This window comes from Pseudomonas protegens CHA0 (assembly GCF_000397205.1).
Classification (GTDB): Bacteria; Pseudomonadota; Gammaproteobacteria; order Pseudomonadales; family Pseudomonadaceae; genus Aquipseudomonas; species Aquipseudomonas protegens.
The window spans coordinates 5,703,680-5,759,305 of record NC_021237.1 but is presented as its reverse complement, the minus strand read 5'-3'; the positions used below and the strand labels follow the sequence as shown (position 1 = coordinate 5,759,305).

Annotated in this window: 54 protein-coding genes and 2 tRNA genes (1 of these 56 running past the window's edge); 19 read left to right on the top strand and 37 right to left on the bottom strand. The window is 60.1% G+C overall.

The genetic code is table 11. The annotated features are described in order from the left end of the window. Positions 1–256 precede the first annotated feature (256 nt). The 4 genes from PFLCHA0_RS25685 to PFLCHA0_RS31425 all read left to right on the top strand — a co-directional run bounded on the left by PFLCHA0_RS25685 (position 257) and on the right by PFLCHA0_RS31425 (position 6,263). On the top strand, positions 257–1,276 hold the full coding sequence (locus PFLCHA0_RS25685; RefSeq protein ID WP_015637000.1) for a nucleoid-associated protein: 1,020 nt from the start codon (positions 257–259) through the stop codon (positions 1,274–1,276). Positions 1,277–1,287: 11 nt separating this feature from the next. Next, positions 1,288–2,571, top strand: coding sequence for a hypothetical protein (locus PFLCHA0_RS25680; RefSeq protein WP_134532630.1), 1,284 nt, complete (start codon positions 1,288–1,290; stop codon positions 2,569–2,571). Between the two features lie 237 nt (positions 2,572–2,808). Beyond that, positions 2,809–4,539: a hypothetical protein gene (locus PFLCHA0_RS31755; RefSeq protein ID WP_015636998.1), complete on the top strand. Its 1,731-nt coding sequence runs from the start codon at positions 2,809–2,811 to the stop codon at positions 4,537–4,539. Further along, positions 4,536–6,263: a hypothetical protein gene (locus tag PFLCHA0_RS31425; RefSeq protein WP_015636997.1), complete on the top strand. Its 1,728-nt coding sequence runs from the start codon at positions 4,536–4,538 to the stop codon at positions 6,261–6,263. Before PFLCHA0_RS31755 ends, PFLCHA0_RS31425 begins: the two co-directional genes overlap by 4 nt. A 217-nt stretch (positions 6,264–6,480) precedes the next feature. On the opposite strand, the gene PFLCHA0_RS25675 is transcribed toward PFLCHA0_RS31425, so the two are convergent. The 14 genes from PFLCHA0_RS25675 to PFLCHA0_RS25610 form a co-directional block, all read right to left on the bottom strand. Next, positions 6,481–7,338, bottom strand: a complete 858-nt coding sequence (locus tag PFLCHA0_RS25675; RefSeq protein WP_015636996.1) for a coiled-coil domain-containing protein — start codon at positions 7,336–7,338, stop codon at positions 6,481–6,483. 90 nt (positions 7,339–7,428) lie between these two features. Further along, positions 7,429–10,317, bottom strand: coding sequence for a DUF927 domain-containing protein (locus tag PFLCHA0_RS25670; RefSeq protein ID WP_015636995.1), 2,889 nt, complete (start codon positions 10,315–10,317; stop codon positions 7,429–7,431). Then, a complete protein-coding gene (locus PFLCHA0_RS25665) occupies positions 10,314–10,586 on the bottom strand; it encodes a DUF3077 domain-containing protein (RefSeq protein ID WP_041752568.1) in 273 nt (90 codons plus the stop codon). The genes PFLCHA0_RS25670 and PFLCHA0_RS25665 overlap by 4 nt, the downstream gene beginning before the upstream one ends. Then, entirely contained in the window at positions 10,583–10,867 is a 285-nt protein-coding gene (locus tag PFLCHA0_RS25660; RefSeq protein ID WP_015636993.1) for a hypothetical protein, read from the bottom strand. The genes PFLCHA0_RS25665 and PFLCHA0_RS25660 overlap by 4 nt, the downstream gene beginning before the upstream one ends. 530 nt (positions 10,868–11,397) lie before the next feature. After that, positions 11,398–11,703, bottom strand: a complete 306-nt coding sequence (locus PFLCHA0_RS25655) for a hypothetical protein (protein WP_015636992.1) — start codon at positions 11,701–11,703, stop codon at positions 11,398–11,400. After that, positions 11,700–11,981 (bottom strand): helix-turn-helix transcriptional regulator, encoded by a 282-nt coding sequence (locus PFLCHA0_RS25650; protein ID WP_041752566.1) that lies wholly within the window; start codon positions 11,979–11,981, stop codon positions 11,700–11,702. The genes PFLCHA0_RS25655 and PFLCHA0_RS25650 overlap by 4 nt, the downstream gene beginning before the upstream one ends. A gap of 90 nt (positions 11,982–12,071) precedes the next feature. Continuing rightward, positions 12,072–12,911: a hypothetical protein gene (locus PFLCHA0_RS32045; protein ID WP_041752564.1), complete on the bottom strand. Its 840-nt coding sequence runs from the start codon at positions 12,909–12,911 to the stop codon at positions 12,072–12,074. 282 nt (positions 12,912–13,193) lie between these two features. Then, the gene (locus tag PFLCHA0_RS25640; protein WP_015636989.1) at positions 13,194–14,435 is read right to left on the bottom strand and encodes a tyrosine-type recombinase/integrase; all 1,242 of its coding nucleotides are present in this window, start codon (positions 14,433–14,435) and stop codon (positions 13,194–13,196) included. A 166-nt stretch (positions 14,436–14,601) separates the two neighbouring features. After that, positions 14,602–14,678, bottom strand: a tRNA-Met gene (locus PFLCHA0_RS25635). Positions 14,679–14,755: 77 nt separating this feature from the next. Beyond that, the gene (locus PFLCHA0_RS25630) at positions 14,756–16,219 is read right to left on the bottom strand and encodes an amidase (protein WP_015636988.1); all 1,464 of its coding nucleotides are present in this window, start codon (positions 16,217–16,219) and stop codon (positions 14,756–14,758) included. 70 nt (positions 16,220–16,289) lie between these two features. Further along, complete coding sequence (locus tag PFLCHA0_RS25625; RefSeq protein ID WP_015636987.1) at positions 16,290–17,324, bottom strand: ABC transporter substrate-binding protein; 1,035 nt, start codon at positions 17,322–17,324, stop codon at positions 16,290–16,292. Between the two features lie 27 nt (positions 17,325–17,351). Then, positions 17,352–18,161, bottom strand: a complete 810-nt coding sequence (locus tag PFLCHA0_RS25620) for an ABC transporter permease (protein WP_015636986.1) — start codon at positions 18,159–18,161, stop codon at positions 17,352–17,354. Continuing rightward, complete coding sequence (locus PFLCHA0_RS25615) at positions 18,158–19,078, bottom strand: ABC transporter permease (RefSeq protein ID WP_015636985.1); 921 nt, start codon at positions 19,076–19,078, stop codon at positions 18,158–18,160. The genes PFLCHA0_RS25620 and PFLCHA0_RS25615 overlap by 4 nt, the downstream gene beginning before the upstream one ends. A 15-nt stretch (positions 19,079–19,093) precedes the next feature. Beyond that, a complete protein-coding gene (locus PFLCHA0_RS25610; RefSeq protein WP_015636984.1) occupies positions 19,094–20,212 on the bottom strand; it encodes an ABC transporter ATP-binding protein in 1,119 nt (372 codons plus the stop codon). A 226-nt stretch (positions 20,213–20,438) separates the two neighbouring features. Between PFLCHA0_RS25610 and PFLCHA0_RS25605 the strand changes: the two genes are divergently transcribed. Next, positions 20,439–21,347 (top strand): LysR substrate-binding domain-containing protein, encoded by a 909-nt coding sequence (locus tag PFLCHA0_RS25605; RefSeq protein WP_015636983.1) that lies wholly within the window; start codon positions 20,439–20,441, stop codon positions 21,345–21,347. Between the two features lie 87 nt (positions 21,348–21,434). Further along, entirely contained in the window at positions 21,435–22,652 is a 1,218-nt protein-coding gene (locus tag PFLCHA0_RS25600) for an MFS transporter (protein ID WP_011063417.1), read from the top strand. A 66-nt stretch (positions 22,653–22,718) separates the two neighbouring features. Here the strand turns inward: PFLCHA0_RS25600 and PFLCHA0_RS25595 are convergent, their stop codons facing one another. Then, on the bottom strand, positions 22,719–23,609 hold the full coding sequence (locus tag PFLCHA0_RS25595; RefSeq protein ID WP_015636982.1) for a helix-turn-helix domain-containing protein: 891 nt from the start codon (positions 23,607–23,609) through the stop codon (positions 22,719–22,721). Between the two features lie 190 nt (positions 23,610–23,799). On the opposite strand from PFLCHA0_RS25595, the gene pobA reads away from it, so the two are divergent. Then, complete coding sequence (gene pobA / locus PFLCHA0_RS25590) at positions 23,800–24,987, top strand: 4-hydroxybenzoate 3-monooxygenase (RefSeq protein WP_011063415.1); 1,188 nt, start codon at positions 23,800–23,802, stop codon at positions 24,985–24,987. 189 nt (positions 24,988–25,176) lie between these two features. Beyond that, positions 25,177–27,231, top strand: coding sequence for a TonB-dependent receptor domain-containing protein (locus tag PFLCHA0_RS25585; RefSeq protein ID WP_041752561.1), 2,055 nt, complete (start codon positions 25,177–25,179; stop codon positions 27,229–27,231). Between the two features lie 60 nt (positions 27,232–27,291). Here PFLCHA0_RS25585 and ychF read toward each other — a convergent pair whose 3' ends face one another. From ychF to PFLCHA0_RS25545, 8 genes are all read right to left on the bottom strand, one after another. Then, entirely contained in the window at positions 27,292–28,392 is a 1,101-nt protein-coding gene (gene ychF / locus PFLCHA0_RS25580; protein ID WP_015636980.1) for a redox-regulated ATPase YchF, read from the bottom strand. Between the two features lie 23 nt (positions 28,393–28,415). Beyond that, positions 28,416–29,000, bottom strand: coding sequence for an aminoacyl-tRNA hydrolase (gene pth, locus PFLCHA0_RS25575; protein ID WP_011063412.1), 585 nt, complete (start codon positions 28,998–29,000; stop codon positions 28,416–28,418). 168 nt (positions 29,001–29,168) lie between these two features. Continuing rightward, complete coding sequence (locus PFLCHA0_RS25570; RefSeq protein WP_011063411.1) at positions 29,169–29,768, bottom strand: 50S ribosomal protein L25/general stress protein Ctc; 600 nt, start codon at positions 29,766–29,768, stop codon at positions 29,169–29,171. A 138-nt stretch (positions 29,769–29,906) separates the two neighbouring features. Next, on the bottom strand, positions 29,907–30,848 hold the full coding sequence (locus tag PFLCHA0_RS25565) for a ribose-phosphate pyrophosphokinase (RefSeq protein ID WP_003171603.1): 942 nt from the start codon (positions 30,846–30,848) through the stop codon (positions 29,907–29,909). Between the two features lie 47 nt (positions 30,849–30,895). Next, positions 30,896–30,970: transfer RNA gene (locus PFLCHA0_RS25560), tRNA-Gln, on the bottom strand. Positions 30,971–31,006: 36 nt separating this feature from the next. Continuing rightward, positions 31,007–31,858 carry a 4-(cytidine 5'-diphospho)-2-C-methyl-D-erythritol kinase gene (gene ispE / locus PFLCHA0_RS25555; RefSeq protein ID WP_015636978.1) on the bottom strand — a complete coding sequence of 284 codons (852 nt, stop codon included), beginning with the start codon at positions 31,856–31,858 and terminating at the stop codon, positions 31,007–31,009. 1 nt (position 31,859) lies between these two features. Continuing rightward, positions 31,860–32,477: a lipoprotein insertase outer membrane protein LolB gene (lolB, locus tag PFLCHA0_RS25550; protein ID WP_015636977.1), complete on the bottom strand. Its 618-nt coding sequence runs from the start codon at positions 32,475–32,477 to the stop codon at positions 31,860–31,862. A 4-nt stretch (positions 32,478–32,481) separates the two neighbouring features. Beyond that, the gene (locus PFLCHA0_RS25545) at positions 32,482–34,206 is read right to left on the bottom strand and encodes a tetratricopeptide repeat protein (RefSeq protein WP_015636976.1); all 1,725 of its coding nucleotides are present in this window, start codon (positions 34,204–34,206) and stop codon (positions 32,482–32,484) included. Between the two features lie 183 nt (positions 34,207–34,389). Here PFLCHA0_RS25545 and hemA point away from each other — a divergent pair, with 183 nt between their 5' ends. The 6 genes from hemA to PFLCHA0_RS25515 all read left to right on the top strand — a co-directional run bounded on the left by hemA (position 34,390) and on the right by PFLCHA0_RS25515 (position 39,745). After that, positions 34,390–35,664, top strand: coding sequence for a glutamyl-tRNA reductase (hemA, locus tag PFLCHA0_RS25540; RefSeq protein ID WP_011063407.1), 1,275 nt, complete (start codon positions 34,390–34,392; stop codon positions 35,662–35,664). Continuing rightward, positions 35,664–36,746, top strand: coding sequence for a peptide chain release factor 1 (gene prfA / locus PFLCHA0_RS25535; protein ID WP_011063406.1), 1,083 nt, complete (start codon positions 35,664–35,666; stop codon positions 36,744–36,746). The genes hemA and prfA overlap by 1 nt, the downstream gene beginning before the upstream one ends. Then, complete coding sequence (gene prmC, locus PFLCHA0_RS25530; protein ID WP_015636975.1) at positions 36,747–37,577, top strand: peptide chain release factor N(5)-glutamine methyltransferase; 831 nt, start codon at positions 36,747–36,749, stop codon at positions 37,575–37,577. It abuts the gene before it with no gap. Next, complete coding sequence (locus tag PFLCHA0_RS25525; protein ID WP_015636974.1) at positions 37,571–38,326, top strand: molybdopterin-synthase adenylyltransferase MoeB; 756 nt, start codon at positions 37,571–37,573, stop codon at positions 38,324–38,326. The genes prmC and PFLCHA0_RS25525 overlap by 7 nt, the downstream gene beginning before the upstream one ends. Continuing rightward, on the top strand, positions 38,319–39,110 hold the full coding sequence (gene murI / locus PFLCHA0_RS25520) for a glutamate racemase (RefSeq protein WP_011063403.1): 792 nt from the start codon (positions 38,319–38,321) through the stop codon (positions 39,108–39,110). Before PFLCHA0_RS25525 ends, murI begins: the two co-directional genes overlap by 8 nt. 116 nt (positions 39,111–39,226) lie before the next feature. Beyond that, positions 39,227–39,745, top strand: coding sequence for an acyloxyacyl hydrolase (locus PFLCHA0_RS25515; protein ID WP_015636972.1), 519 nt, complete (start codon positions 39,227–39,229; stop codon positions 39,743–39,745). A gap of 8 nt (positions 39,746–39,753) precedes the next feature. Here PFLCHA0_RS25515 and PFLCHA0_RS25510 read toward each other — a convergent pair whose 3' ends face one another. The 12 genes from PFLCHA0_RS25510 to PFLCHA0_RS25455 all read right to left on the bottom strand — a co-directional run bounded on the left by PFLCHA0_RS25510 (position 39,754) and on the right by PFLCHA0_RS25455 (position 49,791). Continuing rightward, positions 39,754–40,062, bottom strand: a complete 309-nt coding sequence (locus PFLCHA0_RS25510; RefSeq protein WP_011063401.1) for a YkgJ family cysteine cluster protein — start codon at positions 40,060–40,062, stop codon at positions 39,754–39,756. Positions 40,063–40,116: 54 nt separating this feature from the next. Continuing rightward, complete coding sequence (locus PFLCHA0_RS25505) at positions 40,117–40,632, bottom strand: DUF2878 domain-containing protein (protein WP_015636971.1); 516 nt, start codon at positions 40,630–40,632, stop codon at positions 40,117–40,119. After that, complete coding sequence (locus PFLCHA0_RS25500) at positions 40,625–41,896, bottom strand: SAM-dependent methyltransferase (protein ID WP_015636970.1); 1,272 nt, start codon at positions 41,894–41,896, stop codon at positions 40,625–40,627. Before PFLCHA0_RS25500 ends, PFLCHA0_RS25505 begins: the two co-directional genes overlap by 8 nt. Further along, complete coding sequence (locus PFLCHA0_RS25495) at positions 41,883–42,698, bottom strand: DUF1365 domain-containing protein (RefSeq protein WP_015636969.1); 816 nt, start codon at positions 42,696–42,698, stop codon at positions 41,883–41,885. Before PFLCHA0_RS25495 ends, PFLCHA0_RS25500 begins: the two co-directional genes overlap by 14 nt. Further along, a complete protein-coding gene (locus PFLCHA0_RS25490; RefSeq protein WP_015636968.1) occupies positions 42,695–43,942 on the bottom strand; it encodes an NAD(P)/FAD-dependent oxidoreductase in 1,248 nt (415 codons plus the stop codon). The genes PFLCHA0_RS25495 and PFLCHA0_RS25490 overlap by 4 nt, the downstream gene beginning before the upstream one ends. Further along, a complete protein-coding gene (locus tag PFLCHA0_RS25485; protein ID WP_015636967.1) occupies positions 43,939–44,709 on the bottom strand; it encodes an SDR family NAD(P)-dependent oxidoreductase in 771 nt (256 codons plus the stop codon). The genes PFLCHA0_RS25490 and PFLCHA0_RS25485 overlap by 4 nt, the downstream gene beginning before the upstream one ends. After that, a complete protein-coding gene (locus tag PFLCHA0_RS25480) occupies positions 44,706–45,131 on the bottom strand; it encodes a nuclear transport factor 2 family protein (protein WP_015636966.1) in 426 nt (141 codons plus the stop codon). The genes PFLCHA0_RS25485 and PFLCHA0_RS25480 overlap by 4 nt, the downstream gene beginning before the upstream one ends. Continuing rightward, positions 45,124–46,569 carry a deoxyribodipyrimidine photo-lyase gene (gene phrB, locus PFLCHA0_RS25475; RefSeq protein ID WP_015636965.1) on the bottom strand — a complete coding sequence of 482 codons (1,446 nt, stop codon included), beginning with the start codon at positions 46,567–46,569 and terminating at the stop codon, positions 45,124–45,126. The genes PFLCHA0_RS25480 and phrB overlap by 8 nt, the downstream gene beginning before the upstream one ends. A 13-nt stretch (positions 46,570–46,582) precedes the next feature. Then, entirely contained in the window at positions 46,583–47,518 is a 936-nt protein-coding gene (locus PFLCHA0_RS25470; protein ID WP_015636964.1) for a MerR family transcriptional regulator, read from the bottom strand. 3 nt (positions 47,519–47,521) lie between these two features. After that, complete coding sequence (locus PFLCHA0_RS25465) at positions 47,522–48,472, bottom strand: YbgA family protein (RefSeq protein ID WP_015636963.1); 951 nt, start codon at positions 48,470–48,472, stop codon at positions 47,522–47,524. A 120-nt stretch (positions 48,473–48,592) separates the two neighbouring features. Continuing rightward, positions 48,593–48,808 (bottom strand): TIGR02450 family Trp-rich protein, encoded by a 216-nt coding sequence (locus PFLCHA0_RS25460; protein WP_015636962.1) that lies wholly within the window; start codon positions 48,806–48,808, stop codon positions 48,593–48,595. Next, complete coding sequence (locus tag PFLCHA0_RS25455; RefSeq protein WP_015636961.1) at positions 48,805–49,791, bottom strand: NAD(P)/FAD-dependent oxidoreductase; 987 nt, start codon at positions 49,789–49,791, stop codon at positions 48,805–48,807. Before PFLCHA0_RS25455 ends, PFLCHA0_RS25460 begins: the two co-directional genes overlap by 4 nt. A 194-nt stretch (positions 49,792–49,985) precedes the next feature. Here PFLCHA0_RS25455 and PFLCHA0_RS25450 point away from each other — a divergent pair, with 194 nt between their 5' ends. Together PFLCHA0_RS25450 and hemH are read left to right on the top strand one after the other, a co-directional pair. Further along, positions 49,986–50,894, top strand: a complete 909-nt coding sequence (locus tag PFLCHA0_RS25450) for a TIGR01777 family oxidoreductase (RefSeq protein ID WP_015636960.1) — start codon at positions 49,986–49,988, stop codon at positions 50,892–50,894. Between the two features lie 8 nt (positions 50,895–50,902). Beyond that, complete coding sequence (gene hemH / locus PFLCHA0_RS25445) at positions 50,903–51,928, top strand: ferrochelatase (protein ID WP_015636959.1); 1,026 nt, start codon at positions 50,903–50,905, stop codon at positions 51,926–51,928. Positions 51,929–51,986: 58 nt separating this feature from the next. Here hemH and PFLCHA0_RS25440 read toward each other — a convergent pair whose 3' ends face one another. Continuing rightward, the gene (locus PFLCHA0_RS25440; RefSeq protein ID WP_011063387.1) at positions 51,987–53,261 is read right to left on the bottom strand and encodes a uracil-xanthine permease family protein; all 1,275 of its coding nucleotides are present in this window, start codon (positions 53,259–53,261) and stop codon (positions 51,987–51,989) included. A 2-nt stretch (positions 53,262–53,263) separates the two neighbouring features. Next, positions 53,264–53,902 (bottom strand): uracil phosphoribosyltransferase, encoded by a 639-nt coding sequence (upp, locus tag PFLCHA0_RS25435; protein WP_011063386.1) that lies wholly within the window; start codon positions 53,900–53,902, stop codon positions 53,264–53,266. Between the two features lie 164 nt (positions 53,903–54,066). On the opposite strand from upp, the gene PFLCHA0_RS25430 reads away from it, so the two are divergent. From PFLCHA0_RS25430 to PFLCHA0_RS25420, 3 genes are all read left to right on the top strand, one after another. Next, complete coding sequence (locus PFLCHA0_RS25430; RefSeq protein WP_011063385.1) at positions 54,067–54,624, top strand: hypoxanthine-guanine phosphoribosyltransferase; 558 nt, start codon at positions 54,067–54,069, stop codon at positions 54,622–54,624. Positions 54,625–54,627: 3 nt separating this feature from the next. Further along, the gene (locus PFLCHA0_RS25425) at positions 54,628–55,101 is read left to right on the top strand and encodes a WbuC family cupin fold metalloprotein (RefSeq protein ID WP_011063384.1); all 474 of its coding nucleotides are present in this window, start codon (positions 54,628–54,630) and stop codon (positions 55,099–55,101) included. 99 nt (positions 55,102–55,200) lie between these two features. Beyond that, positions 55,201–55,626: the 5' portion of a hypothetical protein gene (locus PFLCHA0_RS25420; protein ID WP_011063383.1), read on the top strand. It continues 60 nt past the right edge of the window; only the first 426 of its 486 coding nucleotides appear in the window; the start codon lies at positions 55,201–55,203; its stop codon lies off the right edge, out of view.

The window sequence follows — 55,626 nt, the reverse complement described above, 5'->3', positions numbered from 1 at the left end:
CTGTGCTGTAACGAACAGTTCCCCTTCCAGTCTACCTTGCTATGTAAGGCCGATTAAGCTTACTGCGCAATCGACAGAGACTTGCCCGTAATGTGAAAACAAAATACTGTATTTGCATACAGTGGTTGAGGAGGTGTGACAAGCTGAGCCAGGCGTTTACTACGTGAATCGCTGTATAAGGAAATGTGGCTCCATGCCAGCATGAGCTAGAATTCCCCCTACTCGGGAAGGCCCGCGGCTTCTGATAAGGATCATCATGGAATTTCAGCTACAAGGGTTTGTGTTTCACAAAGTCGTGACCAACCAGCGTGACAAGGGCGTTGTATTAGTTCCACGCGAGCGACAGATTGACCTTCCGGAACCCAAGGCCGATACCCTCGTCAGCACGATTCTTACGAGTTACCAGGGCGAGGGTAACATGGCGTACGCGCGTATCCTGGCCGACAGCTGGTTCGACGTTAAAACCAAGCGCTACTTCGCTAAAGAACTTGGGTTTTACCAGTTCTCGATGGACACCCTCGCTCAGCTCAAAATCGAGCTCGAGAAGGCGCCACTGGCCACCGGGGGATTCTTGACTATCATCGATTACCTGATCGATGGGGAGCCTAATCTCATGATCGTTCTCATCAAGAATGCCAAGGGCATCGGTATTGACGAGAACCTCAACCTTGAGGAAATCGACACACTCGACATCGATAAACTTCACTTTGCCGCGAATATCGACATACGCCGTTGGCAAGAAGCTGACATGGACCTTGAGGCGCCCCATGTTTCGTTCCTAAAGGGTAAAAATCGGAAAGACACTGTGGTGGGCTATTTCAAGTCTCTCCTTGGGATCGATGAAGAAGCCTATCTCGATCCGTCGAAGCACACCCAGCAACTCGTGACATTGATAAAAAACTACTGTGAGGAGTTCAAGGGCGAGGACGAGGCCTTGAACAGCCGCCGTGCCATCCAGGAGTGGGCTGACGGAAAAATCGCTAAGGGAGAAAGCATTACCCTGCGTGAAGTAGCAAACCAGTTGGAACCGGGCGATCCCAATAACTTCATCGATTTTGTTACCCGCAGCAAAATTGAGATCCCTGCGGAGTTCGAGCCTGTAGCCAAGCACCTGAAATCACTGCTCAAGTACAGGGTCTCAGGGCCGAATAAGGAATATACGCTCTCGTTCGAGCAGGCGGCCTTGGAGAATAAGACCATTTACCTGAATGCCGAGGGGCACCTGGTCATTACCAAGGTACCTGATAGCATCAAGCCTAACATTCCGAAAGCGTGATGGGGTCTTCCTTGACGCCCATCGAGGGGATAGAAGACATCCTGCGGTTGAACCGCATGTGTCCCATGCAATGGTCAGGTCACCGACTCACCGCAAAATTGCGCCTGCAAGCGGCTCAACGCGTGATACTGGACAGACTGAACGAAAGCGACGCTGTCGAGATTGAGGTGCGCCTGAATGGGCGGCTGATCACGCTCGCCGCCGCCGCCGAGCAGTGCGTCGAAATAGCCATCGCCCCCCCTCGCGGCTCGCAGCACTGCCTCGCCAAAGATGAGGAAGACCTCCTCGCGGTGTTCAATCTGCACTGTTTGCCTGAGCATTTCGCACTGATCGACTCTGGCTACAAATCGTGGAGCGTCAAACCGGAAAAAAATCCAGCCTCTGTGATTATTGCGTCCTGTTTCATCAAACAGCTTGAGCACAATTCCATATTGGAAGTGACAGGTACTCGCTTTACGCTGATGACGTACGACCAGAAGATTTACCTTACCTACGGTGTCAACGCAACAACCGTACTACGTACCGCCGACGTCGTTGCTCGTGGCCTGGAAAAGCTGGAAGACATGCTGTCCGACACGCTGCACGGCGCGGAAAAGAAAAGGCTTATACGCAATGCAATGATCTCCAGCTTGAAGTCCTGTGAAGAATCTAACCGGCTGTCGCATCTGTTGAGTCATTGCGATGAAATTCTTGAAAATGCTCAGAATAATTATGAGCTGTTCATATCCAATTTCTCTTTCAATAACGACCTCGACAAACTCAATGAGCAGAAACGAGAGTTCAGCGTCAAGCTCAACGGGTTGCTCATTGGTATCCAAGGCAAGCTTTTGGCCATACCCGTGTCCACGATCCTAGCTACGACACAGCTAAAAGAGCCGACAGACAACATTCATCTCACCATTAACTGTACGGTCATGGCGTCGTCGCTTTTTTTTCTTACGATCATCGTATGGCTTATCAAAAGCCAGGTGATTGCCATCAAGGCAATCAGGTATGAAATAGTGCAGAAGGAAAAGCGTTTTCGTCATGAACTGCCGAAGCTTTTCGCTGAGGTGGCAACGATCTTCGACAGTTTGAAATCCGACTGCAATCTGAACCTAAAAATGGCTTGGTCGCTCACGGTTCTTTCATTTGTGCTGACGGCGATCACGGGCTACGTGTTCCTGGTTAAGACGCCCGAGGTGATGCTCGTGCTGCAGCCACTACTCGATTGGGCATCGGGATTATTGACCGGTTTTGTATCTGAAGGCGCCAAAATTATTAGCGGTCTTCTAACGCGCGCGCGCCCGATCTAGAAAATCACGTAGGAGGCTTGAGAAACCATTATGTGTCTATTACAGATTTTGAGTCTGCGCTCCATTAAAATTTTTCGGTTTGTTCTGACTATAAAGGCATCAGTCAGTGTGTAGTGTTTTTTAGTATTTATTCGCATGTTTTTTAAGGGGGGACTTTGGTGAGGTGAATATGCTAGATGAGGTGGTGTGCATGCTGTAATTATGCAAAGAAGGACTAGTTAATACGAGGGCTTTTGTATGAGTGTTAGTGTTGAGCAGGTTTTTGATTCCGTTGCAAAGCGCCTAGTGTTTTCTGCGTTTTTCGATATTGTGGTGAAAGAGAACCAAAAGTCTGAGTTAATTTGTATAGTTGCGAATTTGCATGCTGAAAATTTAATTGATGTTTTGGCGGAGTACCAGTCTCTAGAGCAAGATATTTTTGGCTTTGAGTGGTTTACAATTATTGAGGTTTTTGCGGGGGTGTTAGAACTAATTGATGCGCCCGTGGCCGATATAATGTTTAGTATAAATCGACTTGGTAGGGCCGGTGGTGCTGATTTTCACTTGTTGTCTTCCTTTGAAAAATACTGCTTGGCAAACCCGGCGAGTTTAGAAGAAGCATTTGAGTTGGCAAAGAATTTATATCCGGAATCTAATTTTCTGAATGTTGTTTTAATCGCTGGCTCGAAAATAGATTTTGACGAATTTCAACTAAAAGCCATAAATTTAATTGATGCGAGCGAACCGCGTCTGCGAGCTTTAGCGTTGCAGTCTCTTTCTCGGTTTGGATACGAGGAAGATGTAATTCGAGCAAAGCTAACATTGGACGCAATTGATAAAGGCTTAATAGATTGCGACGAAGATTTTCTCTCTGCCGCCCTCGAGACTATTTTTTCATTAGCTCCTATGAGCCAGGATGTCGAAAGTAAATGCTTGATTCTGGTAGGTCGGATTTTCAAGTGTCCAAGTGATTTGGTAATTTGCACTGCAGCTAAATTATTCATGATGGGTAAACTTCATACGCCTGAGTCCATTGTTTCAATTTTGCTAGAGGAGTTCAAAACGATATCGCCAACTAATAGAGAGGCGATTAAGTTTCTGGATTTAGGGTTCGAACCGTTTTTGATCGGGGGCAAAGCGCGAGATATTCTGGTGCTTATTGAACACCTACTGGAAAAGAATGGTGCTGATTTGGCTGTCTCTGACTTCGAACACTTTATGTGGAGTCTTGATGAGCCGCAAAGTACGATTTTACGACAACAAATAGTCACCCGATGGCTATTATCTAGCAAAAGAAAACTTTGTTCCTCTGTCGGCCAGATAGTTTCAGATGGTCGGGGGTCAAATATAGGGCTTTCTGCTGACTTGGGGTTGTTGGACGAGATTCCACCCAATGCTAACTTGCTATTGGCAATGAGAGCCTGTGGCTGGTTGTTTGCATACCCGGTGAGCGCTGCGAGCCTTATGGTCTCGTCACTTAATACTGCTTCAGACGCTGAGCGAGCAAAGATAGAGGAAATGCTATTTAATCCATTATTGATTAGCTATGGTGGAAGTGTCGGAGAATACTTCAGATCTAAGCGTGATGAGCTTTCACAAGAATCTGCAATAATAATTGATCGGGTGTTGTGTAGATTAAATTCATATCACGAGGGACTTCAGAGCATTTCCAACGTAAAAGAATTGGAGGCTCCACTGTCTCAGCGGCAAGCGTATCAACGTCGTTTTAATCGTCAAATGGAGGAATCATTTAAGTCCGCTAAAAAAGATTCTCTGATGACTGCTCTCATGGGGAGGCCCTCAGTAATTTTGTACGGAAACAGCTCTATAAATTATGTGTATCACGGCCCTAATGGAGAAAAGGTCCGCCAAGAAAATCCGATGCATAGTTTTAGTACGTCTGTAGAGTATCCTTCACTAGGTAATCTTGACTCTGGGGGGCTGGAGTACATGCTGCGGGCTTTTAGAGTAGGAGCCGTTAGGCTATGAAGTTAATAATTAGAGAGTATTTAGCTGGGTTGCGGGAACGTAAAGAATTAGATGCGTTGTTACCTGACCTTTTATCGCAGATGGGCCTAGATGTTTTTTCTAAGCCTGGCGTTGGCGGTAGGCAATACGGCGTAGATGTGGCAGCGATTGGGAGTATTGATGGAGGGCCTGAAACGGTCTATCTCTTCTCCGTGAAGTCTGGTGATCTTGGAAGAACTGATTGGGATAGTGCATCTCCTCAGTCGCTAAGGCCATCGCTGAATTCAATTATCGATACGTATATTGGTTCTCATCTGCCTGCGCCTTATCAAGATAAGCCAATTGATATATGTCTCTGCTTTGGTGGTAATATAAAGGAAACAGTCAGGCTAGATGTAAGTAGCTATATTAATAAGAATACCAAGGGTAATATTAGTTTTAGTGAGTGGAATGGCGAAAAACTAGCGAACCTAATCGAGCGACATTTTTTGAGAGAGGAGTTGTTGCCTGAGTGTTGTCGAGCATTACTTCGAAAATCAATTGCAATACTTGATGAGCCTGATGCTTCGTATGCGAATTTCAAACGACTAATTCACCTATTGCTTTCCGATGGTGCTGCTTCGGAAGAAGAGTTGTTGATGTCTTTGCGTCAAGCTTATCTTTGCTTGTGGATCTTGTTTTCATGGTCGCGTGATCAAAATAACTTAGAAAGCTCTTATGTTTCTAGCGAGTTGTGCGTGTTGCACTCTTGGGATAAGTGTAAAGAGTTTTTTGCGGGAGCGACCAAAACTCATATATCAATCCGTAATACGTTTAATGCAATACAGCTATTGCATGTCCAGATAAGCGCTAATTATATGGACAGGTGTGTCTTGCCCTACACGAATAAGCTTCATGCACTTTCGGCGGCTGTGTTTCCTTCTTGCTCCACGGATGTGAACCTTAAGATGTTTGATGTGCTCGGGCGCGTAGCATCTTTAGGTCTGTGGAATATATGGGTTCTTGACAGTCTGGCCCGGGATGAAAGGTCTTCTGAGTACGGGGTGTCAGTAGTTGAAACTATAAGAGGGTTGCAGTGTTGCATTTCTGAAATGATTATTAACAATCCAGTTTTGAATACCCCATGTAAAGATGATCAGGGGATTGATATAGCTTTGGCTGCTTGGTTTTTATCTTTGGATTTTGGAGTGGATATATTTGTTGGTGATTGGCTTAACCAGATTCTTGGGGCGGCGCACTATCAGATCGCCACAAAAAACCAATACCCTTGTAATTTGGATGATTATTACAAGCTAATTGAACATCCTCAAAATAGCGATGCCTACTTCCAGGAGGTTACAGCAGGGTCAGTTCTTTACCCTTATCTGGCACTTCTGGCGGCTTTGATTGGTGATGAAGAGGCTTTCAATAGAGTACGTACTATAAAAAAAGAGTTTTTGGAGCACTGTAATTTTCAAATTTGGTTTCCTGACGTCAACTCAGAAAATGCTTTTTATAGTAATAAATCCTCTCATGGTGCCACTCTGTCCCACGTGTCTATGGAAGGGGAGGACGGGATGTCACAATTCTTGGATATGGTTTTCAAAGAATGTGAGGAGGCTGAAGGCTTCAATTCCCTAAGCGCCGTAAAGCTAAGACATTGGCCGCTTGTCGTTATGGCTTGTCGGCATTACAGATATCCTCTGCCCGTACATTTTTTTAGGGGTAGATATGTTCAATTGAAAAGAAATTTAACAGTAGGTTGAGATAACAACCAAGCCAGGGCGAAATGTTCAATGCCAATGCCCCACTGAGTCTGTCGACGAGAGAGTTTCGTCTCCAGTATTCGCTGGAATTAGGAGCGCGCGCTCGGGTTGGACTCAGCAGAGCGTCTTTTTCGGGTGTTAATGACTGTCCGCATTTGCCTAGTAACGTAGGATGCCGGACGGAGTAAGCAGCCCGCCGGTGCGGGCTGCTTAGGGGTTACGCTGCGAGTAGTTCCTCCAGGGAGATGTTACGGGCTAACGCTGATAGATCGGAACGCTCAAGTTTCGAATGGAAGGGGCCGAAGCGAGGCACCTTCAATCCGGACAAAGAATCGCCCATTCCCCCTTTTTGGTGGCTGACGGCTAATATGCGTGCTCCCAAAGCCATCAGCCGTTCGGTTGCAGCATTCCACTCCTCATTAAGCGCAAAATCTACTGCACTCAGTGCTGTGACCCTGGCGTCATCGCACCGTTGGCGGGCATTCGTAATTTGAGTCTCAAGAGTATCGAGCTCTACTTGCAGAGCACCGAGGATCAGGTCTTGCCTTCTGACCTGCTCGTCCGTTGTCGCCAGTTGCTTAGCGGCCTTTTGCATTTCGCCGCTTGCCGATTTTTCCCCTTCGGTATCACCACTGGCGAGGCTTTTGGCGTAGGACGTTGCAGCGTCGCGCTCGGCTTGTTGCGCGTTTTCCAGTGCTTGATCGGCTTCAGATTGAATCGCCTTAAACCGCTCACTTAAGTGCGCTCTTTTTCGCTCCAACGCTTCTATTTCGGCTGTCGCATCGGTCATTGCTTGGATGGATTCGACTTTAATTTGATCGTTTTTTTCCAGGCGTTCTAGGTGTTGAATCTTCCGATCAATTGCTGCCAAGTCGTGAGGTATCGCTCGTATACGAGCTTCGGCACTGGATATTTTATCCGCAGCTTCGCTGGCTTCCGGGCTTCCAATTGGGTTGCCAATAGCACTGAAGCCACACGGCGCGTTACGCCACTCGGTTTCCAGTTGTGGAAGGCTTTGTTCCAAGGCTTCCAGTTCTTGAATCAGTGCGGCTTGTTGCTGTTTTAGCTGGTTCATGTTGAGTCCCAAGGGTGAGAGGTTGATTGATTTTTTTCCGCTGGCGGGCCAGGCCAAAGTGAGCCTGCATTCCTCATTGCGGGGCCATTCTTAGGCCGCCTGGGCGCCGTGATCACCTTGTTCGGGCACTGCGATAACCACATAGCAGCGTTGCAAGCCCAGTCCGGGTAGCCGCACTGCGGTTGAAGCTTTGCCGTCCTTTCCTGGCTCTAGAACACCCCTTCGCAAAAGCTCTTTGTTGACCGCACTTAGGTTCATTCCTCGGAAGATCTCGGAGCGCCATGCTTCCGGCAGCACGTAATAGGTGTTGGTGGTGTGCAGTGCATCGCCCATGCCGTGTTCCATCGTCTTGCGAAAGCCCAACCGATCAATCGTGCGTGGGCCGTGCTCATCGATCTTGGCGGCGGCAGATTCCCAGCGGGTAAAGCGACTTTCTCCAAAGCGCTCGATGACCTGTCTCAGCCGCGCCAAAATCGCATCGCCCTCGAAGTTACCGGCGCCGCCGCGCTCAGCCAGCCATGCATGCAGGCAAACCCGCGCAGCAGTCGTGGCCGTACCATCAGGCCAACCGGTGACGCCAAAGGCGGTGGCCAACTCTCCGGCCGCTGCTGCGATGCCAAAGCGAAGGGCTGCACGTTGGGCTTGCCCACTGGCCGATGCAGGTAGGTTTTGCGTGATGAGCTGCTCCACCGTGCGGCGAATGATCACCGTCCATCTGAGCATTTCTCCTGGCGCGCACAGTGCGTGCAGGAAGGCGGTGAGGGGCGTGCCGTAGTATTTGGCTACACGGGCCTTGAGCGCATCGGAGAGGGCAGCAGCATCCTCAAAACCATTCAGCACATCGAACATGCCGAGGCCTTTGTTCGCATCCGCAGGCACCGCAAGCATGCGCACCTCCATGCCCGCTTTCAGCTCCTTGTTTGCATCCGCCATGTGCTGCGCCAACGTCTTCTCGCCGGTCGAGAGAAACAGCAAGCGCCACTCCTGCACCTGTCGGCCCGCTTGTCCTCGATCATTCGCCCGGGCTTTACCCGTGCCATTGCCGAGCATGTACACCGTCTCGCCAATAATGCGTGGGTCACACATGCCGATTTCATCCAGCACCAGGAGCCCGTCTGAATGGGCGGCTGCGATGGACTCCAGGGCGTTATCTGTCGAGCGCCATGAACGCACCAGGCGCGGCCCGCCATAAACCGAAGCAGCGACTTGCAGGTGAGTGGTCTTGCCCCCGGAGCTGTCGCCGTATAGGTGGAAGCCACCCGACTCATGACCTAGCAGGTTCAGCAGAGGCCCTGCAAACGCCACAGAGACGACAAACGCTAAGCGGTGGTTACCGATGCATAGCGCGCCGATTTGCTGCTGCCACTGCTCCAGAGAACCCGCCTCGTTGATGGGTGGAAGCTGCGCCCCGGCTTCATAAAAATGCAGGTGTTCGGCGTGCGAGCCGATCTGTTGTTCGGGCAATAGAAACGCATTGTCGTGCCAGCCCAAGCGCGTCACCAAGCGTGCGCGCTGGGCGCTGTCGAAGCCGCCAAGGTAACTCTGCAGGTCATTGCGTGCGTTGCGCCCTGATCGGCTTCCGGCAAGGCGTAGGCCCATGTCTACCAGCGGGCCGAGTACGTCTTTGCCGAAGTCGCCGGTCATGGTCCTGGCCGGAATGTTCCAGCGTTTTTTGGCTCCGTCTGGGTCGTCGAATTCAACCAGCAAGCCCCAGTTGTGGCCCTTGTCGTCGCGAGTGCGGGCGATGATTTCGAGAGGCGAACACACAGGACGCGCCTCGCCATCATCGCCGGAATAAAACACCCCTTCAGGCGTCAGGCGAAAGCCGCCTGGCAACAGGTCGTGCTTCGATTTGGCAGGACGTTTGGCGGGCGCCTTGGCCGTCTGTTCTTGGGGTTCAGTTGGCTCAGAGGCACCGCCGAAAAACTCACCGCTGCGCACCAGCTCGGCGACGTGACCAGCGGTCCAGCCTTTGGCTAACGCATCCGCTGCGTCATCGCCGTCTGCCCATTTTCCACCCTTGATCAGCGTAGGCTTGCCGCCTTTGCTGCTGGGCTTGAGCTTGAACACGTCGAGCGATATTCGTTTTACTGAGGCGGCGCTCAGCTCATTCAGCTTGAGCTCGATGGCGTCCATGCAGGTCTTGCCGCTGGCATCGTTATCCGGCCACAGGACCACCGTGCGTCCTTTGAGTGGCGTCAGGTCAGCCTTATGCCAAGAGTTGGAGCCGTTCGGCCAGCAGGTGGCTACGTGGTCGGGCATGAGTTCAGCAGCGGCGTCAGCGGCCTTTTCGCCTTCACACAACACCACAGCCGCATCGGTGCGCTGTACTAGCTCATCCAGGCGCAGCAGTGGCCTAGGCTCAGGCAGGCCTTGCCAGCGCCATTGTGTGGTTTGCCCATCGGAACGCTTGCACCAGGTCAACGGCGCAAAGACTTTTCGCGGCTTGCCGTCTTCATCTGGACCTAAGTCGAAGCGATACAGCGCCATGACCGGTTGGCCCTGCGCATCGCGATAGATCCAAACCTTGGACGGGGCGCCGTGTTGTCGGTGCTTGGCTGGGCACTTGTTCATGGCCTCGACCGGGACCGGCTGAAGCGCGATCCACTCCGGCGCTGCTGGCTTGGTCGGTGCGTTTTTGGCGGTTGCAGATCCTGCGGAAACGCTGAGCAGATTCGCCAGCTTTTTACAGGCCTCAACGTCGGTGCCGCCGTCGATGTAGCGCACCAGATCGATCAGGTCGCCGCCCTTATCGCCGGTGGCAAAATCCGCCCAGGTGCCTTTGCTCAAATTCACCTTGAGTGAGCCAGCGCGTTTGTCCGTGCGCGTGGGGTTCGGTGCGGTGTATTCCTTTCCGCCGTCGACCCGTTTGCCGTTTGGCAGCCAATGAGTAAGAACGCATTCGATGTTCTTCAAAGCAGCGCTTTTTACGTCGGCAAAGCTGGGGCGTTTTGAGGTGTTGCCGGTGCGCTGAGTCATGGCGCTGTACTCGCTGCACACAGTGCATCGTTCACGTCATCAATTAGCGCTTTAGCCATCTCGCCCAGATAGAACGCCGGCCAACTGAAACGCTCGCCTTCGTCACTCATGGCGGCATCGAGGGTCAGTTGATTGGCGTAGTGCTGAAACAGTGAAATTGCTTCAAGCGCATCCTCAAGAGGCACGCCTGCATTCACCCGAAATAATTTCTGCTGGGTGTCGTTGGCACACGAGAACTCGGCACGCCCAAGAGTAGTGGCAGTGTTCACAGGGCACCGCCTTTCTGGCCCATTGGCACAGAGGAGGCGTCACCGTACAAGGCGAGTGTTTTGATCAAGCCCAAGGTGCCGCGTACGTCCCAGATTACGGATGACAGCACGCGGTTAGAGAGCGCGGGTTTATCGCCGTCTAAGTGATCTTCCAGCAGCATCAGAACTGAATCGGCACGGTCCAAGGCGCAGGTGATGGCGTCGATGGGAATACCGGCTTCAGCATCTTGGCTGACGCAGAGTAGATCCTCGGGCAGTGAAAAGCCTGGGAGCATGCTCATTGGGCACCCCCTGCGGCTTCCAGGGCACGAGCCTTGGACATATGGGCGTTGTAACGGGAAAGGCGTGTAGCGAGGCTGGAGTTTGCGTGTAAAGCGGCGAGAGCCATTGCTCGATGAGCAGCGGCGCGAATTTTGGACGGATTGAGGGCGTGCATGGGTGGAACTCCTATTGTTGAGGAGCTGCCACGCTTCGTCGCCAAACGAATTAGGGTGGCAGCTGTGCGCAGGTTGGCGAACCGGGACAATAGGAACCCGGCAGACCCGAAGGTCTCCCACGCACAGCCGCCATAAAACAGGAATGCGGGCACAAAAAAAGCGCCTGCAATCGTAATGGGGGCGCCTGTGCGCCTATTGTTGATCGGGTCGCCAAACCCGGTCGCTGAATTTGCAGCGACGACCAGAGAGTAACGTCCGTTTTTTGAAAGTGCAACTGCGCCGATGGCTTGCGGGCTTTTCAGGTGCGGCATAAATTGTCTGTGCATGTAGATTGACCTCAACGCCTCCGGATTGCCCCCGGGGGCGTTTTCGTTTCAGGCATGGATTTCCCAGCGCAGGGACAGCAGCGGAAGGAAGTCGCCATCGATGCAGGAGCGAGCGTCTTCGTAGGCGTCGATCTGCTGGCCTTCATCGACGATCACCATCGCGAACTCTTCGCAGTGAAGTGAGAGGGCGCACCAGGTGCCGTCGTCCCAGCTCAGCACGCTGACCACACGGCCCTTTTTTTCCTGCTGAGTGCGGTAGCGCTCTAGGCGTTGCATGAGGCGTTGCGAGAAGCCGATCTGGCGCAGTTTGGAGAAGGGATGCATCTTGGCGTTTTGGGCAATCTCGCGATTCATGCGGCCACCTGATCACGGGCCTCGATGCGGCTGCGTGCCCACGCTTGTACTTCAGAAAGCACCCAGGCCACGGGAGCGCCACGGGCGTTGCTGTTGCTGAGTTTGACGGGTTGGGGAAAGCCGCAGTCGGGACGCTGCATGAGCTTGTAGATGGTCGAGCGCTTCATGCCCACGATGCCTTCAACCTCGCGCATGCGGATCAGGGTCGAGGCGGCATCAAACAGCGAGGGAGAGTTGGCAGGTGCTTTGCGGGAAATCTCGGTTACAGAGGTACTCATAGGCATTGCTCTCGATAGGTTTGGACTGGCGAGAGCAATGGTCTAGAGATTAATCGGCGGTGAGCAGTTCACTTCCAATTGAAATTTCAGTTACACCACGAAATTTCGTTTGAGAATGGCCTCAATGCTTTTGCGAGTCAGCGCCTTTTCGGTTTCGAGAGTGACCCACTCAGGGCGTTGCTTGTGTGGTTTGGCGACTGCACGCGTTAGCCAGGCATGCACCGCTGTTGCGACGTTACGTTCTGACATCCCTGCCGATAGGTAGTGACGCGCCTGTTTAACTATCGCGGCATCTCGAGCGTGAGTTTCCTCACTACGCTCAATGCTGCTGATTATTCCGCCTTTTTTGCGGATCGCATTCTTAATCGCTCGGTCGGCAATGGGTATCAGTTCATCGTCAATCAGGCAGGGTAGGGACGTGATCGGTTCCAGATAGAGTGCGTACTGATCAAGCGCCTCAATACGCTTGTTCGGATCGGCCTGCATCTCTACGAACTGGCAGTAGAGGTCCCAAGGCCAGTCGGTAGGGGAGGCAGTGGTATGTGACCAAGCCTCTTGATCGGCTTTTTGCATCCAGTTAGCTAATGTCTCCAGCGCTTTTACGGCACAAGCCATGATGTACGCGGTATGCGCGTCGCGCTCCGAAGCGGATTCACATTTGCTGTACTGACGGACCCAATACGCGAGGCGTCCCCTAGTATCGGTTGAGGCATATTGAAAAATGGTCTCCTCATGGATCGACGTATGGATGCACATGCTGGCGAGATCTTTATTGATATCGTCGCAATGAATGCGCAGCCAACACTGGTCGATCAGGTGGCAGGCGTCAGCGACCTGTCCACGGCAGAGATCATAGAGCGGTTGCGCTGAGTGATATTTGAGCAGGCCGCGGCTTAACACCGAATACAATGTGAGGTGGTGATCAACCATTACCGAGTGTCTCAGGCGCCGTGTAACGAAGAGTCCCACGCCCTGCGCTTGAAAGTCGGAGCCAGCGAAAGTCGCTTGGTAGGCTCGGTTGCAGACCATCTGTCCACAGCGCCCGGGCGTTGACTTTGGCGTTACACGCCGGGGCCGCGTTACATCGGAGATACGCCGGGCCGCTCAATTGTGTAACGGTGGTGAAGGCCAATGAAACCGGGCGTTTGGCGAGAGCTGTTACACGAGTAACACCAGTTACACCTCGTTTTGAGGGGGGCAGGGTATGTGCTCTCATATCGCCTTTCCAAATTGGCCCCGCACAACATTGTCGGTCTCTAATGCGTCAAGGTGATCTGCATACCACTGCATCATCTGTGTGCGTTGCTCGAGGTACTGAGCCTTGTTGTAAATCCCCCTTACACCTTGTGCCTTGTGGCTGAGTTGGGCCTCGATATGGTCAGCAGGATAGCCATGCTCGTTAAGAATTGTACTGGCGATGTGGCGGAAGCCATGCCCAGTCTGGCGACCTTCGTAACCTAGGCGTCTGAGTGCCATGAGGAAAACGGTATCGCTGCGGGGTTTGGTGTGGTCGCTTCTACCTGGAAATAGGAGTGGGTAAGCGCCGGTGAATTGCCGTAGCTCCGATAGTGCTTCGACCGCTTGGGTGCATAGTGGCACCAGATGCTCACGACCTTTCTTCCGTCCCTTGCGCTCGACAGGAATGGTCCATAGCTTTTTGTCGAAGTCGAACTCTACCCAATGTGCCTCTCGGAGTTCGCTGGGACGTACAGCTATCAGGGTCAACAGCCGCAGGCCAAGCTGAACATCTTTGGCGTGGGGGTAGGAGCGTATCGCTCGGAGTAACCCTGGAAGCTCATCAGGGGAGACGTGGGCGTAGTTCTCTGCCTTTCCAGAGGACAGAAATTTATGCACACCCTCCAACGGATTGTTGACTGCTCTACCGGTCACTCGAGCCAGGTCATAGATATCTTTGCAGTAAGCCCTCACACGGCTCATCTGTTCCAGAATCCCCTGACGCTCAAGCCCTCTCAATAGCTCCATCCACTCCATCGACATGATTGAGGTGTAGGGTCGTTTGCCGAGCGAGGGGAATACATGGCGTTCGAGTGCGCCAAGTATCCTTTTGGCCGTACCGGCATCCCATCCGCTAAGACGAGACGTGTGCCACTCCCTTGCCAATGCTTCAAAGGTGTCGTTGGCCGCATCGATCTCGGCGGCTTGGCGAGCTTTCTTGGAGGTGATCGGGTTCTTACCTTCCGATGCGTCGGAGCGTAGATCAGCCGCTTTCTGTCGAGCGAAAGCGCCACCCACTTCCGGGTAGCCGCCAAGACCAAGCCATGACCATTTACCGTCCGGCTTCTTGTAGCGTAACTCCCAGGACTTTTGGCCGTTTGGCTTGACCCTGAAATACAGCCCTGGGCTGTCTAGTTCGCGGTATGCCCCGGCCTCAGGCTCCAGGCTGGAAAGTGTCGTGTCAGCGAGAGGGCGTCGCTTGATATCTGTGCGTTTCATCCTTGTATGCCTTCAGTTCAATTATCTATGAAGCATACATGTGGGCATACACGGAGGGGAAGGATAGGGGTAGATAGAGGTGGACAGCCAGAAACAAGAAAGCCCGCACTAGGCGGGCTTCTTGAGGTGATTCATAGACTGCTATAGACATCTATGGATCTGTACTTGGTGGCTACACAGGGACTTGAACCCCGGACCCCAGCATTATGAATGCTATGCTCTAACCAACTGAGCTATGTAGCCAAGTGGCGCGCATTATTCGCTCGGAACGACAATGCGTCAAGCGTTTTTATAAAAAAATTATCTACGCTATCAACCGTTTATCCCTTTCCCCCGAAAATCAGTGGCGATGGGCAGCGCTGGAACCAGCGGCTGGCCTGTTCGTAGGCGTGGGCCAATTGCAGGACGGCGAAGTCGGCCTGGTGCTTGCCGATGATCTGCAAGCCCATGGGCAGGCCGTTGGCATTGAATCCGGCCTGGACGCTGGCCACCGGGCAGCCGGACAAGGTGCCGGGAATCACCACCTCCATCCAGCGGTGGTAGGTGTCCATGGCCACGCCTTCGATGTTGCGCGGCCAGGGTATGTTCTTGTCGAAGGGGAAGACCTGGGCGCTGGGCAGCAGCAGGTAATCGAAGCGTTCGAACAGCCGGGAGATGGCGCGGTACCAGTCGCTACGAATCACTGAGGCTTCGAATACCTGACTGGCGGAGAGCTTGAGGCCGTTCTCCACTTCCCAGATGGCCTCGTCCTTGAGCTGTGTGCGTTTCTGTGGATCGGCATAGGTGCTGCCCAGGGACCCAGCGACCATCCAGTGGCGCAGGGTGCGCCAGCTGCTCCACAGACGCTCGGGGGCGAAGTCGGGGCTGGCCGGTTCTACGCTGCAACCCAGGCTGCGGAAATCGCCCAAGGCCTTTTCGCAGAGCTCCAGCAGGCCCTTTTCCATTGGCAGGTAACCGTTGAAGTCCCCCAGCCAACCCAGGCGCGTGCCCTTGAAGTCACGTTCCAGCGGGGCGGCGAAGCCCTGGCCGGATTCGGCGATGGACAGCGGCGCCCGCGCATCGCCCCCGGCCTGCACCGACAGCAGCAGGGCTGCGTCGCGCACGCTGCGGGCCATGGGGCCTTCGTAGCCGAGCTGGTCGATGAACAGGTCGCTGCTGTCGTCGAACGGCACCCGGCCCTGGGACGGGCGAAAACCGAAGATGTTGTTGAAGGCCGCCGGGTTGCGCAGCGAACCCATCATGTCGCTACCGTCGGCCACCGGTACCAGGTGCAGGGCCAGGGCTGCGGCGGCGCCGCCACTGCTGCCGCCGGCGGTCTTGCTCGGGTCATAGGCGCAGCCGGTGGCGCCGAACAGTGGGTTGTAGGTCTGGGAGCCGAGGCCGAATTCCGGGGTGTTGCTCTTGCCGATCAGGATCGCCCCGGCGGCCTTGATCCGTTCCACCATGATGCCGTCGCGCTCGGGGATGAAATCCCGGTACAGCGGCGAACCCAGGGTGGTGCGGATGCCGTGGGTCAGGGACAGGTCCTTGATCGCGTGGGGCAGGCCGTGCATCCAGCCGCGATATTCGCCACGGGCCAGTTCGGCGTCGCGCCGGTCGGCCTCGGCCAGCAGGGCTTCGGCCGGTTGCAGGCTGACCAGGGCATTGACCAGGGGGTTGTAGTGCTCGATGTGGGCAAGGTAGGTCTGCATCACTTCCCGGCAGGAAACCTGACGCAGGCGGATACGCTCGGCGAGTTCATGGGCCTGAAGCAGGACCAGTTCGCTGGGGGGCTTGGCGATCATGGCAGGAGGGCCTTTCAAACGGCTTTAGAAACGCCCCGGCATCCAGACCGGGGCGGCAAGTCAACACTGCTCAGCGCATCAGGTTGGTCCACAGGCGGTCGGCAAGGCGGATTGCGCCTTCGCCGCAGGTCTGGCTGAAGACCACCTTGGTACCCTCGGGAATGTGCAGCTCGGGGGCGTCCTTCAGGCCGGCGTCGAGGAAGGGTTCGACGCCCTTGATCGGGCTCTGGTGCTTGAGGAAGTTCTGGGTCATGGCGGCGTTCTCAGGCTGGCTGAGGAAGGCGATGAAGGCCTTGGCGTTTGCCGGGTTCTTGCTGCCCTTGGGGATGACCATGTTGTCCACCCAGGCCAGCACGCCTTCTTTCGGATAGAGGTACTTCAGGCCGGGCTTCATCTCCCGGGCACGCATGGACGATCCGCCCCAGAACATCGACATGTCGATTTCCCCGGCCGCCAGGTTCTCGCGGATCGCCCCGGCCTTGGAGCTGTAGGTCTTGACGAAGGGCTTCTGCGCCTTGAGCAGGCCAAGGATCTGCTGCATCTGCTTGGGGTCTTCGCTGCACAGCGGAATGTTCAGGTACAGGCTTGCCATATCGATCACTTCGCTCACCGAGTCGAACATGTTGATCCGCCCCTGCAGCTCCGCTGGCGGCTCGTAGAGCACCTTGTAACTGTCGCTCGGGCCTTTGTAGCGCTCGCCGTTGAGCACCACGCTGGTGGTGCCCCAGATGAAGGGCACCGAGTAGGCGCCTTCCGGGTCCCAGGTCGGGTTCTTCAGGTTGTCGACCACGCTGGCGTAATAGGGCTGCTTGGCCGGGTCGAAGCGCTCCAGCAACTGCTCCTTGATCAGGATCGGGATGAACTGGTGGGAGGGGATCGCCACGTCATAACCGGTGCCGCCCTGTTTCAGCTTGGCCAGCAGGGTTTCGTTGGAATCGTAGGAATCCACCGTGACCTCGATACCGGTCTGCGTCTGGAACTTGGCGAGAATTTCCGGCGAAAAGTAGCCGCTCCAGCTCACGACGTTGAGTTTCTCGGCGGCCTGCACCGCCAGTGGCAGGCTCAGCAACAACGAGGTACCCAGGCTTGCGATCAACTTGCTCATGTCATTTCCCCAAGGTCAGTGGAAGGTTCAAGCGTGTTTCTTGCTCAGCAGATAAGAGAGGCTGACGAACAGCACCGAGACGCCGAGGATCAGCGTCGACACGGCGTTGACGTCGGGTGTCACGCCCATGCGCAACAGGCCGAAGATGAAGATCGGCAGGGTGGTGGTGCCGGCCTGGGACACCATCATCGAGATCACGAAGTTATCCAGGGAGACGATGAAGGCCAGCATCAGCCCGGAGACGATCCCCGGCATCAGCAGCGGCAGGGTCACCTTGCGGAAGGTGCGCCAGGGGCCGGCGTACAGGTCTGCCGCGGCGTGTTCCAGGGACAGGTCCATGTCGTTGAGGCGGGCGCGGATCGGCAAATAGGCGAAGGGGATGCAGAACACCGTGTGGGCGATGATCAGGTTGCCGTAGCCCAGGGACAGCCCCAGGGTAGAGAACAGCGCCAGGGTGGCCACGCCGACGACGATTTCCGGTAGCACCAGGGGCAGCATGATGGCGCCCATGGACAGTTGCAGGCCCTTGAACTTCGCCCCGCGTGAGGTGCCCAGGGCCGCCAGGGTGGCGATGGCGGTGGCCGCCATGCTGGCGCACACGGCGATCAGCAGGCTGTTGCCTGCCGCCTGGCGCAGGGCCTGGTTGGCGAACGCCGCGCGGTACCAGTCGAGGCTGAAGCCGCTCCACACCGTGGCCGACTGGTTGGCGTTGAAGGAGAACACCACCAGCACCAGGATCGGCGCGTAGAGGTACAGGTAGAACAGGAAGCTGAAACCGCCGAAGCCGGGAAAGTCCTGGACACCGAGGCCGTTGCGCTTGAACAGGCGGATCATCATGCACCCTCCTGAAGGGTTTTCTGGCGCTGGGCGCGCAGGGCGTAGACGGTCAGTACCAGCATCACCGCGGCCATCAGCACCAGCGACAGGGCGGCGCCGAAGGGCCAGTTACGGGCATCGCTGAACTGCCGGAAGATCAGGTTGCCAAGCATCATCCGGGTGCCGCCCCCCAGCAGTTCCGGGGCGATCATCGCTCCCAGGCAGGGCACGAAAGTCAGGATCGCCCCGGCGAAAATTCCCGGCTTGGCAATGGGCAGCACCACCTTGCGCAGGGTCCGAATGCGCCCGGCGTAGAGGTCCTGGGCCGCTTCCAGCAGGCGGGTGTCCATCTTTTCCAGGGTGGCGTAGATCGGCAGCACCACGAAGGGCGCGTAGGTGTAGACCAGCCCCAGCAGCACCGCACCGTCGGTGTACAGCAACTGCAACGGCTCGTGGATGACCCCCAGCCCCATCAGGCTGTTGTTGATCACCCCGGTGTTGCGCAGCAGCAGGATCCAGGCGTAGGTGCGGATCAGCAGGTTGGCCCAGAACGGCACGGTGATCAGGAAGATCAGCAGGCCGCGGCGCTGCACTGGCTGCATCGCCAGCCACACCGCTACCGGAAAACCGATCAGCAGGGTGATCACCGTGGTCAGCCCGGCGATGCCGATCGAGCGCAGGGCGATCAGCAGGTAGGAGTCGGCGAAGGCCAGGCTGTCGTCCAGTTGCCGTTCGAACAGCAGGGAGGTGTAGGCGTCGCTGCTGAAGACCTTGTTCACCCCGCCGTAGGGGTTGGCTTCCATCAACGAATAGCCGATGACGATAAGGATCGGCACGATCAGGAACAGGCCGATGGCGACCAGGGCCGGGCTGACCCCGAGAAAGCTGCGCAAGGCTTTGCGCCGTTCCAGATGATGGGAAATCGATGAGGCGTGCATGGCGAATCCTCGTGGTCAATCCAGCAGGACGCTGGCGCTGCCGCGTTCGAACAGCAGCCCGGCGCTGCTGCCTACGCTCAGGCGCGGGTGGTGTTCGAGGCTGTTGGGCGTGCGCACGGTGAGGCGCGTGCCGTCGCCGAGGCTGACCTGGTATTGCAGGTCGGTACCCAGGTAGATCAGCGCTTCGATACGGCACGCCAGGGCGCCTTGCGAGGCATCACCGCGCAGGTGCAAGCGCTCGGGGCGCACCGACAGGGTGACCTGCTGGCCGACCTTGGCGGTGGTGCAGGGTTGCGCCGGCAGCGCCTGCCCGGCGGGGCCGCTGAACCAGGCCAGGCCTGCTTCGATGCGGCTGACCGTGGCCGGGATGAAGTTGGTTTCACCGATAAAGTCGGCGACGAAGCGATTGCGCGGCTGCTCGTAGATTTCTTCCGGGCGACCCACCTGTTGCACTTCGCCTTCGGAGAGCACGGCGATGCGGTCGGACAGGGTCAGGGCTTCTTCCTGGTCGTGGGTGACGAAGATGAAGGTGATACCGGTCTTGGCCTGGATGGCCTTGAGTTCTTCGCGCATGGCCTGGCGCAGCTTGAGGTCCAGGGCCGACAGCGGCTCGTCCAGCAGCAGTACCTTGGGGTGGGGGGCCAGGGCTCGGGCCAGGGCGATGCGTTGCTGCTGGCCGCCGGACAGCTGGTTGGGCTTGCGCGCCGCAAAGCGCTCCATCTGCACCAGGGCCAGCATCTCGCGCACCCGCTCGGCGATCTGCGCCTTGCTCAATACCTGGCCCATAGGGCGCGATTCCAGGCCGAAGGCCAGGTTCTCGGCCAGGGTCATGTGGGGGAACAGTGCGTAATGCTGGAACACCGTGTTCACCGGGCGCTCGAAGGGCGGCCGGTCGGCGATGTTCTCGCCATAGAGAAGGATCTCGCCCTGGGTCGGGAACTCGAACCCGGCGATCATCCGCAAGAGGGTGGTCTTGCCACAGCCCGAGGGGCCGAGAAGGGTGAAGAATTCGTTGTCGCGGATATCCAGGTCGATGTTCTTCAGGGCCACCGGGCCGCTGTGTGGATCGCCGTAGACCTTGCGCACTGAACGGATGGACACCGCCAGCGTTTGCAGCGCATGCAGGGCATTCATGCCTTACCTCCGATTCCCCCATGAGCTGTCGTGCAGGCCATGGATCTTGTTTTTCTTGGGCAGGATCGAAATGTGTCGGGTGCGTGGAAAGCTTGTCTTTGCAGGCTTTGCGCGGGTTTTACCGGGTTCTGCTGGGGCTGATTATCAGTGAGGGGTTGCGGGGGCGAAACATCAATTTTAACATACCGGCTGTTAAAAAATTTAATAGCAAGGGGCGGGCGAAATCATGGTCGAGCAGCGTTTGCCACCGTTGAATGCAGTGCGTGCTTTTGATGCCGCCGCCCGTCTTGGCAGCTATGTCGAAGCCTCAAGGGCCTTGCATGTGACCCAGCCGGCCATTGGCCGCCACGTGAAGCTGCTGGAGGACTGGCTCGGGGTGCAGCTGTTCGAGCGCACGTCCCGCGGCGTGAACCTGACCCCGGCGGGGGAGAAGTACCACCGCAAGATCGCCGCCGCCCTGCAACTGATCATCGAGGCCGGGCGCGAGGTACAGCCCAGGGCCGCCGAGCGCTGGCTGCGGATCATGGTCGTGCCGGGGTTTGCCAAGCGCTGGCTGACCCCGCGCCTGGAGGCGCTGCGCCACGTGCGCCCGGGCCTGAAGTTCGCCATCGAGCCGAACTCGACCTTTAGCGAAGTGGATGCCAAGAGCAGCGACCTGGGGATCGCCTACGGCCTGGACGGGCAATACGCCGAGTCCCGGGTCAGCCTGATCTGCCCCCGGGTGTTTCCCATCTGCACCCCGGCCTACCTGGCCAGTATCGAGGCGATTCGCGAGCCGGCGGACCTGGCCCGCCATGAGTTGATCCACTTCGATGACGGTGAGTGGTGGAACCTGTGGTTTGCCGCCAATGGCCTGGATATCCACCTCACGTCCGACCTGATCTACGTGAACAACGACCATGCGCTGTCGGTGGCGGAAAGCGGCGGTGGTATTGCCCTGGCCAACGAAGTGCTGGTGCGCGAGGAGCTCAAGGCCGGCACCCTGGTGCGGGTGCTGGAAGACCAGGTGCAGCTGGAAAGCTACCGGGTGCTGACCCCGGCCAGCGAGTGGTCGGAGGACGTTGAATGGTTTATCCAGTGGCTCAAGGCCGAGCTGGAAGCGGATTTCCCCGAGGCGCGAATCGGGGTTCGTTAGCAAGCTAATGGGATGGCGCGACTGCACCGAAAAATGGCACATTGACGCACCTGCCCCTGTGCACCCACCCGTTGTACGGAAAATCCTATGGCTAGCAGCAACTCCCCGAGCGTCGCCGCGACGGCTTCCCCGGCTTCGCAAAGCAGTCCCCTGGTCCTGCGCATCATTGGTGCGGTGGCCCTGGCGCACCTGATCAACGACTTGATCCAGGCAGTGCTGCCGGCGATCTACCCGATGCTCAAGGACAGCTACGGCCTGACCTTCACCCAGGTCGGCCTGATTACCCTGACCTTCCAGCTGACCGCGTCGCTGTTGCAGCCCTGGGTCGGCTACTACACCGACCGCCGGCCTCAACCATTCCTGCTGCCGGCGGGAATGATCTGCACCCTGATCGGCATCCTGATGATGTCCCAGGTCGGCAGCTTTCCCTTGATCCTGCTGGCAGCAGCATTGATCGGCATTGGCTCCTCGACCTTCCATCCGGAGGCTTCGCGGGTCGCGCGGCTGGCCTCGGGCGGGCGCTATGGCCTGGCCCAGTCGAGCTTCCAGGTCGGCGGCAATGCCGGCACCGCCTTCGGCCCCTTGCTGGCTGCGGCCATCATCATTCCCTACGGCCAGGGCAATGTGGCCTGGTTCGGCCTGTTCGCGCTGTTTGCCCTGGTGGTGCTGTACGCCATCAGCCGCTGGTATGCCAACCACCTGCGCCTGTACAAGCTCAAGCAGGGCCAGGCGGCGACTCACGGCCTGTCCAGGAACCGGGTGATCAGCGCCCTGGTGGTCCTCGGGCTGCTGGTGTTTTCCAAGTATTTCTACATGGCCAGCTTCACCAGCTACTTCACCTTCTACCTGATCGAGAAATTCGACCTGTCGGTGGCCAGCTCGCAACTGCATCTGTTCCTGTTCCTGGGGGCCGTGGCGGCGGGAACCTTCTTCGGCGGCCCGATCGGCGACAAGATCGGGCGCAAGGCAGTGATCTGGTTCTCGATCCTCGGGGTGGCGCCGTTCACTCTGTTGCTGCCCCATGTCGACCTGTTCTGGACCAGCGTCCTGAGCGTGGTGATCGGCTTTATCCTGGCCTCGGCATTCTCCGCCATCGTGGTGTACGCCCAGGAACTGGTGCCGGGCAACGTTGGCATGATCGCCGGGGTGTTCTTCGGCCTGATGTTCGGTTTTGGCGGGATCGGTGCGGCGCTGCTGGGGCACCTGGCGGATATTCATGGCATCGAGTATGTGTACTACCTGTGCTCGTTCCTGCCGCTGTTCGGGGTGCTGGCGATCTTCCTGCCGCGTACCCGCAAAGCCTGATGGCTTGAGGCGTGCTGGCGATAGAACGCCCGGGGTACTGGCCCCGGGCTTTTTTTTGCCTGGGCTTCAGCCGCCCTGGCGGGTGTGCCCGGTGCCTTGGCGAAAGGCGTTGGGTGTCTGGCCGCCGAGGCGCTTGAAGAAGCGGGAAAAGTAGGTGGGGTCGCTGAAGCCCAGGTTGTCCGAGAGCTGGCTGATGCTGATGTTGGTGTAGATCAGGTTGCGCTTGGCCTCCAGCATCAGGCGCTGGTGGATGATCTGCAGCGCGGTCTGCCCGGCCAGTTCCCGGCACAGGGTATTGAGGTGCACGCTGGACAGGCCGATGCGATGGGCCAGGGCTTCCACCGTCGGGTGCTCCTGGTAATGCTGCTCCACCAGCTTGATGAAGTGCCCCAACAGTTGCTGGTTGCGCTCGCTGCGGTTGCTGGGCGTCACGTTCTGCTGGCGTCGGCGGCTGATCCACACCAGCAGTACGTTGACCAGCGAATGCAGCAGCAGGTCCCGCGCCGAGGCGCTGCCTTCGTATTCCTCCAGCAAGGTCTTGAACAGGCTGTTGAGGCGCTGCCGGTCACGGCCCACCGGGTAGCGCCCGGCCGCGGCCAGGACCGCCAGCGGCGCCCCCAGCTGGCTTTCCAGCTGGGCCACCAGCGGCGCACCCAGGGTCAGCACGTAGCCCTCGATATTCTCGGAAAACTGAAAGCCGTGGACCATCAGCGGCGGCACCACCTGGATGGTTGCTTCGCGCACGTCCTCGCGGCGCCCTTCGACTTCCACCAGGGCCTGTCCGCTTTGCACATAGAGCAGTTGATACAGGTCGGCGTGGCGGTGCGGCTTGATCTCCCAGTGGTGCAGGCTGCTGCGCTTGGGGATGGATTCACAGTGCAGCAGGTCCGGAGTCGGCCAGGCCTGGTTTTCGCCGTAGAGCTTGAATACGGGGATGCTGGAGCGACTGGCTTTCATCGGGCGCGGCCCTGGGGGTGAGGGATTGGAATGCTCGATAATCGAACGCTGTTTTCAAAAGTGCATTTTTACGGCGGTTAATCACCATTTTTTGCGATTTTTGTCGGCAAAAATGCAGGGGTACAACAATAACCATAAATTCCGGATTTCGCCTGCACGGTGACTGGAATGCCCTCATGAGACGACAACAATGAAAACTCAGGTTGCGATTATCGGCGCCGGACCTTCCGGCCTTCTGCTGGGCCAACTGCTGCACAAGGCCGGCATCGACACCGTGATTGTCGAGCGCCAGACCCCGGACTACGTGCTGGGCCGCATCCGTGCCGGTGTGCTGGAGCAGGGCACCGTGGACATGCTGCGCGAGGCCGGTGTGGCCCGCCGCATGGACGCTGAAGGCCTGGTCCATGAAGGGGTGGAGCTGCTGATGGGCGGCAAGCGCGTGCGCATCGACCTCAAGGCCCTGACCGGCGGCAAGACGGTGATGGTCTATGGCCAGACCGAAGTCACCCGCGACCTGATGGAGGCCCGCGCTGCCTGCGCAGCGCCGATCATCTATTCGGCGGACAAGGTGCAGCCCCATGACATGAAGGGCGCGCAGCCCTATATCACCTATGAAAAAGACGGCCAGCTGCAGCGCATCGACTGCGATTACATCGCCGGCTGCGACGGTTTTCATGGCGTGGCGCGCAAGAGCATCCCCGAAGACGTGCTGACCCACTACGAGCGCGAATACCCCTTCGGCTGGCTGGGGCTGCTGTCCGATACCCCACCGGTCAATCACGAACTGATCTATGGGCAGCATGAACGTGGTTTCGTGCTGTGCAGCCAGCGCTCCCTGACCCGCAGCCGCTACTACCTGCAAGTGCCGCTGAGCGACAAGGTCGAGGACTGGTCCGACGAGCGCTTCTGGAACGAGCTCAAGGCCCGTCTGCCAGAAGAGGTGGCGGCTGACCTGGTGACCGGGCCAGCGCTGGAGAAAAGCATCGCGCCGCTGCGCAGCTATGTGGTGGAGCCCATGCAGTACGGCAAGCTGTTCCTGGTGGGGGACGCGGCCCATATCGTTCCGCCTACCGGTGCCAAGGGCCTGAACCTGGCGGCCTCCGATGTGTGCTACCTGTACCGGATCCTGGTCAAGGTCTACCGCGAAGGGCGTACCGAGCTGCTGGAAAAGTATTCCGAACTGGCCTTGCGCCGGGTGTGGAAGGGCGAACGCTTCAGCTGGTTCATGACCAATCTGCTGCACGATTTCGGCGACCGGCAGGATGCCTGGGACCACAAGATGCAGCAGGCCGATCGCGAATATTTCCTCAACTCCCACGCTGGCCTGGTGAACATTGCCGAGAACTATGTGGGCCTGCCTTACGAAGAAATCTGCTGAGCCCACGACCCTGAAGCGACCCGCATGCAGTGGGCCGTTTCAGGGCGCTGCCTGCAACGGGCGGCAAGCCGTAATGTAACAGTGCGGAAACATTCCTATTTATAAATGATATTCATTAGCATTACACTCCGATCCCTCTCTCCCTTGATGCACCATCCGGGTGCATTGAATCGACAAGGATCGTTTGTAATGAAAGTCAGCTCCTGCCTGTTCAATTCGCTTCTGCTCAGCGCCGGTGTCGGCCTGCTGGCCCCGCTGGCGCAGGCCGGCGATGTGGTTGAAGAGGTCAAGCCTGCATCGTTGGAACTGGATACCGCCTTTGTCACGGCTACTGGCGGCGCCACGGATCTCAAGGATGCCCCGGCCAGTGTCAGCGTCATCACCCGCGAGGAAATCGAGCGCCAGCCGGTCTATGACCTCAATACCCTGCTGCGCCGGGTGCCGGGGGTGACCGGTGGTTTCGGCCCGGTGGGCGAGCAGTCGAAGATCAAGCTGCGGGGGCTGGACGACAAGTACACGCTGATCCTGGTGGATGGCAAGCGGGTCGGCAGTTCCGCGGACCTGAGTTATCGCCGCGACCTGGCGCGCCAGGACCTGAACTGGATCTCGCCGAACATGATCGAGCGCATCGAGATCGTCCGCGGGCCTATGTCGTCGCTGTATGGTTCGGACGCCATGGGCGGGGTGATCAATATCATCACCCGCAAGGTCTCGCGGACCTGGACCGGCTCGGCCAGCACCAATATCACCGTGCCCAAGGATTCCGACCGCGGCCAGACCACTCAGTACAGCGTGAATGCGGCAGGTCCGCTGACGGAGTCCCTGGGGCTGCGCCTGGGGGCCAACGTCACGCGTCGGGCTGCGGATGAGGTAGAGGCGCGGCGCGATGCCCAGGGCGATTTCATGTACGACGATGGCGCGGGCGGCTCCAAGGATCAGAGCGTGAATGCACTGCTGGACTGGCAGATCAACCAGGAGCAGAGCCTGTCCTTCGAGGCGGTGCATGGCGTTGAGCATTCCTGGGCATCAAAGAAGACCTTTGGTGACTGGAACGAGACCGTTGGTGGCGCCTTCGGCCCCAGCCGCCTGACCCGCGACAGCTACATTCTGTCCCATACCGGCGACTGGAGCTTTGGTACCTCGAAGCTCGATGCCTACCTGAACAAGTACCGCAACGACCTTGACCTGGGCAAAGCCAACTCGGAAGAGAAGATCGTCGAGGGCAGCCTGAATATTCCCTTCCAATTGCTGTTGGACCAGCGCCTGACGGTGGGCGGGCAATGGAAGCGTGAAGAGCTGACCAACACCGATACCCTGGGCACGGTACCCGTGGATTATCAGGGCGCGCCGGTCAGTGGCTCGACCTTGAAGGGCGATTACTCGGCGGCCTTTATCGAGGATGAACTGTTCCTGCTGGACAACCTGTCCCTGACCCTGGGCAACCGCTTCGACCACAGCGACAAGTACGGTAACCACAACAGCCCGCGGGCGTATGTGGTCTATCACCCGCACCCGGACTGGACCGTGCGTGGCGGTGTTTCCAAGGGTTTTCGTGCGCCAAGCCTGAAGGAGGGCAGTGCGGGGGCGGCTACCGAATCCGCAGGCCGGGGCTGTGGTTCGTTACGGCCGTTGGGCTATGTCACTGGTAGTTGCTGGATGGCGGGCAATCCGAACCTGACACCGGAAACCAGCACCAACAAGGAAATCGGCCTATCGTTCGACCACGATGGCTGGGAAGCGGGCCTGACCTACTTCCACACCGACTTCACCGACAAGATCGAATACGGCCCGTTGGGCCAGTACCAGGGCCGCTGGTGGACCATGCTGGAAAACGTCGACAAGGCCCGTACCCGTGGCTGGGAAGGCACCGCCCGGGTGCCGCTGGGCGACTCCGTGAACTGGCGCACCAACGCCACCTACATGCTGGAAAGCAAGAACCTGTCCACCGGTGAAGACCTGATCAGTTCACCCAAACTGTCGGCATTCAGTGCGCTGGACTGGCAGGTCACCGACCGTTTGAGCACCGAGCTTTCGGCTCAGCACGTCGGCAAGCAGCGGGGCATGGGCAATGATTTCGTGCAGTCCTACACCACCTACGACCTGACGGCGAACCTGGCGCTGACCAAGTGGCTGACCCTGAATGGCGGCGTGCAGAACCTGCTGGATAAAGACCTGCGGGACGGATCGACCAACTTCTATGTGCCCGGGCGGGCGTTCTTCGCGGGGGCGACCACTTACTTCTGAGGCCGCTGGATGTAGCGGGGGGAATCAGCCCCATTGCCAGGCAATGGGGCTGAAGGGGCATTACACGTTGAAGCGGAAGTGCATCACGTCGCCGTCCTTGACGATGTATTCCTTGCCTTCCAGACGCCATTTACCGGCTTCCTTGGCTCCGGCTTCACCCTTGAACTGGATGAAGTCGTTGTAGGCGATGACTTCGGCACGGATGAAGCCTTTCTCGAAGTCGGTGTGGATCACCGCGGCCGCTTGGGGCGCGGTAGCACCGACACGCACGGTCCAGGCGCGGACTTCCTTCACACCTGCGGTGAAGTAGGTCTGCAGGTTGAGCATTTCGTAGCCGGCGCGGATCACCCGGTTCAGGCCGGGCTCTTCCAGGCCCAGGGCCTCGAGGAACATGTCCTTTTCTTCGCCGTCTTCAAGTTCGGCGATTTCCGCTTCGATCTTGTTGCATACCGGCACCACCATGGCGCCTTCTTCTTCGGCGATGGCCTTGACCACGTCCAGCAGCGGGTTGTTCTCGAAGCCGTCTTCGGCAACGTTGGCGATGTACATCACCGGCTTGGTGGTCAGCAGGTGGAAGCCGCGGATGATCAGCTTCTCATCGGCGCTCATGTCCTTCATCAGGCTGCGGGCCGGCTTGCCTTCGGTGAAGTGGGCGATCAACTGCTCCAGCAGGGCTTTCTGGGCCACGGCATCCTTGTCACCGCCCTTGGCGTTGCGGGCGACTTTCTGCAACTGTTTTTCGCAGCTGTCGAGGTCGGCGAAGATCAGTTCCAGGTCGATGATCTCGATATCGCGCTTGGGGTCGACGCTGTTGGACACGTGGATCACGTTGTCGTCTTCGAAGCAGCGGACCACATGGGCGATGGCGTCGGTTTCGCGGATGTTGGCCAGGAACTTGTTGCCCAGGCCTTCACCTTTCGAAGCACCGGCCACCAGGCCGGCGATGTCGACGAACTCCATGGTGGTGGGCAGCACGCGCTCGGGCACGACGATGGCGGCCAGGGCGTCCAGGCGCGGGTCGGGCATCGGCACGATACCGCTGTTGGGCTCGATGGTGCAGAAGGGGAAGTTCTCGGCCGCGATCCCGGATTTGGTCAGGGCGTTGAACAGGGTGGACTTGCCGACGTTAGGCAGGCCGACGATGCCGCAATTGAATCCCATGGTGTATTCCCCGAGGAGTAGAGTCAGGCCTTCTGGCTGTGCAGGTTTTTCATCGCGCGGTTCCATTCACCGGCGAAGATATCCGGCAGCACGCCGAGGGCAAAATCGATGCTGGCATCGAGTTTTTCCTGTTCGGCGCGTGGCGCACGACCCAGGACAAAGTTTGAAACCATACTGGCAACGCCCGGATGGCCGATGCCGAGCCGCAGGCGGTGAAAGGTATTCTGATTACCGAGCTGCGCGATGATGTCCCGCAGTCCGTTGTGCCCGCCATGGCCGCCGCCGGTCTTGAGCTTGGCGACGCCTGGCGGCAAGTCGAGTTCGTCGTGGGCCACCAGGATCTCTTCCGGCTTGATGCGGAAGAAGCCGGCAAGCGCCGCCACGGCCTGGCCGCTGCGGTTCATGTAGGTGGTGGGAATCAACAGACGAATGTCCTGACCCTGGTGACTGAAGCGCCCGGTCAGGCCGAAATATTTGCGATCGGCGACAAGGTTGATCCCTTGTTTTTCGGCGATGCGCTCAACAAAAAGGGCCCCTGCGTTATGCCGGGTCTGTTCGTATTCGGTGCCTGGATTACCCAGGCCAACGATCAGTTTGATGGCAGTCACGATGGGGGCCCTTCTTTGGAGTGGTGGATGACATCGCCGCAACCGGTGCTACGGCGAAAGTGGACGACAAAAGCTGGGTTGCCTTGCGGCAAACTTCGCGTTCTCGCCCGCTTTCTCGCTACGTTCCAGTCCGCGATGTACTCCGCTTAACTCCCGCGTCAGAGTGAATTACTCTGCAGCGCCTTCTGCAGCTTCTGGAGCAACACGTGGAGCGTGAACGTTGGCTACTGCCAGGTCGTTGCCGTGTGCCAGGGCCACGAATTCAACGCCTTTAGGGGCCTTGATGTCGGACAGGTGAACAATGGTGCCGATTTCAGCGTCAGCCAGGTCGACTTCGATGAATTCAGGCAGGTCTTTGGGCAGGCAGGAAACTTCGATTTCCGCGATTACGTGCGAGATCTCGCCGCCTTTCTTGACCGGAGCAGCTTCGTTGATGAAGTGCACTGGAACGATGGCGGTCAGTTTCTGACCAGCAACCACGCGAACGAAGTCAGCGTGCATCACGTGGCCTTTGGCCGGGTGACGTTGCAGGGCCTTGATCACGACGTTCTGCTTGGTGCCACCAACGTTCAGTTCGATGATATGGCTGTAGGCAGCTTCGTTTTCCAGCAGCTTGGCAACTTCTTTGGCCAGCATGCTGATGGATTCAGGGGCTTTGTCGCCACCGTAAACTACAGCTGGAACCAGGCTTGCGAGACGACGCAGGCGGCGGCTCGCACCTTTCCCCAGGTCGGAACGCACTTCAGCATTCAGAGTAAAATCGTTCATGTTGTATCTCCAAAATAACCACACTCGCCCCAGCGTTTGCGACCAGCGCTAAAGGCGATATGGGCAAAAAAGCCCCGTCCCAACACAGGTTGGGACGGGGCGCTTTTCGTCATCGGGATGTTCTGCCAGGGACGGGCCCTAGCGGAACATCGCGCTGATCGATTCTTCGTTGCTGATACGGCGAACCGCCTCGGCAACTACCGGTGCGATATCCAGTTGACGGATACGCGCACAGGCTTGTGCTGCAGCGGACAGCGGGATGGTGTTGGTCACCACCAGCTCGTCCAGCACGGAATTTTCAATGTTCTCGATGGCCCGACCCGACAGCACAGGGTGTGTGCAGTAGGCAAAGACCTTGGCTGCGCCATGCTCTTTCAGGGCCTTGGCCGCGTGGCACAGGGTGCCGGCGGTATCGACCATGTCATCGACCAGAATGCAGGTGCGTCCTTCGACGTCGCCGATGATATGCATCACTTCGGAGTGATTGGCTTTCTCACGACGCTTGTCGATGATCCCGAGATCAACACCCAGGGACTTGGCCACGGCACGTGCACGCACGACGCCGCCAATGTCCGGGGACACGATCATCAGGTTTTCGAAACGCTGATCTTCGATGTCATCCACCAGAACCGGGGAGCCGTAGATGTTATCTACCGGAATATCGAAGAAGCCCTGAATCTGGTCAGCATGCAGATCAACCGTGAGAACACGGTCGATGCCGACTACGGTGAGCATGTCAGCGACGACTTTCGCGCTGATAGCCACACGTGCGGAACGCGGACGGCGATCCTGACGGGCATAACCAAAATAAGGAATAACAGCAGTGATACGAGTAGCTGAGGAACGGCGGAAGGCGTCGGCCATCACCACGAGTTCCATCAGGTTATCGTTGGTCGGAGCGCAAGTCGGCTGAATAATGAAGACGTCTTTACCGCGGACATTTTCATTGATCTCGGCAGTAATTTCGCCGTCGGAAAATTTTCCAACAGAGATGTCACCGAGAGGGATATGCAGCTGACGTACGACACGCCGAGCCAGATCGGGGTTAGCGTTCCCCGTAAAGACCATCATCTTGGACACGCGCAGTACCTGAAGGCTGAGGGTATACCTGGATGAGTATAGGAAAATGGCAGGGGCGGCTGGATTCGAACCAACGCATGGCAGGATCAAAACCTGCTGCCTTACCGCTTGGCGACGCCCCTGTATCTGTTGCTTCGAATGCCTGGCACTCGGTTCCTTTAGAGCAGACTTTGCAGCTTGCGATGCAACATCGAAACGTTGCTTCCTTTGGCTACAAACCCTGTAAGGGTCTCTGTAAGAAGGGCCGAGACTTTATCAGCTTCAGCTTTGCTTGGGAAGCCCCCAAACACACAACTTCCAGTTCCAGTCAGTTTTGCTTCGGCAAATTTACCTAGCAAATTCAATGCGTTACGTACTTCTGGATAACGCCTTGCGACTACCGAAAGGCAGTCGTTTCTGCTGTTTCCCTTGGGAACGGGGCGCACTTTAATGGGCGCGGTGTTCCGTGTCAACAAAGGATCTGAAAAAATTTCTGCTGTACTAACAGACACTTGCGGGACCAGTACCAGATACCAGGGTTCTTCGGGATATTCAGGGGTCAGTTTTTCCCCCACACCTTCGGCGAAGGCAGCATGCCCGCGGACGAAAACCGGAACATCGGCGCCCAGGGTCAGCCCCAGTGCGGCCAGTCGGTCTTCGTCCCAGCCCAGTTGCCACAAGTGATTGAGGCCCAGCAGGGTGGTGGCGGCATTCGAACTGCCGCCGCCGATGCCGCCGCCCATGGGCAGGATCTTGTCGATCCAGATGTCGATGCCCTGGGTGCAGCCCGATTGTTCCTGGAGTTTCTTCGCCGCCTTGACGATCAGGTTGCTGTCGTGTGGCACGCCTTCGAACGCGGTGTGCAGGCGAATCACGCCGTCATCGCGCAGGGCGAAAGTGATTTCATCGCCGTAGTCGAGAAACTGGAACAGGGTCTGCAGCTCGTGATAGCCATCTTCACGGCGACCGAGGATGTGCAGCATCAGATTGAGTTTGGCCGGGGAGGGCAGGGTCAGTTTTTCCACGGACATTTCATTGCCCCAGCTTGCGCGGCAGCCATTCCTTGATCACCAGGGTGACGTCAAGGTCGCTGCCGTGCAGTTTGATCCGCTCGGGCAGCCAATAGCCGTTCTGCTGCGAGTAGCTGCTGTATTCCACCTGCCAGCCATCTTGCTCCAGGCTCGCCAGATGGCTGTCGCCGTCCAGGGTCAGGCGGCTTTTGCTGTCGGGCGCGGGCAGGCCGCGAACCCACCAGGCCAGGTGCGAGACCGGCAGCTTCCAGCCCAGCTGTTCTTCCAGCAGGGTTTCCGGGCTTGCGGATTCATAGCGACCCTGGTTGGCCACTTCCAGGCTGACCTGGCCGGGACGACCGGTGAGTCGTGCGGCGCCACGGCCCAGCGGGCCTGACAGGCGGATGTCGTAGTAGTCCTGGCGTTGCAGCCAGAACAGAGTGCCGCTGCCGGAATCCTTGGGGGCACGAATGCCGATCTTGCCGTTGATCTGCCAGCCGTCGAGGCCGGTCAGTTGATCCTTGTGCAAGCGCCATTGCGTAGGGTTGCCCTGGCCCTGGACGGACTCTCGGGCACCGAAGCCGGCGCAGCCGGCCAGCAGGGCGATAAAGCTGAAAACAATAAAGTGGCGCAAAAACATGGTCTTAAAGAGTCTCTGATCCGGTCAGGCGTTTGATGGTGCCGCGTAGTACGGGGCTGTCGGGCTGATCCTTGAGGAACTTGCTCCAGATCTGCTTGGCCTCGCGCTGCTTGCCGTTGTTCCACAGCACTTCACCCAGGTGCGCCGCCACTTCCTGATCGGGGAAGCGCTCCAGGGCCTGGCGCAGCAGGCGTTCGGCTTCGTCCAGGTTGCCCAGGCGGAAATTCACCCAGCCCAGGCTGTCGAGGACGGCCGGGTCTTCCGGAGTCAACTGGTGGGCTTGCTCGATCAGGGTCTTGGCTTCGGCATAGCGTGTAGTGCGGTCAGACAAGGTGTAGCCCAGGGCGTTCAATGCCATGGCGTTGTCCGGTTCGCGCTGGATGATCAGGCGCAGATCCTTTTCCATCTGCGCAAGGTCATTGCGTTTTTCCGCCTGCATGGCGCGGGTGTACAGCAGGTTCAGGTCGTCGGGGTATTGCTGCAGGGCCTGTTGGACGACTTTCCAGGCGCGCTCGCCCTGGTTGTTCGCTGACAGGGTCTCGACTTCGATCAGGTACAGCTGGATGGCGTAGTCGGGTTGGGCGTCGCGGGCCGCCACCAGGCGTTTTTGCGCCTCGTCGGTGCGGCCGTTGTTCATCAGGATATCGGCCTGGCGCAACTGTGCGGGCAGGTAGTCATTGCCCGGGCCGACCTGGCCGTATTCGATCAAGGCCCCTTGCGGGTCGTTGAGTTCTTCGGCGATCCGGCCCAGGTTCAGGTGCGCGGAGTCTTCGTGGCTTTCACGGGCAATCAGGTCTTCCAGGTAGCCCTTGGCTTCTTCCCAGGCCTTGGCCTCCAGGCAGACGAGTGCCAGGGAATAGCGCAGTTCGTCATCTTCCGGATATTGCTGGACCAGACTGGAGAACTGGGTCTTGGCATCCTCCATGCGGTCCTGCTCCACCAGCATGCGGGCGTAGGTCAGGCGCAGGCGCTTGTCGTCCGGGTACTTGCGGATGCTTTTTTCCAGCAGCGGCAGGGCTTCTTTACCCCGGTTCAGGCTTTGCAGCAGGCGGGCGCGCAGCAGCAATGGCGCAACTTCACCGTCTTCCGGTGGGTTCTGTTCCAGCAGGGCCAGGGCTTCCTTGGCGTCGCCGTCCTGTTGCATGAGCAAGGCCTTGCCGAAAATCAACTGGCTGTTGTGCGGGTGTTTCTGCAGCAGGCGGTCGAAGCTTTTCATCAGGCCGTTGCGCGTGTCCTGGTCGGTATCGGCTGCGGACAGGGCAAGAAAGTCGAAGTGGGTATCGCCCTTGCCTTGTAGGACCTTCTCCATATAGACCATCGAGTCGTCATAGCGCCCGGCCCGGGCCAGCTGGATCGCGGCGGCTCGCTGCGCTTCCAGGTCGTCGGGGGCGTTTTTCGCCCAGATCAGCGACGTGTCCAGGGCAGCCTGGTCGGCGCCCAGGTATTCGGCGATGCGAAAGGCCCGCTCGGAGATGCCCGGATCCTGGGTGTTGATGGCCTGGGTTACGTAGTTGTCCAGGGCAATGTCGAAACGATTGCGCTGGCCCGCGAGTTCAGCGCTCAGCAGGCTGAAGACGGTGTCTTCGCTGAACGAGGAGTAGACCTTGGGCTTTTCAGGGGCGGAGGTGCTGTCTTCCACCGGCGACGTAGCGTCCGGTGAAACGGGTGCCAGAGATTGGCAACCGCTGAGGAAGACAAAGGCGAGGAGCAACGCGGAAGATCTATTCATATAGGAAGAGGGCGACTAACCTGCGGTCGGATCATCATGACACAAGCCTTCGGCCAAACATAACCGAGACTCAACGGGATGCCAGAACAGAGGCAGTCTATTAGGACAATAGTCGGCGGTAGTTGTTCTGAGTCGGGCGAAGTAGGACAATTGCCGGCTTCTCGACATCATCAGCGACCTTGAATGGCCTTCCTTGCACTCGGTATTAACCACAAGACTGCTTCTGTAGACGTCCGCGAGCGCGTGGCCTTTACCCCTGAGCAGTTGGTTGAGGCCTTGCAGCAGCTCTGCCGACTCACCGACAGCCGCGAAGCTGCGATCCTCTCCACCTGCAATCGCAGTGAGCTCTATATAGAACAGGATCATCTTTCTGCGGATGTGGTGCTGCGCTGGCTGGCGGAATATCACCATTTGAGCCTAGACGAGCTGCGCGCCAGTGCCTACGTGCATGAGGACGATGCGGCAGTTCGTCACATGATGCGGGTGGCGTCGGGGCTGGATTCGCTGGTACTGGGCGAGCCACAGATTCTCGGGCAGATGAAGTCCGCCTACGCCGTGGCCCGCGAGGCCGGCACCGTCGGGCCGCTGCTGGGCCGGCTGTTCCAGGCCACATTCAGCGCCGCCAAGCAGGTGCGCACCGACACCGCCATCGGTGAGAACCCGGTGTCCGTGGCCTTCGCCGCGGTGAGCCTGGCGAAACAGATTTTCAGCGACCTGCAACGCAGCCAGGCACTGCTGATCGGCGCCGGGGAGACCATCACCCTGGTGGCCCGGCACCTGCACGACCTGGGAGTCAAGCGTATCGTGGTGGCCAACCGTACCCTGGAGCGCGCCAGCCTCCTGGCGGAGCAATTCGGTGCCCATGCCGTGCTGCTTTCGGATATTCCCCAGGAACTGGTGCACAGCGACATCGTCATCAGTTCCACCGCCAGCCAGTTGCCGATCCTCGGCAAGGGCGCAGTGGAAAGTGCCTTGAAGCTGCGCAAGCACAAGCCGATTTTCATGGTGGACATCGCCGTTCCTCGGGATATCGAGCCAGAAGTCGGCGAGTTGGACGACGTTTACCTCTATACCGTCGACGACTTGCACGAAGTGGTGGCAGAAAACCTCAAGAGCCGCCAGGGCGCGGCCCAGGCCGCCGAGGAATTGGTGAACATCGGCGCCGAGGATTTCATGGTGCGCCTGCGGGAACTGGCGGCGGTGGATGTGCTCAAGGCCTATCGTCAGCAGAGCGAACGCCTGCGCGATGAAGAACTGCAGAAAGCCCTGCGCATGCTGGCCAACGGCAGCGGCGCCGAGGACGTGCTGGCCCAGTTGGCCCGCGGCCTGACCAATAAACTGTTGCACGCGCCGAGCGTGCAGTTGAAAAAGCTCTCCGCCGAAGGCCGCCTCGATGCGCTGGCCATGGCCCAAGAACTCTTTGCCCTCGGTGAGGGCTCATCGGATAAAACCCCGTAATGAAAGCGTCACTGCTCAGTAAGCTGGACATTCTCCAGGACCGTTTCGAGGAACTGACCGCCTTGCTCGGCGATGCTGAGGTCATTTCCGATCAGGCCAAGTTCCGCGCCTATTCCAAGGAATACGCGGAAGTCGAGCCGATCGTGGCTACTTATAAACAGGTGCTCAAGGTCCAGGCGGACCTTGAAGGCGCCCAGGCGCTGCTCAAGGACAACGACCCGGACCTGCGGGAAATGGCCGCCGAGGAAGTGCGCGAGGCCAAGGAACAACTGGCCGAACTGGAAAGCAGCCTGCAGCGCATGCTGCTGCCCAAGGACCCCAACGACGGTCGCAACGTGTTTCTGGAAATCCGCGCCGGTACTGGCGGCGACGAGGCGGCGATCTTCTCCGGCGACCTGTTCCGCATGTATTCCCGTTACGCCGAGCGGCGTGGCTGGCGGCTGGAGATCCTCTCGGAAAACGAGGGTGAGCACGGCGGCTATAAGGAAGTCATTGCCCGGGTCGAAGGCGAGAGCGTCTACGGCAAGCTCAAGTTCGAATCCGGCGCGCACCGCGTGCAGCGAGTGCCGGCCACCGAATCCCAGGGCCGCATCCACACTTCGGCCTGCACCGTGGCAGTACTGCCCGAGCCGGATGAACAGGAGGCCATCGAGATCAACCCGGCGGACCTGCGCATCGACACCTATCGCTCCTCGGGTGCCGGTGGCCAGCACGTGAACAAGACCGACTCGGCGATCCGCATCACCCATATCCCTTCGGGGATCGTGGTGGAGTGCCAGGAAGAGCGTTCCCAGCATAAGAACCGGGCGCGGGCCATGTCCTGGCTGTCGGCCAAGCTCAACGACCAGCAGACCAGCGCCGCGGCCAATGCCATTGCCAGCGAGCGCAAGTTGCTGGTGGGCTCGGGGGACCGTTCCGAGCGCATCCGCACTTACAACTTCCCCCAGGGCCGGGTCACCGATCACCGCATCAACCTGACCCTGTATTCCCTGGACGAAATCCTCGCCGGGGGCGTGGAAGCCGTCATCGAGCCGTTGCTGGCTGAATATCAGGCCGATCAACTTGCGGCATTGGGTGAGTAAATGACCATCATCGCCAGCCTGCTGCGCGCAGCCCAACTGCCCGACTCGCCGACCCCGCGCCTGGATGCCGAGCTGCTCCTGGCCGCGGCCCTGGGCAAGCCCCGCAGCTTTCTCCACACCTGGCCGGAGCGCATCGTGCCCAGCGAGGCGGCCCTGGTGTTCACCGACTACCTGCAGCGACGCCGCTCCGGCGAGCCGGTGGCCTATATCCTTGGCCAGCAGGGCTTCTGGAAGCTCGACCTGGAGGTGGCGCCCCACACCCTGATCCCGCGCCCCGACACCGAACTACTGGTGGAAGCGGCGCTGGAACTGTTGCCCGCGACCCCAGCCACGGTCCTTGACCTGGGCACCGGCAGTGGTGCCATCGCCCTGGCCCTGGCCAGCGAGCGCCCGGCCTGGCAGGTCACGGCCGTGGACCGGGTACTGGAAGCCGTGGCCCTGGCCGAACGCAACCGCCAGCGCCTGCAACTGGACAACGTCAGCGTGCTCAGCAGCCACTGGTTCAGCTCCATTGAGTCCCGGCGCTTTGATCTGATCATCAGCAACCCGCCCTACATTGCCGAAGCTGACCCCCATCTGGTGGCCGGCGACGTGCGTTTCGAGCCGGAAAGCGCCCTGGTGGCGGGCAAGGATGGTCTGGACGACCTGCGGCTGATCGTCGCCCAGGCTCCGCAGCACCTGGAGGCCGGTGGCTGGCTGATGCTGGAGCACGGTTACGATCAGGCCGCGGCGGTCCGCGAGTTGCTGGCTGCCCAGGGTTTCATCGAAGTCCACAGCCGGGTCGACCTCGGTGGGCATGAGCGCATTAGCCTCGGGTGCCGGCCGTGCTGACCGACCAGGAGCTGTTGCGCTATAGCCGACAGATTCTGTTGCAGCATGTCGATATCGACGGCCAGCTGCGCCTCAAGGAAAGCCGCGTGCTGATCGTCGGCCTCGGCGGTCTCGGTGCTCCCGCAGCCTTGTACCTGGCGGCGGCGGGGGTTGGTGAGCTGCACCTGGCCGACTTCGACAGCGTGGACCTGACCAACCTGCAACGGCAGATCATCCACGACAGCCACAGCGTCGGGGTCAGCAAGGTGGACTCGGCCATCAGTCGCCTGTCTGCCCTCAACCCGGAGGTCCGCCTGGTGCCCCATCGCCAGGCGCTGGATGTCGATACCCTGGCCGCTGCCGTAGCGGCGGTGGACCTGGTGCTCGATTGCTCCGACAACTTCAGTACCCGCGAGGCGGTGAACGCCGCTTGCGTGGCGGCCGGCAAGCCCCTGGTCAGCGGTGCGGCGATCCGCCTGGAAGGGCAATTGTCGGTCTTCGACCCGCGGCGCCCGGAAAGCCCTTGCTACCACTGTCTATACGGGCATGGCAGCGAAGCCGAACTGACCTGCAGCGAAGCCGGGGTGCTCGGCCCGCTGGTGGGCACCGTGGGCAGCCTGCAGGCCCTGGAAGCCCTGAAACTGCTGGCCGGGTTTGGCGAGCCGCTGGTGGGCCGGTTGTTGTTGATCGATGCCCTGGGCACGCGCTTTCGCGAGTTGCGGGTCAAGCGCGATCCGGGGTGCAGCGTCTGTGGTACCCATCGTGAGTGAAGCGCCGATCGGGGTGTTCGACTCCGGCGTCGGCGGCCTCTCGGTGCTGGCGGAAATACAACAGTTGCTGCCCCACGAGTCGCTGCTGTATTTCGGCGACTGCGGGCATATTCCCTATGGCGAAAAGACCCCGGAGTTCATTCGCCAGCGTTGCAGCCTGATGGCCCGGTTCTTTCGTGAACAGGGCGCCAAGGCCCTGGTACTGGCCTGCAACACTGCTACCGTGGCCGGGGTGGCCGACCTGCGCCGCGATTATCCGGACTGGCCCATCGTTGGCATGGAGCCTGCGGTCAAGCCGGCGGCGGCCGCGACCCGCAGCGGCGTGGTCGGGGTGCTGGCCACCACCGGCACCTTGCAGAGTGCCAAGTTCGCCGCCTTGCTCGACCGTTTCGCCACTGATGTGAAGGTCGTCACGCAGCCCTGCCCGGGGCTGGTGGAGATGATCGAGAATGGCGACTTGCACAGTGCCGCTCTGCGCCAACTGTTGCACGGCTACCTCGAGCCTCTGCTGGCTGCCGGCTGCGACACCATTATCCTGGGCTGCACCCATTATCCGTTTCTAAAGCCGCTGCTGGCGCAGATGCTGCCCGGGCCCATCAGCCTGATCGATACCGGCGCCGCGGTTGCCCGGCAATTGCAGCGGCTGCTCGACGAAGGCGATCTGCGCGCCCAGGGGCCAGCCCGGGAAACCTGTTTCTGGACCAGTGGCGATGTCCCGCACTTTGCCCGGGTGCTGCCTCTGTTGTGGAAAGAGTCTGCTGAAGTCCTGCCTTTGCAGTTGTGAAAAAATCGTGAAAAATCCCTTCGCTGGCGCTGAACTTCTGAATGCGCGCTGGCTTCTATAGCCTATCCACAGGGTTGTACAACACCATATAAAACCGTTCGAAAAGGATGTTCCTGATGAAGCGACTGTTGTGTTTGGCTGCACTTGCGGCCGGGTTGTTGGGGCACAGTTTTTCCGCGCAGGCGGCCGGAGTCGAGTTCTCCGTGGGGCAAACCGGCGATTCGACCCAGGCCTATCGGCTGGGTATGCAATGGGATTGGGACAAGAGCTGGCTGCAAAGTGACGTCGGCCGTCTCACGGGTTACTGGAGCGGCGCCTACACCTATTGGGATGGCGACAAGACCTCCAGCAACCACAGCCTGTCGTTCTCCCCGGTGCTGGTCTACGAATTCGCCGGGGCCAGCGTCAAGCCCTACATCGAGGCCGGCATCGGGGTAGCGGCCTTTGCCCATACCCAGGTCGAGGACAACAAGCTGGGGTCATCCTTCCAGTTCGAAGACCGCATCGGTTTCGGCCTGCGCTTCGCCGGTGGCCATGAAGTCGGTATCCGCGCCACGCACTACTCCAACGCCGGCATCAAGACCCCCAACGACGGTATCGAAAGCTACGCGCTGCATTACACGATGCCGCTCTAAGGCCGCTATCAGCGATACGCCGTGGCAATTCCCCGGCGTTCGCTCAAGCAATCGGCCTCGCCCAGCTCGAACTCGCGACAGATCAGCGGCCGCAGCTCATAGATGCTGCAACGCATGCTGTCGCGGTCCAGCGCCGCGCACCAGCCGTCATCCAGGCGGCGCATGACTTCCCCTCCCCAATCGTCGGTATCGATAAAGCGCTCGGGCACCCCGGTGTCGGTGATCAGCATGACCTCCAGCTGGCAGCAACAGGCGGCGCAGGTGGAGCAACTGACGGCGGGTTCGGCGGCGATGGAGGTAACGGGGATGGTGGTCATAGGCGCGCAGTGTAAGGCAGTGAGCCCCTGCTGTGGGAAAGCCCGGACGGACGCTCAGTCCGGGATGGCTGCCTGCGGTTCTTCCGCAGTGGGGCGTGCGAGCACGTGCAGCAGCGGCAGCAGCATGCTCCACAGCAGTCCCAGCCCCAGCAGGGTTGGCCACAGGCCATAGGCAAAGCTCACTCCGGCCAGGCGGCCCCCGGCGTAATAGGACAGCGGTCCGCACAGTGCGCCAACCAGGCAGGTCAGCCACCAGGGCCGGGCGGTCCACGCCAGGCAGTGGCGCAAAGTGGTTCCCAGCAAGGCCCAGAGCACGATCAGCCACAGGGGAATCAGCAGGCTCACTTGCTGGAACTGGAACACCCCCAGCCAGTGCAGGAAGCTGTCCAGGGTAATGCCGGTCAGGGCGACCCCGAAAATCATCCGGCCTTCCGCGGCCCAGCTGCCGATCCAGCGAAAATGCGCCAGCAGGATCGCCACCCCCAGCAGCAGCCAGGCGCTGTCGCCGGACAGCACACAGATGAACCAGCCCAGCTGGAACAGCAGGGCGTTGGCCAGTTGTTTACGCATCGAAACGTCCCAGCAGGGGTTGCGGCACCGCCGAGGGTTTGGCCAGGAGCATTTGCGCGGTGCCGATGCTGCGCTCCAGGAAACCGCCTTCGCAGTAGCACAGGTAGAACTCCCACAGGCGCAGGAAGTACGTGTCATAGCCCAGCTCGCTCAGGCGGCCGTGGGCGCGGCGGAAGTTCTCGTGCCACAGGCGCAGGGTGCGGGCGTAGTGCAGGCCGAAATCCTCCATGTGCAGCAGGTTCATGTCGGTGTCGCGGCTGACCACTTCGAGCATCTTCTGCACGCTGGGCAGGGCGCCGCCGGGGAAGATGTAGCGCTGGATGAAGTCCACGCCGTTCTTCGCCTGTTCATAGCGCTGGTCACGGATGGTGATGGCTTGCAGCAGCATCAGGCCGTTGCTTTTGAGCAACTTCGCGCACTGCTGGAAGTAGGTGGGCAGGAAGCGGTGGCCCACGGCTTCGATCATTTCGATGGACACCAGCTTGTCGTAATGCCCGTCCAGGTCGCGATAGTCCTCCAGCAACAGGGTCACCCGGTCCTGCAGGCCGGCAGCGTCGATGCGCTGGCGGGTATAAGCGAACTGTTCCTTGGACAAGGTGGTGGTGGTCACGCGGCACCCGTAGTTCTGCGCCGCATACAGCGCCATGCTGCCCCAGCCGGTGCCGATTTCCAGCAGGTGATCCTCGGGCTTGAGGGCGAGTTTCTGGCAGATGCGTTCCAGTTTGTTCAACTGGGCCTGCTCCAGGCTGTCGTCCTCGCTGCGAAATTGCGCGGCCGAATACATCATCGTGGGGTCGAGAAACTGCTCGAACAGTTCATTGCCGAGGTCGTAGTGGGCGGCGATGTTTTTCTGCGAGCCCTTGCGCGTGTTGCGATTGAGCCAGTGCAGGCCGCGTACCAACGGCCGGCCGAGTCGCGCCAGGCCGCCTTCCATGGCATCCAGCACGTCCAGGTTGCTGACGAAGATGCGGATCACCGCCGTCAGGTCCGGGGTGCTCCAGTAGCCGTGGATGAACGCTTCGCCGGCACCGATCGAGCCGCTGCTGGCCACCAGCCCCCAGGCGCTGCTGTCGTGGATATGGATCTCACCCACCAAGGCCGCCGTGCGGTCGCCGAAGACCAGGCGCTCGGCGTTTTCGATGACCAGCAGTTGGCCGTGCTTGAGGTGCGCCAGTTGCCGCAGCACACCGCGACGCAACAGGTTGGCGGTAAGGCTGTGGGTGCTGAACAGGGTATTTCTGGCCGATACGCTAGAGGATTTCATGGCGGCGATCCTTGGGTTGTACAGCGGCTGTGCGATAGGCGCCGTCGGCGGCCTCATGGGGAAAGAAGGTGATGCCCTTGGCGGTCAGGCGCAGGGCCTGCCAGTAGATGGCCAGGCAGGTCTTGGCGGTCATCCATGGAAAACTGCGCAGGTACTGGTGCAGGCTGCGGCGATCCAGGGTCTGGCGCTGCAGGCTGAGGGTGGCGTCGAATACCTTCAGATCACCCTGCCAGTCGGCCATGTGCACGCCCAGGCGATCGGCCGGCGGGCTGAAGCTCATGCGGTATTCCAGGTCACGGGGTAAAAACGGCGAGACGTGGAAGGCCTTGGCCACGGCAAAGTGCTGGTGCTCGGCAGCGCCGGCACTGTCCGGGCGGGCCGGCAGCACGTAGTGATAGCGCTCGCGCCACGGGGTATTGGTGACTTCACAGAGAATCGCCGCCAGTTGCCCGTCGGCCTCGAAGCAGTAGAAGAAACTCACCGGATTGAACGCCAGGCCCCAGCTGCGCACCTGGGTCAACAGGCGCACCGCGCCGCCCGGCACACGGCCGATGGCTGCGGCCACTTGCTGGCGTACCGCGTCGATCAGGCGCATGCCCTGGCCGGTGAAGTCCTTCAGGTAATCGCTTTCGCGGAAGGCGAAGGGGGCGAAACGGCTGCGGCCCGCCAGGGGCGAGAGTCCCAGCACCGATTCCTGCTCGTCCAGGTCCAGGTACAAGAGGCCGATCCGATAGCGGAAGGCATGGTCCTTGGGGGCGAAGCGCCGGTGGCTGATCCAGCCGCTGTACAGGGCACTGTTCACAGTTGTTCACCAAAGGCCTGGGCCACGCGCAACGCACTGACCACGCCGTCTTCGTGAAAGCCGTTGGCCCAGTAGGCGCCGCAGTAGAAGCTGTGCTGGGCGCCTTGCAGCTCGCTCCAGCGGGCCTGGGCCGCCACCGCTTCGAGGCTGTACTGGGGGTGGGCGTAAGTGAAGCGGGCAAGGATTTGCGTCGGGTCGATGACCGCGGTCTGGTTGAGGCTGACGCAGAAGGTGGTGTCGCTCTTCAGACCTTGCAGGATGTTCATGTCGTAGGTCACGGCGGCGGCTTTGTCGCCGCTGGCGTCCAGGCGGTAGTTCCAGCTGGCCCAGGTCAGGCGCCGGCGGGGCAGCAGCCGGGTATCGGTGTGCAGTACCACGTCGTTGTCGGCGTAGGGCAGGGCCTGGAGAATCTCCCGCTCGGCCCGGCTGGGGCTAGCCAGCAGTTGCAGGGCCTCGTCGCTGTGACAGGCGAACACCACCTTGTCGAAGCGTTCGCTGCCGGCGGCGCTGTGGATCAGCACGCCGGTTTCGTCGCGCTCGACCCGTTGCACCGGGCAGTCGAGGCGGATGTGCTGGCGGAAAGAGGCGGTTAGCGGTTCGATATAGCGGCTTGAGCCGCCTTCGATCACGCACCACTGGGGACGATTGTTCACCGACAGCAAGCCGTGGTTCTTGAAGAAACGCACAAAGAACTGCAAGGGGAAACCGAGCATCTGCACCCGTGACATCGACCAGATCGCCGACCCCATGGGCACGATGTAGTGCTGGATGAAACGCTCGCCATAGCCCTGGTTTTTCAGGTAGTCGCCAAGGGTGGTGTCGGCGGCGATCCGCTGCTGCTGCAGATCGAGCAAGGCGGCTTTGTTGAAGCGCAGAATGTCCCGCAGCATGCCCCAGAACCCGGGCGACAGCAGGTTGCGCCGCTGGGCGAACAGGCTGTTGAGGTTGTTGCCGTTGTACTCCAGGCCCGAGGCCGGATCGCACACCGAGAAGCTCATCTCGGTGGGTTTGAACTTGACCCCGATCTGGCCCAGCAGGCGGATGAAGTTGGGGTAGGTCCAGTCGTTGAAGACGATGAACCCGGTGTCCACGGATTGGGTTTCGCCGTTGTGGCTGACTTCCACGGTATGGGTGTGACCGCCGATCCAGCTGCCGGCCTCGAAGACCCGGATGTCATGGCGACGGTTGAGAACGTAGGCGCAGGTCAGGCCGGCGATGCCGCTACCGATAATGGCGATTTTCACGATGCACTCCCCGTGCGGGCCAGGCGTTTGCCGATGGCCAGTTGCAAGCGGCCGGGCAGCCAGGACAGCAGCTTGAGGCCGAAGATGAACGGGGCGGGGAAAGCGATCTCCAGATCCCGGTGTGACAGACGCTTGTGGATATGTCGGGCGGCCTTGGCGGCGGGCCAGCTCATGGGCATGGCAAAGTCGTTGCGCGCGGTCAGCGGGGTATCGACGAAGCCCGGGCTGACCACGGTGACGTCGATGCCCTCGGCGGCCAGGTCGATGCGCAAGGATTGCAGCAGGTAACGCAGGGCGGCCTTGGAGGCGCCGTAGGCGCCGGCCCGGGGCAGCGGCAGATAGGTCACGGAACTGGCCACGCCCACCAGATGGGGCTGATTGCCGGCCCGCAACAAGGGCAGTGCGGCTTCGATGCAATAGCCGGCGGACAGCAGGTTGCTGTTGAGCACACGCTGGATCAGCGCCGCCTCGAATTGCTGCACGTCGATGTATTCACAAGTGCCGGCATTGAGAATCGCCGTGTCCAGGGCGCCCCAGGCCTGGGCGATGCGCTTGCCGATCTCGCGCACTTGCAGGGCGTCGGTGAGATCGCCGGGCACCACCAGCACCCGACCCGGATACCGCTGGGCCAGGGCCTCCAGGGGCTCGCGTGAACGGGCGCTGACGGCCACCTGGGCGCCGGCCTTGAGCAGCTCTTCGGCCAGCGCCGCACCGATGCCGCTGCTGGCACCGGTGAGCCAGATCCGCCGTGGCATTGCCGGGTTCATCCGAGCCTCCTTTTCAACCAGGCGATCACCGTGCCGAGTACCGGCAGGTGTTCATAGAGCAGCGCGCCGGCGTCGAAATAGTCGCGATGCCGGTAGACCTTGTCGTCACGCCAATGCAGGTGCGAGCAGCCGGCGACCCGGACCAGCTGGCCAGCGCGCAGGCGCGGGTGGCGGTAGCTCATGGTCCAGCGCAGGTAGCCCTGGCCTTCGCCGCAGGTATCGATGCCGTGGAAGTCGAAGCGCAGTTCGCTGACATTGGCGTACAGCTCGGCGAAGTAGTGCCGTAGGCGCGGCAAGCCATTGACCTCGTGCAGCGGGTCGGTGAACTGGATGTCCTCGCTGTAGAGCTGATCCAGGCGCTGCAGGTTGTGCTTGTCGAGGCTGGCGAAGTCCCGGGCGAAGCGCTGGAGGAAGTCAGTCATGGGTCCCCCCCGCGTCCGGCCGCGCAGGCAGGGCCTTGAAGGCGGCCAGGGCGCGATCCCGGGACATGGCCAGGTCGACCATGGGCGCCGGGTAGTCGGCGACTGCGAACAGGCCGCCCATGGCCCCCGGGTTGTGGATATCCTTTTTGTTCAACCCCGCCAGTTGCGGCAGCCAGTGCTTGATGAAGCGCCCTTCGGCATCGAAACGTTCCGACTGGCTCACGGGGTTGAAAATGCGGAAGTACGGCGCGGCGTCGGTGCCGGTGGAGGAACTCCATTGCCAGCCGCCATTGTTCGCCGCCAGGTCGCCGTCGATCAGGTGGCGCATGAAGAAGCGCTCGCCTTCACGCCAGTCGATCAGCAGGTTCTTGGTCAGGAACATCGCCACCACCATTCGCAGGCGGTTGTGCATCCAGCCGGTCTCCAGCAGTTGGCGCATGGCGGCGTCGATGATCGGCAGGCCGGTGCGCCCTTCTTGCCAGGCCGTCAGGTCTTCGGGGGCGTCGCGCCAGGCCACCGCCTCGGTTTCCGGGCGGAAGGCGCGGTGCCGGGAAACCCGTGGGTAACCCACCAGGATGTGTTTGTAGAACTCGCGCCACAGCAGTTCGTTGATCCAGGTGACGGCGCCGGGATTGCCGCTTTCGAACTCTCCCTGGTTGCAGCGCAAGGCGGCGTGCAGGCATTGCCGCGGCGAGATCACTCCGGCGGCGAGGTAGGGCGAAAGCTGGCTGGTGCCGGGCTTGGCCGGGAAGTCGCGTTCGCTCTGGTAGTAGTGGATCTGCTCGTCGGTGAACTGTTCCAGGCGGCCCAGGGCCTGATCTTCGCCGGCCGGCCAGAGGTCGCGCAGTGATTGGCTGGGGGATGGGAAGCTGTCGATATGACGGGGCACGGGATCGGCCTGGATCGACAGCGGCAATTGCGCCTTGGGACTGGCGACCAGGGCCGGCAGTGCGCTGTGCAGGCGGCTGTAGCAGACCTTGCGGAACTGGCTGAAGACCTGGAAGTAGCCGCCGCTCTTGGTCAGCACGCTACCGGGCTGGAACAGCAGTTGATCGAGGTGGGCCTGGACACTGATGTCGGCCTCTTCCAGAACCCGGGTCACTGCGGCGTCGCGACGGCTTTCGTGGATCCCGTATTCCTGGTTGAAATGCAGCATGCGTACCTGCAGTTGTCGGCACAGTTCCAGCAGGACCTGGGGGGCCTGGTCCCAGGTGGCGGCGCTGCGGATCAGCAGGGGGATGTTTAGCCGGCCCAGGGACTTGCTCAACGACTGCAGATTGCGCAGCCAGAAGTCAACCTTGCACGGCGCATCGTCGTGGGCCTGCCACTGCTCCGGGCTCAGCAGGTACACCGCTACGGTCGGGCCACGCTGGGTGGCGGCGCAGAGGGCGGTGTTGTCATGTAGGCGCAGGTCGCTGCGCAGCCAGATCAATTGCATGCTGATTCCCGGTTCAGAAGAGTCCTCGCTCAAGCAGCGCTTGGCAGGCCGTTATCGGGTCCTGGGCCAGGTGCAGATCGGCGATTTCAGAGAGACATACGGACCACTCGGCGGGATGGATGCACACCGCGGGTCCGGCGATGAATTTTTTGCAGTCGATGCCGTTGAGCAGCCTGGGCAACTGCGCAGGGTTGAGGGCCTTGCTTGAATACAGCAGCAGGCCTCGGGCCTGCAGGCGTTCGACGGCCAGGGCCAGTTCGGCGCCGGGCAGTGGCCAGTCGAAGACTTCCACCGGGCAATCGGCGCTGCTGGCCAGCCAGGCGGTCAGCCACAGGTGGGGTTCCAGCGGCAGGTCCGACTGGTTGACCAGCAGCAGCGGTGGGGCCTGCAGCTGTCGATTGTTGTGGTAGATCCGTGCCCCCAGCTTGCTGCGCAGCCAGGAGTAGAAGAACACCTGCTCCATCTGGCTGCCGAACTGACCCTGCCAGCGCTGCTCCAGTTCTGCCAGCAACGGCATCAGCAGGTGCTCGCACAGGGTGCGCGGCGGATACAGGGCCATGGCCTGGTTGAAGGTGTCGTCGACCTTGCGCTCGGCCAGTTGGCTGATCGCCAGGCTCAGGGTCTGGCGCAGGCGCTGCCAGTCGTTCTCGGCCGGTGTGCTGGCGCTTGGGGCGCTGTCCAGCAGGTGCTTGACCTGGCTGACCGCCACCCCGCGATTGAGCCAGGTGAGGATGGTGAGGATTTCCTGCACCTGCTCCTGGGAGTACAGGCGGTGGCCCTTTGGGGTGCGCAGGGGCACGATCAGTCCGTAACGGCGCTCCCAGGCGCGCAGGGTGACGGCGTTGACCCCGGTCTGGCGCGCCACTTCGCGAATCGGCAGCCAGCCTTCATCCAGGGCGCGCCGGTAGTGGGCGCTGTTGTCTTCGGCCTGTTGGTCGAGTGCTTTCATGGCTCAGATCGCGTTGCGCAGGCTGAGGTTTTCCGGGTGCGGTTGCAAATACAACTGCTGGGCGATGTAGGGATCGGGGTGCTGGCGGAAGTGGTGCTTGAGTAGGGTCAGGGGCACCACCAGAGGCACGATGCCGTGACGGTACTGACCAATGACATGCTGCACTTCCTGCTTGTCCGCGCTGCTGATGGCTTGCTTGAGGTAGCCGCTCAGGTGCTGCAGCACATTGCTGTGGGTGCCGCGGGTCGCGCATTTGCTCAGCGCCGCCATCAGCTCGCTGAAATAGCGCGGGCCGATCAGGCTCGGATCGCTCTTGCCCATGCTGCCCAGCAGATTGCCCAGGGTCTTGTACTGCACCGGGTGATGGGCCATCAGCAGGTATTTGCAGCGCGAGTGGAAGTCCGTGAGGGCGCGGCGAGTCAGGCCTTGCTTGAGCAGCGCCTGCCAGTCGCGATAGACGTAGACCCGAGTCAGGAAGTTTTCCCGCAGCACCGGATCGTTCAGGCGCCCGGCTTCTTCCACTGGCAGATCGGGATGTTTCTGACAGAACGCCTGGGCATAGATGCCGCGACCGCCGTTGCGATGGGGAATGCCGTTGGCCTGGTACACCTTGACTCGCTCCAGGCCGCAGGAGGGCGAGTTCTGCATGAAGATGTAGCCGCAGATGTCATCGACCTCGGCCGCCATGCGCTCGCCATATTCGGCCAGGGGCAGAGTGACGTCCAGGCTGGGGTCCACGGTGCCCACGGCCCGCGGCTGCTCGGGGTCGCCGACCAGTCGGATAGGTTCGCGGGGGGTGCCCATGCCGATGGCGACTTCCGGGCACAGGGGCACGAAGTCGAAGTGTTCGGTGAGGACTCGGCTGCACAGCCGGGACTCTTTGTGTCCACCGTTGTAGCGGACTTCCACACCCATCAGGCAGGCGCTGATGGCAATTTTCGGCTTGGCGGACATGCTGCAACCTCCAGGGCTTACCTGTACAAAAACCTAACGTTGTACAACCTGTCTTCATCATAGAATTAAAGTTGTACAAGTCAAATTTTTTGTATAGGTATTGCCCTGCGGTTGCGCCGGTTACCGCCAGCCCATTCGCCACTCGCTGTCGTTTTGGAGGGTTTGCCAGCTCAATCGCTGGCAGCGTCGGGTGAGCACCGCTTGCAGTTCGATGTCCAGCACGGTGCCTTCTTCATCGCAGAAGAGTTCGGTAACCAGAAAGTGCTTTTCGCGGCGCTGCGGATGGGCTGCCGTCCATTTCGACAGCAGCAGTTTGCGTGGGTTGAGTCGATTCACTGCAGGCTCTCGTGCAGCCGGCGTGCGGCCTCCTGGCCACTGAGCCAGGCGCCTTCGACCCGACCGGAGAGGCACCAGTCGCCGCATGCATACAGCCCCAGGTCGGCGTCGGCCAGGGCGCCCCATTCATGGCTGGTGGCCGGGCGGGCGTAGAGCCAGCGATGGGCCAGGCTGAAGGTCGGGGCGGGCATGACGCTGTGCAGCAGCTCGGCGAAGGCCCCGTGCAATTGTTCGGTCACGGCCTCCTTGGAAAGGTCGATGTGCTGCCGACTCCAGGCGCTGGTGGCATGCAGGACCCAGGTGTCGAGGTGGCTGTCGCGCCCGGGCTTGCTGCGGTTGCGGGCCAGCCAGTCCAGCGGGCTGTCCTGCACGAAGCAGCCTTCCATGGGGGTTTCCAGAGGGGTATCGAAGGCCAGGGCGACGGCCCAGGTCGGGTCCATTTTCACCCCGGCGGCGACGCCTGCAAGCTTCGGTGCGGCGGCCAGGAGGGCGGTGGCCTGTGGCGCTGGCGTGGCGATCACGACGTGGCTGAAAGGGCCGTGGGTGAAACCTTCGGCGTCCTGCAGATGCCAATGCTGTTCGCCGCGGAAGACTTCGGTGATGCGGCAGGCGAAGTGGGCCTCTAGGTCGCCGATCAGCGCGCGGGTGATGGCGCTCATGCGGGGAGTGCCGACCCAACGGGTCTGTTCATCCGGCGAGGGGCTGAGCTGGCCGCCGTGGGAGTTGTAGAGTTGTGGCGTCCATTCGGCGACCCAGCCCTTGGCTTGCCAGCGCTGGACTTCGGTGACGAAACGACGGTCGCGGGCGGTAAAGTACTGGGCCCCCAGGTCTAGGCTGCCGGCATCGCTGCGTTTGCTCGACATGCGCCCGCCGCTGCCGCGGCTTTTGTCGAAAAGGTGGACGGTATGCCCGGCATCTCGTAGCGCCTGGGCGGCGGAGAGTCCGGCGATGCCGGTACCAATGATTGCGATGGGTACTGTCATAGGGGCCTCGTTTACCTTTCTGTACAGATTACGCCGCCGCCAAAACCTGTACAATATTGTTTTTTGGTATAGCTTTCGGCGTCATCGGTTGTTCAGGTTGTCTATCGTTAAAACACAGCCTGTCCGATTGAAAAGATCCCTGCTTATAAAAATAGACTAGTGATTCGGGTAAAACGCCACGCGAGGAAGATGTCATGCATATATTGCTGACCGGCGGTACTGGTTTGATCGGGCGTGCCCTGTGTCGTCACTGGCAGGCCCAGGGTCACCAGTTGAGTGTATGGACTCGCCAACCCGATAAGGTTGCCGCCCTGTGCGGTCCCCAGGTGCGGGCTGTCAAGGCGTTGCAAGAGCTGGACCAGATCCCGGTGGACGCGGTGATCAACCTGGCCGGGGCGCCGATCGCCGATCGGCCCTGGAGCCACAAGCGCAAGGCGCTGCTGTGGCACAGCCGCATTGCCCTGACTGAAACCCTGCTGGCCTGGCTCGAAAGCCGCGAACACAAACCCGGTGTGCTGGTGTCGGGCTCGGCGGTGGGCTGGTACGGCGACGGTGGCGAACGGGAGCTGAGCGAGGATTCGCCCCCGGTCAACGAGGACTTTGCCAGCCAGTTGTGCATTGCCTGGGAAGAAACTGCCCAGCGCGCCGAAGCCATGGGCGTGCGTGTGGTGCTGGTGCGCACCGGTTTGGTGCTGTCGCCCGAGGGCGGCTTTTTGTCGCGCCTGCTGCTGCCCTTCAAGCTGGGGCTGGGCGGGCCGATCGGCAACGGCCGACAATGGATGCCGTGGATTCATATCGACGATCAAATCGCCCTGATTGATTTTCTTGTGCATCAGCCTGGGGCGCAGGGTCCTTATAATGCCTGCGCGCCAAAACCGGTGCGCAACCGCGAGTTCGCCAAGACCTTGGGGCGGGTGCTGCACCGACCCGCACTAATACCGCTGCCGGCGTTTTTCCTGCGCCTGGCCTTGGGTGAATTGTCGTTGCTGTTGCTGGGAGGCCAGCGTGCCGTTCCCGCGCGGTTGCTGGAAGCGGGTTTCACTTTCCAGTTCACTGATTTGCCTGCGGCCCTGGACGCCTGTGTCCAGCCGCCTCTGAAATAGGACGTTGCATGACCGATCACGCGTTGCTCCTGGTCAACCTGGGTTCGCCGGCTTCCACTTCGGTGGCGGACGTGCGCAGCTACCTCAACCAATTCCTCATGGACCCTTATGTGATCGACCTGCCCTGGCCGGTTCGACGCTTGCTGGTGTCGCTGATCCTGATCAAGCGGCCAGAGCAATCGGCCCATGCCTACGCGTCGATCTGGTGGGAAGAGGGTTCGCCGCTGGTGGTGCTCAGCCGGCGTCTGCAGAAGGTAATGAGCGAGCAGTGGAAGCAGGGGCCGGTCGAGCTGGCGATGCGTTATGGCGAACCTTCGATCGAGTCGGCGCTGCTCAAGCTGGTGGCACAGGGACAGAAGAAGATTACCCTGGCACCACTTTACCCACAGTTCGCCGACAGCACGGTGACCACCGTGATCGAAGAGGCCAGGCGCGTGGTGCGCGAGCGCAAGCTGGACGTGCAATTCAGCGTGCTACAGCCGTTCTACGATCAGCCTGAGTACATCCAGGCCCTGGCGGCCAGCGCCAAGCCATACCTGGCCCGGGAGCATGATCATCTGTTGCTCAGCTTTCACGGCCTGCCGGAACGCCACCTGACCAAGCTCGACCCGACCGGCCAGCATTGCTTCAAGGACGCCGACTGTTGCCGCAATGCTTCGCCGGCGGTGCTGGCCACCTGTTACCGCGCCCAGTGCATGCGCACCGCATCGGCTTTGGCCGAGCACTTGGGATTGGCGGATGGCACCTGGTCGGTGTCGTTCCAGTCTCGTCTGGGACGGGCCAAGTGGATCGAGCCCTACACCGAGGCGCGGCTTGATGAATTGGCCAAGCAGGGAGTAAAGAAAGTCATGGTGATGTGCCCGGCATTTGTCGCCGACTGCATCGAAACCCTGGAGGAGATCGGTGATCGCGGTCGCGAGCAGTTTCGCGAGGCGGGAGGGGAGGACCTGGTGTTGATCCCTTGCCTGAATGACGACCCACAATGGGCCAAGGCCTTGAACGCCTTGTGCGAGCGAGCGCCGCTGGCGTTGTAAATAGCTTCGCCGGCAAGCCGGCTCCTGCGTGGGAGACAGCTTGCCGGCGAAGGGTTCTCTAGATCAAAGGCTCATCGGCCTTCTTGTTTTTCCAGCCGTCGTTCCCCGGCAGTACCAGGTTCAGCACGATGGCGACAACGGCGCACAGGGCGATGCCCTTGAGGCCGAAATCATCCGGACCGGTACCGGTTCCCACCAGCACGCCGCCAATGCCGAACACCAGGGTCACCGAGACGATCACCAGGTTGCGGGCTTCGCCCAGGTCGATCTTGTGGCGGATCAGGGTATTCATCCCCACCGCGGCGATCGAGCCGAACAGCAGGCAGAGAATCCCGCCCATCACTGGCACCGGGATGCTTTGCAGCAGCGCGCCGAACTTGCCGATAAAGGCCAGGGTGATGGCGAAGACCGCCGCCCAGGTCATGATTTTCGGGTTGTAGTTCTTGGTCAGCATCACCGCGCCAGTGACTTCGGCGTAGGTGGTGTTGGGCGGCCCGCCGAACAGGCCGGCAGCGGTGGTGGCGATGCCGTCACCGAACAGGGTGCGGTGCAGGCCGGGCTTCTTCAGGTAGTCGCGGCCGGTGACGCTGCCGACCGCAATCACGCCACCGATGTGCTCGATGGCCGGTGCCAGGGCGACCGGGACGATGAACAGGATCGCCTGCCAGTTGAACTCCGGTGCGGTGAAGTGCGGCAGCGCCAGCCAGGGGGCGGCGGCGATCTTCGCGGTGTCCACCACGCCGAAGTAGAACGACAGGGCAAACCCCACCAGCACGCCGGAAATGATCGGCACCAGGCGAAAGATGCCTTTGCCGAACACCGCGACGATCAGGGTGGTGAGCAGCGCGGGCATCGAGATCATCATCGCCGTCTGGTAATGAATCAGCTCGCTGCCGTCACCGGCCTTGCCCATGGCCATGTTGGCGGCGATGGGGGCCATGGCCAGGCCGATGGAAATGATCACCGGGCCAATGACCACCGGCGGCAACAGGCGGTCGATGAAACCGGTGCCCTTGATCTTCACGGCCAGGCCGAGGAAGGTGTAGACGAAGCCCGCCGCCATTACCCCGCCCATGGTCGCCGCGAGGCCGAACTGGCCCTTGGCGAGAATGATCGGGGTGATGAAGGCAAAGCTCGACGCCAGGAAGACCGGCACCTGGCGCCCGGTCACCACCTGGAACAACAGAGTCCCGAGACCCGCCGTGAACAGCGCCACGTTCGGGTCGAGACCGGTGATCAGCGGCATCAACACCAGGGCACCGAAGGCCACGAAGAGCATCTGGGCGCCAGACAGTACCTGGCGCCAGAGCGGATCGTTGAACTCGTCCTGCATGATCAGGAATCCTTCTGCTTGGTGCCGAAGATCTTGTCACCGGCATCACCCAGGCCAGGAATGATGTAGCCATGCTCGTTGAGCTTCTGATCGATGGAAGCGGTGTAGATGGTCACGTCCGGGTGCGCCTGCTCGACGGCGGCGATGCCCTCGGGGGCGGCCACCAGGACCATGGCGCGGATGTCACGGCAGCCGGCCTTTTTCAACAGGTCGATGGTGGCGACCATGGAACTGCCGGTGGCCAGCATCGGGTCGATGATCATCGCCAGGCGCTCGTCGATTTCCGGTACCAGTTTTTCCAGGTAAGTGTGGGCTTGCAGGGTTTCCTCATTGCGCGCCACGCCTACGGCGCTGACCTTGGCGCCCGGGATCAGGCTCAGCACGCCTTCGAGCATGCCGATGCCGGCACGCAGGATCGGTACCACGGTAATCTTCTTGCCGGCGATCTTCTCGACCTGGACAGGGCCGCACCAGCCTGGAATCTCGTAGCTTTCCAGGGGCAGGTCTTTGGTGGCTTCGTACGTCAGCAGGGCACCGACTTCCTGAGCGAGCTCGCGAAAGTTCTTCGTGCTAATGTCTGCGCGGCGCATAAGGCCAAGTTTGTGTCGGATCAGCGGATGGCGGATCTCACGGATGGGCATAGGGAAAGGCTCCGGCGGCGGGCAAAAAAAACGGCCTAGATTAATCTATCCGGGGTTGTTGTCCTATAGACATAAAGTACGTTAGTCCAGAAACGCTTGATCTGACCGGGCCGGATGCGTACCTTTGCCCGCTTTTCCGAAACTGCCACCCCTTGGAGAGCGCCATGTCCGCTGATCTCGAGCATATCCGTCAAATCATGCGCGAGGCTGACTGCCTGTACACCGAAGCTGAAGTCGAGGCGGCCATCGCCCGGGTCGGTGCACAAATCACTGAAGAACTGGCTGAGCGCAATCCGGTGGTGTTCTGCGTCATGAACGGTGGCCTGATCTTCGCGGGCAAGCTGCTGACCCACCTGCGCTTTCCCCTGGAAGCCTCCTACCTGCACGCTACCCGCTACCGCAACGAAACCAGCGGCGGTGAGCTGTTCTGGAAGTCCAAGCCGGAAGTCTCCTTTATCGACCGCGACGTGCTGATCATCGACGACATCCTCGATGAAGGTCACACCCTGGGCGCGATCATCGACTTCTGCAAACACGCCGGCGCCCGCGCCGTGCACACGGCCGTGCTGATCGACAAGGACCACGACCGCAAGGCCCGTCCGGACCTCAAGGCCGACTACATGGGCCTGCCTTGCGTGGACCGCTACGTGTTCGGCTACGGCATGGACTACAAGGGCTACTGGCGTAACGCTGCCGGCATCTATGCCGTCAAGGGCATGTAAGCGATGACCGGGCCGAGCTTTCTCGATCAAGCGTTGTTCAGCGACCTGGCTGAGAAAGCCGCGGCCAACCCCCGCGGTCGTCAGCACCACAACTTCCATGCCATGGAAGAGCCTTGCCACCGGATGGCGGTGGGGCTGCAACCCTCCACTTATGTTCCGCCGCATCGCCACCTGAGCGCTGACAAGGCCGAGACCCTGCTGGTGCTCAAGGGGCGCCTGGGCGTGCTGATTTTCGATGAAGCGGGCCAGGTCCAGGGCAAGCGGGTGCTGCAGGCCGGCGGCGACTGCGTCGGTGTGGACTTGCCGGCCGGGGTTTTCCACGGCCTGGTGGTGCTGGAGCCCGACAGCCTGATGTTCGAATGCAAGGCCGGCCCTTATCGCCCAGTGGGCGAGGGTGAGCAGGCCAGTTGGGCGCCCCGTGAAGGCGAGCCCGGCGTGGCCGAATACCAGGCCTGGATGCGCGCCCAGTTCGACTGAACAGGCCCGCGCCCGTGACAGCGGCCTACCGTCGGTAACGGTGCAAGATTTGCGGTAAAAACCCGTGCTAGAGTGCTCGGCCCTTGTCTGGAGCCTGTCATGAGCCTGTTGATTCGCAGTAGCGCGGCCCTTCTTCTGTGCTTGAGCCTGCCCTTGGCAGCCGCCCCGGCCCCCTTGCACGGGCAGTTCCTGCCTCCCGATGATCTGACCCTGCGCGACAGCGTTCCGCAACAGCAGCAGTTGTTGCAGGTCACCGAGTATTCGGTGGTGATCGGCAGCCAGCGCCAATCGAACCAGCAACCGATTCCCGTGACTTCGCCAGTGTGGGTGCGGCTCAAGGGCAAGCCGTTGAACAAGGGCGCCACCATCAGCCAGGTGCTGGTGAACTTCGACGGTGAAAGCAAAAGCCTGAAAAAGCCGCAGTTCGATGCCAAGACCCGGACCCTGACCCTGTATTACCCGCTGGCCCAGTACCGTGCGGTGATGGACCTGTTGCGCAACGACACGGTGTATTGCCAGTTCCTC

Excerpts from the sequence above, each read along its gene's own strand:
- PFLCHA0_RS25685 (WP_015637000.1), top strand. The coding sequence starts at position 257 with ATGGAATTTCAGCTACAAGGGTTTGTGTTTCACAAAGTCGTGACCAAC.
- PFLCHA0_RS31755 (WP_015636998.1), top strand. The coding sequence starts at position 2,809 with ATGAGTGTTAGTGTTGAGCAGGTTTTTGATTCCGTTGCAAAGCGCCTA.
- PFLCHA0_RS31425 (WP_015636997.1), top strand. The coding sequence starts at position 4,536 with ATGAAGTTAATAATTAGAGAGTATTTAGCTGGGTTGCGGGAACGTAAA.
- PFLCHA0_RS25675 (WP_015636996.1), bottom strand. The coding sequence starts at position 7,338 with ATGAACCAGCTAAAACAGCAACAAGCCGCACTGATTCAAGAACTGGAA.
- PFLCHA0_RS25670 (WP_015636995.1), bottom strand. The coding sequence starts at position 10,317 with ATGACTCAGCGCACCGGCAACACCTCAAAACGCCCCAGCTTTGCCGAC.
- PFLCHA0_RS25660 (WP_015636993.1), bottom strand. The coding sequence starts at position 10,867 with ATGAGCATGCTCCCAGGCTTTTCACTGCCCGAGGATCTACTCTGCGTC.
- PFLCHA0_RS25655 (WP_015636992.1), bottom strand. The coding sequence starts at position 11,703 with ATGAATCGCGAGATTGCCCAAAACGCCAAGATGCATCCCTTCTCCAAA.
- PFLCHA0_RS25650 (WP_041752566.1), bottom strand. The coding sequence starts at position 11,981 with ATGAGTACCTCTGTAACCGAGATTTCCCGCAAAGCACCTGCCAACTCT.
- PFLCHA0_RS32045 (WP_041752564.1), bottom strand. The coding sequence starts at position 12,911 with ATGGTTGATCACCACCTCACATTGTATTCGGTGTTAAGCCGCGGCCTG.
- PFLCHA0_RS25640 (WP_015636989.1), bottom strand. The coding sequence starts at position 14,435 with ATGAAACGCACAGATATCAAGCGACGCCCTCTCGCTGACACGACACTT.
- PFLCHA0_RS25630 (WP_015636988.1), bottom strand. The coding sequence starts at position 16,219 with ATGATCGCCAAGCCCCCCAGCGAACTGGTCCTGCTTCAGGCCCATGAA.
- PFLCHA0_RS25625 (WP_015636987.1), bottom strand. The coding sequence starts at position 17,324 with ATGAGCAAGTTGATCGCAAGCCTGGGTACCTCGTTGTTGCTGAGCCTG.
- PFLCHA0_RS25620 (WP_015636986.1), bottom strand. The coding sequence starts at position 18,161 with ATGATGATCCGCCTGTTCAAGCGCAACGGCCTCGGTGTCCAGGACTTT.
- PFLCHA0_RS25615 (WP_015636985.1), bottom strand. The coding sequence starts at position 19,078 with ATGCACGCCTCATCGATTTCCCATCATCTGGAACGGCGCAAAGCCTTG.
- PFLCHA0_RS25610 (WP_015636984.1), bottom strand. The coding sequence starts at position 20,212 with ATGAATGCCCTGCATGCGCTGCAAACGCTGGCGGTGTCCATCCGTTCA.
- PFLCHA0_RS25605 (WP_015636983.1), top strand. The coding sequence starts at position 20,439 with ATGGTCGAGCAGCGTTTGCCACCGTTGAATGCAGTGCGTGCTTTTGAT.
- PFLCHA0_RS25600 (WP_011063417.1), top strand. The coding sequence starts at position 21,435 with ATGGCTAGCAGCAACTCCCCGAGCGTCGCCGCGACGGCTTCCCCGGCT.
- PFLCHA0_RS25595 (WP_015636982.1), bottom strand. The coding sequence starts at position 23,609 with ATGAAAGCCAGTCGCTCCAGCATCCCCGTATTCAAGCTCTACGGCGAA.
- pobA (WP_011063415.1), top strand. The coding sequence starts at position 23,800 with ATGAAAACTCAGGTTGCGATTATCGGCGCCGGACCTTCCGGCCTTCTG.
- PFLCHA0_RS25585 (WP_041752561.1), top strand. The coding sequence starts at position 25,177 with ATGAAAGTCAGCTCCTGCCTGTTCAATTCGCTTCTGCTCAGCGCCGGT.
- ychF (WP_015636980.1), bottom strand. The coding sequence starts at position 28,392 with ATGGGATTCAATTGCGGCATCGTCGGCCTGCCTAACGTCGGCAAGTCC.
- PFLCHA0_RS25570 (WP_011063411.1), bottom strand. The coding sequence starts at position 29,768 with ATGAACGATTTTACTCTGAATGCTGAAGTGCGTTCCGACCTGGGGAAA.
- ispE (WP_015636978.1), bottom strand. The coding sequence starts at position 31,858 with ATGTCCGTGGAAAAACTGACCCTGCCCTCCCCGGCCAAACTCAATCTG.
- lolB (WP_015636977.1), bottom strand. The coding sequence starts at position 32,477 with ATGTTTTTGCGCCACTTTATTGTTTTCAGCTTTATCGCCCTGCTGGCC.
- PFLCHA0_RS25545 (WP_015636976.1), bottom strand. The coding sequence starts at position 34,206 with ATGAATAGATCTTCCGCGTTGCTCCTCGCCTTTGTCTTCCTCAGCGGT.
- hemA (WP_011063407.1), top strand. The coding sequence starts at position 34,390 with ATGGCCTTCCTTGCACTCGGTATTAACCACAAGACTGCTTCTGTAGAC.
- prfA (WP_011063406.1), top strand. The coding sequence starts at position 35,664 with ATGAAAGCGTCACTGCTCAGTAAGCTGGACATTCTCCAGGACCGTTTC.
- prmC (WP_015636975.1), top strand. The coding sequence starts at position 36,747 with ATGACCATCATCGCCAGCCTGCTGCGCGCAGCCCAACTGCCCGACTCG.
- PFLCHA0_RS25515 (WP_015636972.1), top strand. The coding sequence starts at position 39,227 with ATGAAGCGACTGTTGTGTTTGGCTGCACTTGCGGCCGGGTTGTTGGGG.
- PFLCHA0_RS25510 (WP_011063401.1), bottom strand. The coding sequence starts at position 40,062 with ATGACCACCATCCCCGTTACCTCCATCGCCGCCGAACCCGCCGTCAGT.
- PFLCHA0_RS25505 (WP_015636971.1), bottom strand. The coding sequence starts at position 40,632 with ATGCGTAAACAACTGGCCAACGCCCTGCTGTTCCAGCTGGGCTGGTTC.
- PFLCHA0_RS25500 (WP_015636970.1), bottom strand. The coding sequence starts at position 41,896 with ATGAAATCCTCTAGCGTATCGGCCAGAAATACCCTGTTCAGCACCCAC.
- PFLCHA0_RS25485 (WP_015636967.1), bottom strand. The coding sequence starts at position 44,709 with ATGAACCCGGCAATGCCACGGCGGATCTGGCTCACCGGTGCCAGCAGC.
- PFLCHA0_RS25480 (WP_015636966.1), bottom strand. The coding sequence starts at position 45,131 with ATGACTGACTTCCTCCAGCGCTTCGCCCGGGACTTCGCCAGCCTCGAC.
- phrB (WP_015636965.1), bottom strand. The coding sequence starts at position 46,569 with ATGCAATTGATCTGGCTGCGCAGCGACCTGCGCCTACATGACAACACC.
- PFLCHA0_RS25470 (WP_015636964.1), bottom strand. The coding sequence starts at position 47,518 with ATGAAAGCACTCGACCAACAGGCCGAAGACAACAGCGCCCACTACCGG.
- PFLCHA0_RS25465 (WP_015636963.1), bottom strand. The coding sequence starts at position 48,472 with ATGTCCGCCAAGCCGAAAATTGCCATCAGCGCCTGCCTGATGGGTGTG.
- PFLCHA0_RS25455 (WP_015636961.1), bottom strand. The coding sequence starts at position 49,791 with ATGACAGTACCCATCGCAATCATTGGTACCGGCATCGCCGGACTCTCC.
- PFLCHA0_RS25450 (WP_015636960.1), top strand. The coding sequence starts at position 49,986 with ATGCATATATTGCTGACCGGCGGTACTGGTTTGATCGGGCGTGCCCTG.
- hemH (WP_015636959.1), top strand. The coding sequence starts at position 50,903 with ATGACCGATCACGCGTTGCTCCTGGTCAACCTGGGTTCGCCGGCTTCC.
- PFLCHA0_RS25440 (WP_011063387.1), bottom strand. The coding sequence starts at position 53,261 with ATGCAGGACGAGTTCAACGATCCGCTCTGGCGCCAGGTACTGTCTGGC.
- upp (WP_011063386.1), bottom strand. The coding sequence starts at position 53,902 with ATGCCCATCCGTGAGATCCGCCATCCGCTGATCCGACACAAACTTGGC.
- PFLCHA0_RS25430 (WP_011063385.1), top strand. The coding sequence starts at position 54,067 with ATGTCCGCTGATCTCGAGCATATCCGTCAAATCATGCGCGAGGCTGAC.
- PFLCHA0_RS25425 (WP_011063384.1), top strand. The coding sequence starts at position 54,628 with ATGACCGGGCCGAGCTTTCTCGATCAAGCGTTGTTCAGCGACCTGGCT.